50 protein-coding genes and 6 pseudogenes (1 of these 56 running past the window's edge) are annotated in these 57,671 nt (G+C 46.2%); 23 read left to right on the top strand and 33 right to left on the bottom strand.

Annotated elements, in window-relative coordinates:
* A partial coding sequence (locus MiSe_RS08600; protein ID WP_226577495.1) for a hypothetical protein occupies positions 1 to 254 on the top strand: 254 nt, incomplete at its 5' end.
* Positions 255 to 745: 491 nt separating this feature from the next.
* Positions 746 to 2,098, top strand: coding sequence for a magnesium transporter (gene mgtE / locus MiSe_RS08605; protein ID WP_226577498.1), 1,353 nt, complete (start codon positions 746 to 748; stop codon positions 2,096 to 2,098).
* A 153-nt stretch (positions 2,099 to 2,251) separates the two neighbouring features.
* On the opposite strand, the gene MiSe_RS08610 is transcribed toward mgtE, so the two are convergent.
* Both MiSe_RS08610 and MiSe_RS08615 read right to left on the bottom strand, forming a co-directional pair.
* On the bottom strand, positions 2,252 to 6,040 hold the full coding sequence (locus MiSe_RS08610; protein ID WP_226577500.1) for a GAF domain-containing protein: 3,789 nt from the start codon (positions 6,038 to 6,040) through the stop codon (positions 2,252 to 2,254).
* Between the two features lie 245 nt (positions 6,041 to 6,285).
* Positions 6,286 to 6,501, bottom strand: a pseudogene (locus tag MiSe_RS08615) (transposase); the annotation flags it as partial.
* Between the two features lie 372 nt (positions 6,502 to 6,873).
* Here MiSe_RS08615 and MiSe_RS08620 point away from each other — a divergent pair.
* Positions 6,874 to 7,683: a TPM domain-containing protein gene (locus tag MiSe_RS08620; protein WP_226577502.1), complete on the top strand. Its 810-nt coding sequence runs from the start codon at positions 6,874 to 6,876 to the stop codon at positions 7,681 to 7,683.
* Here MiSe_RS08620 and MiSe_RS08625 read toward each other — a convergent pair.
* The 6 genes and pseudogenes from MiSe_RS08625 to MiSe_RS08650 all read right to left on the bottom strand — a co-directional run bounded on the left by MiSe_RS08625 (position 7,680) and on the right by MiSe_RS08650 (position 14,578).
* On the bottom strand, positions 7,680 to 9,407 hold the full coding sequence (locus MiSe_RS08625; protein ID WP_226577505.1) for a pentapeptide repeat-containing protein: 1,728 nt from the start codon (positions 9,405 to 9,407) through the stop codon (positions 7,680 to 7,682). The genes MiSe_RS08620 and MiSe_RS08625 overlap by 4 nt on opposite strands.
* A 49-nt stretch (positions 9,408 to 9,456) precedes the next feature.
* Positions 9,457 to 10,696 (bottom strand): annotated as a pseudogene (locus tag MiSe_RS08630) (RNA-guided endonuclease InsQ/TnpB family protein).
* A gap of 160 nt (positions 10,697 to 10,856) precedes the next feature.
* Positions 10,857 to 11,027 carry a hypothetical protein gene (locus MiSe_RS08635; protein ID WP_226577511.1) on the bottom strand — a complete coding sequence of 57 codons (171 nt, stop codon included), beginning with the start codon at positions 11,025 to 11,027 and terminating at the stop codon, positions 10,857 to 10,859.
* A 47-nt stretch (positions 11,028 to 11,074) separates the two neighbouring features.
* Entirely contained in the window at positions 11,075 to 12,568 is a 1,494-nt protein-coding gene (locus MiSe_RS08640; RefSeq protein WP_226577514.1) for a hypothetical protein, read from the bottom strand.
* Positions 12,569 to 12,694: 126 nt separating this feature from the next.
* The gene (locus MiSe_RS08645) at positions 12,695 to 13,483 is read right to left on the bottom strand and encodes a TIGR03943 family putative permease subunit (RefSeq protein WP_226577517.1); all 789 of its coding nucleotides are present in this window, start codon (positions 13,481 to 13,483) and stop codon (positions 12,695 to 12,697) included.
* 87 nt (positions 13,484 to 13,570) lie between these two features.
* The gene (locus tag MiSe_RS08650; RefSeq protein ID WP_226577520.1) at positions 13,571 to 14,578 is read right to left on the bottom strand and encodes a permease; all 1,008 of its coding nucleotides are present in this window, start codon (positions 14,576 to 14,578) and stop codon (positions 13,571 to 13,573) included.
* 390 nt (positions 14,579 to 14,968) lie between these two features.
* Between MiSe_RS08650 and MiSe_RS08655 the strand changes: the two genes are divergently transcribed.
* From MiSe_RS08655 to MiSe_RS08680, 6 genes are all read left to right on the top strand, one after another.
* Positions 14,969 to 15,463: a hypothetical protein gene (locus tag MiSe_RS08655; protein ID WP_226577523.1), complete on the top strand. Its 495-nt coding sequence runs from the start codon at positions 14,969 to 14,971 to the stop codon at positions 15,461 to 15,463.
* A 69-nt stretch (positions 15,464 to 15,532) separates the two neighbouring features.
* Positions 15,533 to 16,798, top strand: a complete 1,266-nt coding sequence (locus tag MiSe_RS08660; protein ID WP_226577526.1) for a diguanylate cyclase domain-containing protein — start codon at positions 15,533 to 15,535, stop codon at positions 16,796 to 16,798.
* A 206-nt stretch (positions 16,799 to 17,004) separates the two neighbouring features.
* Positions 17,005 to 18,339, top strand: a complete 1,335-nt coding sequence (locus tag MiSe_RS08665; protein ID WP_226577529.1) for a sensor histidine kinase — start codon at positions 17,005 to 17,007, stop codon at positions 18,337 to 18,339.
* Positions 18,340 to 18,417: 78 nt separating this feature from the next.
* On the top strand, positions 18,418 to 18,618 hold the full coding sequence (locus MiSe_RS08670) for a hypothetical protein (protein ID WP_226577532.1): 201 nt from the start codon (positions 18,418 to 18,420) through the stop codon (positions 18,616 to 18,618).
* A gap of 54 nt (positions 18,619 to 18,672) precedes the next feature.
* A complete protein-coding gene (locus MiSe_RS08675; protein ID WP_226577535.1) occupies positions 18,673 to 20,046 on the top strand; it encodes a sensor histidine kinase in 1,374 nt (457 codons plus the stop codon).
* A 977-nt stretch (positions 20,047 to 21,023) separates the two neighbouring features.
* The gene (locus MiSe_RS08680; RefSeq protein ID WP_226577538.1) at positions 21,024 to 24,731 is read left to right on the top strand and encodes a sensor domain-containing diguanylate cyclase; all 3,708 of its coding nucleotides are present in this window, start codon (positions 21,024 to 21,026) and stop codon (positions 24,729 to 24,731) included.
* 55 nt (positions 24,732 to 24,786) lie between these two features.
* Here MiSe_RS08680 and MiSe_RS08685 read toward each other — a convergent pair whose 3' ends face one another.
* Positions 24,787 to 25,086 carry a Mo-dependent nitrogenase C-terminal domain-containing protein gene (locus MiSe_RS08685; protein WP_226577540.1) on the bottom strand — a complete coding sequence of 100 codons (300 nt, stop codon included), beginning with the start codon at positions 25,084 to 25,086 and terminating at the stop codon, positions 24,787 to 24,789.
* A 385-nt stretch (positions 25,087 to 25,471) separates the two neighbouring features.
* On the opposite strand from MiSe_RS08685, the gene MiSe_RS08690 reads away from it, so the two are divergent.
* The 6 genes from MiSe_RS08690 to MiSe_RS08715 all read left to right on the top strand — a co-directional run bounded on the left by MiSe_RS08690 (position 25,472) and on the right by MiSe_RS08715 (position 27,484).
* Complete coding sequence (locus MiSe_RS08690; RefSeq protein ID WP_226577545.1) at positions 25,472 to 25,942, top strand: tellurite resistance TerB family protein; 471 nt, start codon at positions 25,472 to 25,474, stop codon at positions 25,940 to 25,942.
* Positions 25,943 to 26,124: 182 nt separating this feature from the next.
* Positions 26,125 to 26,382 carry a hypothetical protein gene (locus MiSe_RS08695; protein WP_226577547.1) on the top strand — a complete coding sequence of 86 codons (258 nt, stop codon included), beginning with the start codon at positions 26,125 to 26,127 and terminating at the stop codon, positions 26,380 to 26,382.
* A 34-nt stretch (positions 26,383 to 26,416) separates the two neighbouring features.
* On the top strand, positions 26,417 to 26,647 hold the full coding sequence (locus MiSe_RS08700; RefSeq protein WP_226577550.1) for a hypothetical protein: 231 nt from the start codon (positions 26,417 to 26,419) through the stop codon (positions 26,645 to 26,647).
* Between the two features lie 51 nt (positions 26,648 to 26,698).
* Positions 26,699 to 26,929 (top strand): DUF433 domain-containing protein, encoded by a 231-nt coding sequence (locus tag MiSe_RS08705; RefSeq protein WP_226577552.1) that lies wholly within the window; start codon positions 26,699 to 26,701, stop codon positions 26,927 to 26,929.
* 9 nt (positions 26,930 to 26,938) lie between these two features.
* Positions 26,939 to 27,310, top strand: a complete 372-nt coding sequence (locus MiSe_RS08710) for a DUF5615 family PIN-like protein (RefSeq protein ID WP_264196405.1) — start codon at positions 26,939 to 26,941, stop codon at positions 27,308 to 27,310.
* A gap of 12 nt (positions 27,311 to 27,322) precedes the next feature.
* Positions 27,323 to 27,484, top strand: coding sequence for a hypothetical protein (locus MiSe_RS08715; protein WP_226577558.1), 162 nt, complete (start codon positions 27,323 to 27,325; stop codon positions 27,482 to 27,484).
* Here the strand turns inward: MiSe_RS08715 and MiSe_RS08720 are convergent.
* From MiSe_RS08720 to MiSe_RS08735, 4 genes are all read right to left on the bottom strand, one after another.
* Positions 27,481 to 27,720 carry a hypothetical protein gene (locus tag MiSe_RS08720; RefSeq protein ID WP_226577562.1) on the bottom strand — a complete coding sequence of 80 codons (240 nt, stop codon included), beginning with the start codon at positions 27,718 to 27,720 and terminating at the stop codon, positions 27,481 to 27,483. The two genes, MiSe_RS08715 and MiSe_RS08720, sit on opposite strands and share 4 nt — an antisense overlap.
* A gap of 19 nt (positions 27,721 to 27,739) precedes the next feature.
* On the bottom strand, positions 27,740 to 28,558 hold the full coding sequence (locus tag MiSe_RS08725; protein ID WP_226577564.1) for a CFI-box-CTERM domain-containing protein: 819 nt from the start codon (positions 28,556 to 28,558) through the stop codon (positions 27,740 to 27,742).
* A gap of 454 nt (positions 28,559 to 29,012) precedes the next feature.
* The gene (locus tag MiSe_RS08730) at positions 29,013 to 29,192 is read right to left on the bottom strand and encodes a hypothetical protein (RefSeq protein ID WP_226577567.1); all 180 of its coding nucleotides are present in this window, start codon (positions 29,190 to 29,192) and stop codon (positions 29,013 to 29,015) included.
* A 141-nt stretch (positions 29,193 to 29,333) separates the two neighbouring features.
* The gene (locus tag MiSe_RS08735; RefSeq protein ID WP_226577570.1) at positions 29,334 to 29,567 is read right to left on the bottom strand and encodes a hypothetical protein; all 234 of its coding nucleotides are present in this window, start codon (positions 29,565 to 29,567) and stop codon (positions 29,334 to 29,336) included.
* A gap of 132 nt (positions 29,568 to 29,699) precedes the next feature.
* On the opposite strand from MiSe_RS08735, the gene MiSe_RS08740 reads away from it, so the two are divergent.
* Positions 29,700 to 31,121 (top strand): ATP-binding protein, encoded by a 1,422-nt coding sequence (locus MiSe_RS08740; RefSeq protein ID WP_307731287.1) that lies wholly within the window; start codon positions 29,700 to 29,702, stop codon positions 31,119 to 31,121.
* A gap of 138 nt (positions 31,122 to 31,259) precedes the next feature.
* Here the strand turns inward: MiSe_RS08740 and MiSe_RS08745 are convergent, their stop codons facing one another.
* The 5 genes and pseudogenes from MiSe_RS08745 to MiSe_RS08765 form a co-directional block, all read right to left on the bottom strand.
* Entirely contained in the window at positions 31,260 to 31,475 is a 216-nt protein-coding gene (locus MiSe_RS08745) for a type II toxin-antitoxin system HicB family antitoxin (RefSeq protein ID WP_226577572.1), read from the bottom strand.
* 242 nt (positions 31,476 to 31,717) lie between these two features.
* Positions 31,718 to 35,698: a magnesium chelatase subunit H gene (locus tag MiSe_RS08750; RefSeq protein WP_226577575.1), complete on the bottom strand. Its 3,981-nt coding sequence runs from the start codon at positions 35,696 to 35,698 to the stop codon at positions 31,718 to 31,720.
* Between the two features lie 404 nt (positions 35,699 to 36,102).
* Positions 36,103 to 36,228: pseudogene (locus MiSe_RS08755) on the bottom strand (type II toxin-antitoxin system RelE family toxin); the annotation flags it as partial.
* Complete coding sequence (locus tag MiSe_RS08760; protein ID WP_226577581.1) at positions 36,225 to 36,461, bottom strand: type II toxin-antitoxin system Phd/YefM family antitoxin; 237 nt, start codon at positions 36,459 to 36,461, stop codon at positions 36,225 to 36,227. The gene MiSe_RS08760 and the pseudogene MiSe_RS08755, both read right to left, overlap by 4 nt.
* Positions 36,462 to 36,590: 129 nt before the next feature.
* Positions 36,591 to 36,830 (bottom strand): antitoxin, encoded by a 240-nt coding sequence (locus MiSe_RS08765; RefSeq protein WP_226577583.1) that lies wholly within the window; start codon positions 36,828 to 36,830, stop codon positions 36,591 to 36,593.
* 366 nt (positions 36,831 to 37,196) lie between these two features.
* Here MiSe_RS08765 and MiSe_RS08770 point away from each other — a divergent pair, with 366 nt between their 5' ends.
* The gene (locus tag MiSe_RS08770; RefSeq protein WP_226577586.1) at positions 37,197 to 38,126 is read left to right on the top strand and encodes a hypothetical protein; all 930 of its coding nucleotides are present in this window, start codon (positions 37,197 to 37,199) and stop codon (positions 38,124 to 38,126) included.
* 319 nt (positions 38,127 to 38,445) lie between these two features.
* Here MiSe_RS08770 and MiSe_RS08775 read toward each other — a convergent pair.
* A pseudogene (locus tag MiSe_RS08775) lies at positions 38,446 to 38,628 on the bottom strand (Txe/YoeB family addiction module toxin); the annotation flags it as partial.
* Between the two features lie 304 nt (positions 38,629 to 38,932).
* Here MiSe_RS08775 and MiSe_RS08785 point away from each other — a divergent pair.
* Positions 38,933 to 39,181: pseudogene (locus MiSe_RS08785) on the top strand (type II toxin-antitoxin system RelE/ParE family toxin).
* Between the two features lie 71 nt (positions 39,182 to 39,252).
* On the opposite strand, the gene MiSe_RS08790 reads toward MiSe_RS08785, so the two are convergent.
* The 3 genes from MiSe_RS08790 to MiSe_RS08800 all read right to left on the bottom strand — a co-directional run bounded on the left by MiSe_RS08790 (position 39,253) and on the right by MiSe_RS08800 (position 40,951).
* Positions 39,253 to 39,735: a hypothetical protein gene (locus tag MiSe_RS08790; protein ID WP_226577594.1), complete on the bottom strand. Its 483-nt coding sequence runs from the start codon at positions 39,733 to 39,735 to the stop codon at positions 39,253 to 39,255.
* A gap of 201 nt (positions 39,736 to 39,936) precedes the next feature.
* A complete protein-coding gene (locus MiSe_RS08795) occupies positions 39,937 to 40,410 on the bottom strand; it encodes a DUF29 domain-containing protein (RefSeq protein WP_226577597.1) in 474 nt (157 codons plus the stop codon).
* Between the two features lie 46 nt (positions 40,411 to 40,456).
* Positions 40,457 to 40,951 carry a hypothetical protein gene (locus MiSe_RS08800; RefSeq protein WP_226577600.1) on the bottom strand — a complete coding sequence of 165 codons (495 nt, stop codon included), beginning with the start codon at positions 40,949 to 40,951 and terminating at the stop codon, positions 40,457 to 40,459.
* Between the two features lie 56 nt (positions 40,952 to 41,007).
* Between MiSe_RS08800 and MiSe_RS08805 the strand changes: the two genes are divergently transcribed.
* Complete coding sequence (locus MiSe_RS08805) at positions 41,008 to 41,598, top strand: TetR/AcrR family transcriptional regulator (protein ID WP_226577602.1); 591 nt, start codon at positions 41,008 to 41,010, stop codon at positions 41,596 to 41,598.
* Positions 41,599 to 41,776: 178 nt separating this feature from the next.
* On the opposite strand, the gene MiSe_RS08810 is transcribed toward MiSe_RS08805, so the two are convergent.
* The 3 genes from MiSe_RS08810 to MiSe_RS08820 form a co-directional block, all read right to left on the bottom strand.
* Positions 41,777 to 42,337, bottom strand: a complete 561-nt coding sequence (locus MiSe_RS08810) for a Uma2 family endonuclease (protein WP_226577606.1) — start codon at positions 42,335 to 42,337, stop codon at positions 41,777 to 41,779.
* 116 nt (positions 42,338 to 42,453) lie between these two features.
* Complete coding sequence (gene mgsA, locus MiSe_RS08815) at positions 42,454 to 43,725, bottom strand: methylglyoxal synthase (RefSeq protein ID WP_226577609.1); 1,272 nt, start codon at positions 43,723 to 43,725, stop codon at positions 42,454 to 42,456.
* A 30-nt stretch (positions 43,726 to 43,755) separates the two neighbouring features.
* Positions 43,756 to 43,902 (bottom strand): hypothetical protein, encoded by a 147-nt coding sequence (locus tag MiSe_RS08820; protein WP_226577612.1) that lies wholly within the window; start codon positions 43,900 to 43,902, stop codon positions 43,756 to 43,758.
* Between the two features lie 203 nt (positions 43,903 to 44,105).
* On the opposite strand from MiSe_RS08820, the gene MiSe_RS08825 reads away from it, so the two are divergent.
* Positions 44,106 to 44,858 (top strand): FkbM family methyltransferase, encoded by a 753-nt coding sequence (locus MiSe_RS08825; RefSeq protein WP_226577615.1) that lies wholly within the window; start codon positions 44,106 to 44,108, stop codon positions 44,856 to 44,858.
* 443 nt (positions 44,859 to 45,301) lie between these two features.
* Positions 45,302 to 46,555: a glycosyltransferase family protein gene (locus MiSe_RS08830; protein ID WP_226577618.1), complete on the top strand. Its 1,254-nt coding sequence runs from the start codon at positions 45,302 to 45,304 to the stop codon at positions 46,553 to 46,555.
* A gap of 53 nt (positions 46,556 to 46,608) precedes the next feature.
* Here MiSe_RS08830 and MiSe_RS08835 read toward each other — a convergent pair whose 3' ends face one another.
* From MiSe_RS08835 to MiSe_RS08860, 6 genes and pseudogenes are all read right to left on the bottom strand, one after another.
* Entirely contained in the window at positions 46,609 to 46,947 is a 339-nt protein-coding gene (locus tag MiSe_RS08835; RefSeq protein WP_226577621.1) for a hypothetical protein, read from the bottom strand.
* An 867-nt stretch (positions 46,948 to 47,814) separates the two neighbouring features.
* Positions 47,815 to 48,204, bottom strand: a complete 390-nt coding sequence (locus MiSe_RS08840) for a hypothetical protein (protein WP_226577624.1) — start codon at positions 48,202 to 48,204, stop codon at positions 47,815 to 47,817.
* 45 nt (positions 48,205 to 48,249) lie between these two features.
* Positions 48,250 to 48,774: pseudogene (locus MiSe_RS08845) on the bottom strand (Uma2 family endonuclease); the annotation flags it as partial.
* 279 nt (positions 48,775 to 49,053) lie between these two features.
* The gene (locus MiSe_RS08850; protein ID WP_226577627.1) at positions 49,054 to 49,845 is read right to left on the bottom strand and encodes a PspA/IM30 family protein; all 792 of its coding nucleotides are present in this window, start codon (positions 49,843 to 49,845) and stop codon (positions 49,054 to 49,056) included.
* Positions 49,846 to 49,911: 66 nt separating this feature from the next.
* Positions 49,912 to 50,625: a PspA/IM30 family protein gene (locus MiSe_RS08855; protein WP_226577630.1), complete on the bottom strand. Its 714-nt coding sequence runs from the start codon at positions 50,623 to 50,625 to the stop codon at positions 49,912 to 49,914.
* Between the two features lie 161 nt (positions 50,626 to 50,786).
* Complete coding sequence (locus MiSe_RS08860) at positions 50,787 to 51,983, bottom strand: hypothetical protein (protein WP_226577632.1); 1,197 nt, start codon at positions 51,981 to 51,983, stop codon at positions 50,787 to 50,789.
* 706 nt (positions 51,984 to 52,689) lie between these two features.
* On the opposite strand from MiSe_RS08860, the gene MiSe_RS08865 reads away from it, so the two are divergent.
* Positions 52,690 to 52,998, top strand: coding sequence for a hypothetical protein (locus MiSe_RS08865; protein WP_226577636.1), 309 nt, complete (start codon positions 52,690 to 52,692; stop codon positions 52,996 to 52,998).
* A gap of 237 nt (positions 52,999 to 53,235) precedes the next feature.
* Here MiSe_RS08865 and MiSe_RS08870 read toward each other — a convergent pair whose 3' ends face one another.
* On the bottom strand, positions 53,236 to 55,461 hold the full coding sequence (locus MiSe_RS08870; RefSeq protein ID WP_226577640.1) for a DUF4335 domain-containing protein: 2,226 nt from the start codon (positions 55,459 to 55,461) through the stop codon (positions 53,236 to 53,238).
* Between the two features lie 103 nt (positions 55,462 to 55,564).
* Complete coding sequence (locus MiSe_RS08875; RefSeq protein WP_226577643.1) at positions 55,565 to 56,152, bottom strand: DUF3038 domain-containing protein; 588 nt, start codon at positions 56,150 to 56,152, stop codon at positions 55,565 to 55,567.
* 280 nt (positions 56,153 to 56,432) lie between these two features.
* Here MiSe_RS08875 and MiSe_RS08880 point away from each other — a divergent pair, with 280 nt between their 5' ends.
* A protein-coding gene (locus MiSe_RS08880) for a glycoside hydrolase family 57 protein (RefSeq protein ID WP_226577645.1) crosses the window boundary here: on the top strand, positions 56,433 to 57,671 show its 5' portion. It continues 351 nt past the right edge of the window; 1,239 of the gene's 1,590 nt are visible here — the first part of the coding sequence; its start codon is at positions 56,433 to 56,435; the stop codon falls past the right edge of the window.

A 57,671-nucleotide genomic window follows, 5' to 3' on the forward strand; every position in this document is an offset into this window, starting at 1 on the left:
CTGTCAATGTTTTTGGTTTATTATATCAATACTTCGTGAATTTTTGCCTAAAGAACGTTCGCGAGACTGAAGTCTCGCGCGGTTACCCCGGTATAAATACGCGGGGTTTTCGCGAACTTCTCTATAACCTGACCGACAGCGCCGGAGATGGGTTGGTCAGATGGAACTCTCACCCTTTGTGGAATCAAGGACTGACACTGAGGGTTTGCTGTATAGATTGTAACTGTTGTCAAGCGTCCGGCGGTTTGAGTTAGAAGCGTGGATCCCCCCCTAACCCCCCCTTGGCAAGGGGGGGAAAAAGTCCCTCTTAGCAGGGAATTTGAGTTGTTGCTGCTGGGATTGGTCAGTGCAAGCGCAGGAGTAATGAGACTGAGGAGAATCATCCCAGCGGTAATAGGGAGTCGCATATACTTTGATCCCGTTGGTGGCGCTTAGTGAATTTACTTAGATAGACGGTCTGCATGTAACCAAGTGTTGTGGCGAGCGGATACAGATTATGTATAATCCCGGATCGATTGACGTTGTGGATGTAAGCATTGTTTCAAGTCGTCGGGGCAAAATTGGCAATTTAAACCTCTACCGTTAAAACACTCAAGGGGTTAGGATATAACTTAGCGATACCTATATTTGGTATCGATGTCGAATTTTTTGGATTTTATGGACCGAAGTCCATCCAGTCGAAGTATCAAACTCCTCTAGCGTGGTGAGCGAAAGTCTCCCAGCGCGGGGGAGACTAGGAGGTATAATGCTTACACAGGAACGCAGGGCGCAAGTAGCCGATGTTACTGACTTAAACCAGCTGAAGTGTGAACTCAATGCCCTTCAAGCTGTGGATGTGGGGGATTGCATCGTAGAAATGCCCCCAGAACAAAGAGCGATCGCATTTCGCTTGCTAAACAAAGACCACGCGATCGCAGTATTTGAATATCTGCCGCCGGAAGTCCAGGAAGAACTGATCAATTCGCTGCAAGATACTCAAGTGTGTCAAATTATCGAAGCGATGCAACCTGACGCTCGGGCAGAATTGTTTGATGAACTACCTGCTGGAATTGTCAAGCGATTAGTTCAGCAACTCTCCCCAGCAGAACGGCAGGCAACGGCGACGATTTTGGGGTATGCTGAAGGCACTGCGGGTCGCGCGATGACGACGGAATACGTGCGACTGCGGGAAGGCTTAACCGTTGGCGAAGCATTAAGCAAGATACGCCTTGCGGACGGCGATAAGGAAACAATTTACTACGCCTACGTCACCGACAACAACCGCAAGCTGGTACGGGTAGTATCCCTGCGCCAGTTGCTGTTTTCGCTTCCGGAGGCGCGAATTCGCGATATTGCTAGCAGTCGGGTAATTAAAGCTTACACCGAAATGCCCCAGGAAGAAGCAGCGCAACTGATGAAGCGCTACGACCTGATAGCGCTGCCGGTGGTGGATCGGGAAGACCGACTCGTGGGCATTATCACGATTGACGACGTAGTAGATATTTTAGAGGAAGAAGCGACCGCAGATATCCAAAAACTAGCAGGCGTCAGCGGTGGGGACGAAGCAGCGCTATCGCCTCCCCAGGTAACGATTCGCAAGCGACTGCCTTGGTTGCTGGGTAATATTGGATTGTATATTGGGGCGGCGAGCGCGATCGCACCCTTCCAGAAAGTGATTTCCCTAGTGCCGGTACTGGCAGTAATTATGCCGATTTTATCCAATACTAGCGGCAATGTAGCAATTCAAGCTTTATCGGTAACCGTTCGCGGACTCGGCGTAGGGGAAGTCACCCCCAAAGATACCCTAAAAATACTTCGCAAGGAAATTCTAGCAGGGTTGGGGACGGCCTTGGCCTTGGGACTGGCACTGGGAATTCTTTCCTTAATTTGGTCTTCCCAACAAGAGTGGTGGGTAGCGTTAGTCGCCGCAATGGTGATGGGGATTAATGTATTCATTGCTGCTACCCTGGGAACGTTACTACCAATGGGTTTAAAGCGGGTAAACCTCGACCCGGCTTTAATTAGCGGTCCCTTGCTAACTACGATGTTAGATGCGGTGGGATTTTTAACGTTTTTAACCCTGGTTTCCCTAGCGTTGCATATGGTTGGTAATGGGTAATTGGTAATGGGTAATGGGGAAGATGGGGAAGATGAGGAAGATGAGGAAGAATTCTCCCTTGTCTCCCTCTCTCCGCGTCCGGTGCGTCGGGGCGTCCGGTGCGTCGGGGCGTCCGGTGCGTCCGGTGCGTCCGGTGCCTATGGCGCGTCTTCCTTAATTTGCCTTAATGGGAATCTCAATCCAGAATTGGGTTCCCTTTCCCGGTTCGGAAGTGCATTTGAAGACACCGCAATGTTTATTTACCACAATTTGGTAACTAATTGATAGACCCAGTCCAGTGCCTTTTCCTACAGGTTTAGTGGTGAAAAACGGGTCAAAAATTCTAGCCTTGACTGCTTCTGGCATACCGGAACCGTTGTCGGAAATACAAATAACTGCGCTTTCTTCAAAAACAAAAGTTTGTATCCGAATTGTTGGTGTGTCAGTTATTTCTTGATTGACGGCTGATTGTTCTAACGCATCAATGGCATTATTTAAAACATTCATAAATACCTGATTCAATTGTCCGGCATAGCACTCTACTTGGGGAAGTTCGCCATATTCTTTAACGATTTCAATGTTGGGACTATCCGGTTTGGCTTTTAGCCGAGGTTGCAAAATTAACAAGGTACTTTCTAAACCCTCGTGAATATTCACCGGCTTCATGTCGGCTTCATCCAACCGCGAGAAATTTCTTAAAGACAGAACTAGCTGACGGATGCGCTCCGTACCCATCTTCATGGAAGACAATAACTTGGGCAAATCTTCAGCGATAAATTTTACGTCGATGGCATCGGCTAAATCTTGGATTTCAAGGGCAGGATTGGGGTAGTGCTGCTGATAAAGTTCTAGCAGATTCAGTAAGCTTTCTGCATATTCTCTGACATAAGCGATGTTGCCATAAATAAAGTTAACTGGGTTATTAATTTCGTGAGCAATACCGGCTACCAGTTGACCTAAACTGGACATTTTCTCAGTTTGAATCAGCTGGGTTTGAGTATCTTGTAAATCCCGTAGCGTCTGGGAGATTTGTTCTGCTTGCTGTTGGGAGAGGGCGAGTAATTCCGCTTGCTGGAGTGCGACGCCGAGTTGGAGGGCGATTTGCTTGACAAATTGAATTTCTTCGGTTTCCCAATTGCGGGGAAAAGCGCATTGATGGATGCACAATAAGCCCCAAAGGTCGCCACCTTTCATCAAGGGTACGACTAAATTAGCTCGAATTTGAAATTGAGCTAAAACATCACGGTGACAATCTTGCAATCCCGCTGTGTAGATGTCAGATACTGCTTGAACGCGCCCTTGGTGGTAGTGGATTGCATATTGTTCGCCAAAGCAGTGGTCGTAAACGGGGGCTTCCAGGGCGGAGGAAAACTCAGGTAAGACATCTTCTGAAACAAATACACCTGTATCGTAGCCAGAATTTGGGTCAAACTGAAACATGGCTACCCGATCCGCATTGAGACTGCGCCGCACTTCTTTTGCTGTTGCTTTAAAAATGGCATTGAGATCGAGGGTTTCGCGAATTTTAGCTACGACTTCAAATAATACGCGCTGTCGTTCGGTGGCGCGTCGCAGATCTGTGGTTTGCTGGCGCGTTTGGGCGAGTAATTCCGATTGTTTAATCGCGACTCCCAACTGAGAACCCATTTGAGTGATAAATTTAATTTGTTCGGGTTCCCAGTGACGGGGGACAGAGTTTTGATATGCTGCCAACAAACCCCACAATTGCTGCCCAACTTTGATTGGCGCGATCGCATAAGCCTTAGCTTGAAATTGCTCTAATATCGCGATGTGACACTCAGAAAGATTCGCCTGATAAATATCATCCACCCAGTGGGTTTCGTTGTGACGATACCGCCCGCCAGCGGTTTCCTGCAAGTAAGTATCTTCTACAATTGTTTTAATATTTTCTCCTACCAACTTGACCCAACCTGGGGCGACATACTCGGCGACAAATTCTCCGCCCCAGTTAGAATTGAAGCGATAAACTGCTACGCGGTCTGCTTGTAGGGATTTGCAGACTTCCTGGGTACTAATCTCAAAAACCTTCTCTAAATCGAGGCTTTCCCGAATTTTAGCCACGACTTCTAACAACGCCCACTGCTGTTCTGCTGCTTGTTGCAACGCGATCGCTTGCTGCTGCGAAACTTCCAGTAATTCAGCTTGCCCGACGGCGACGCCCAACGCTAGCGCCATTTTAGCGGCAAATTGAACTTCATTTGCTTGCCATTCGCGGGTGGAACTACACTGGTGAATGCACAGCAAGCCCCACAGTTCATAGCCTTTGAACAAGGGTACGATGATTTGGGCGGCAATTTGGTATTTTGCGGGGTACTCGCTTACCCCCTTGTTTACCTGAATTTGTCCTTTTTGATAGCCGATAGCTTGTTCGCCTAAGAAGCGATCGCGTATTCTTTCCCCCAAAATACCAGGCCATGTGGGTAAGACGCTTTCGGCAATAAACTCACCCCGAGTAAAATTTGAACTGGGGTCAAACCGAAATATCCCGACTCTGTCAGCATTTAAACAGCAGCGGATTTCTCGCGCCGTTGTGGTAAAAATTGTATCCAGGTCGAGGGATTCGCGAATTTTAGCGACGACTCCATAAAATATCTGCTGCTGTTCTACCGCCAGTTGCAGTTTTGCCGCACTTGCCTGGACTTTTTCCTCCAGATTGGCATTTAACGCCTTTAACTGCTGGTGTTTTATATACTGTTGGATCGCATTTGTCAAGCACCTAGCCAGGGAAACTGCGAGTTCAATTTCTGCCTCTGTCCACTCGCGGGCCTGTCCTTTTTGAGATTCGCGCCAGACTTCAAACGATAGGCGGGGTTGCACTTGCCGTCCATCGGGGTCGAATTGCCCTGCCCACAGGGTTTCTGTCTCTATTTCGTCGCGAAAAACGCTGAGGTAACCCAGCAACTGCTGGCTATGCCAAAGCGGTACGATTAAAATCCCCCGAATTTGGGTCGCCCGGAATGCGGGTTGTAGGGTTCGCAGCGACGGAACGCGATATAAATCTGAAATAGCCCAAGCTTGCTCTCCACCGGGTTTGAAATGTTCTTGCCAGACGCTATATTGTTCTATCAGGTTAAATTTTGCCTGTTCTGGCATTACCGGCTGCGGGCCGCAGGTATAAATTTCGACATCTTGTGGATTGGTAATGGGTAATTGGGAATTGGTAATTGGGAATTCTCCTGTGTTCGCCAAACTGTTGATGTATAACCTGCCGCCAGAGCCTGCCAAAGATGGGACAATTTCTTCTAAGGCTCCCTGGAGATCGAGGCCCGATAGGGAATCGATGCGCGGGGCGACGCGGTTAATGGTAATTTCCCGCTGAGCTTGTTCCCGTGCAGAGGCGAGCAAGATCGATTGAGCGATCGCTACTGATAGCTGATCCACTACCATCTGAACAACTTGGAGTTCTGGTTCTAAAAAAGACCTCGGTTGGGCGTGGTGAGATACCAACAGCCCCCAAAGTTGGTCGCGATGAAAAATCGGCAAAGCTAAAGAAGACTTAACTCCCATTGCGGTTAAGTATTCCACGTGACAGGCGTCTACCGAGCGGTAACGGATATCGTCGCGCACCAGCTTTCCGGTTTCCGGATCTCGCAATAAACTCTGACCCAACTGACGGGAATTTACATCGACAATTGAACGCACCCGCGCCTCAATAAACAATTGACGGGAGGAAAGTGGAATATCATCTGCGGGGAAATTTAATCCTAGTAGGGATGGTAAAATGCGATCGCGAATCGATTCAGCAATGACCTGACCGCTTCCGTCCGGATGAAATTTATAAATCTTAACGCGATCTGTTGCCAGAAACCGACGCACTTCTGCTGCGGTGGCGCTAAGAATTTCTTCTATTTCTAGCGAGCGACGGATAATATTGGCGATACGGCGTAGCAAATTTTCTGGCTCAAGACTTAGCTGTGGGTCTTGTAGGTTGCTCAGGTTCATTGCTTATCCTTGACTTAGATTAAAAAATTTTACTATCTGACAATATTGTCTAACTTATTTATCTGTTTGCCCAGAGTGAAAACACCAGCAAATCCAATCTAGCCGAAGGTTTGCCGGATCTGGTAGCCCTTGCAGCACCCTACAAATAGCTCAAGAGAGCCTGTTTTGGCAGCCTCGCGGCTAGGGAGCAATAACTGTCAAGATTTGGTCTTGACAGTTACAGGCCAATTATTTTTAATTATCAGTTATTGTACACTACTGTAACTAATTGCAATCTTGCGGGATAGCTGATGGAGAAAATCTTTTCGGCATCTAGCTATTTTGGCATGAACGCGAGTTACTAACTTTCTCGCTTTATTCCTTGTGTTACTTCCTTTCAGTTTCCTACTAAGCTTGTTTTGTTTCCGTTTTAAATTCCGATCTTGTTTAGCTAAATGTTGCGGATTGTTGTACTTACTCCCAAGTCTGTTTAAAAGAGATATTCCTCCCCTAGCTGGAGAAGAATAATCGCTAGTTTATCCTTTCCTCGTCTGCTTTCTCAGTATAAACCAGGAGAGGATAGAGTAATCCTTTTTACTTGCGCTCTGCGTCTGTCCAGCTGGGAAGCGCGTAGTCGTTCACCAAACTGAGACAGGACGGGTTTTTTTGTCTCCCCGCGTCGCGGCGATGGGGCAATGCCTTGACGCTCACCAACTCGGCGGTCGGATTTATCTACCCCAGGGGGCAGATGAGAAATAAGTAAAGAAATGTAAAAAAATATTATGATTCAATTATCCTTTTATTAATAAAGCGATCTGATAACGTTCGCCCTTGAGATTGTGGTAAAACAGGCAATGGATTATTATCAAACGCTCAAACGATTTCTGGTATCGGTTTTTGCGCTCGCGATCGGTGTGTGGATGTGGGCGAGCGGGCCCGCCGCAATAGCATACGATAATCCCGACTTACTGCCCAAGCAGCAGACTCCAATAATCGACTTGGCAAAATCCCTCAGCGAATTTCAGGAAGAGGCACTGGCGAAGGATATCGAGCAATTTGAGACAGAAACCGGCTTCAAACTGCGAGTTTTGACCCAATACGACCGCACGCCCGGTCGCGCTGTGAAAGGCTTTTGGGGATTAGATGACAAAAGCGTCCTGGTGGTTGCGGATTCGCGGGGTGGGAATATCCTCAACTTCAGCGTGGGGGATGATGTCTACAAGCTGCTACCGAGAACGTTTTGGATCGAACTGCAAACTCGCTACGGTAATATGTACTTCGTGCGGGACAACGGGGAAGACCAATCGATCCTGCAATCGTTGGAATCGATTAAAACCTGCCTGCGCCAAGGCGGTTGCAACGTAGTACCGGGACTGCCCCGCGAGCAATGGATATTCACCTTAATTACATCAATTGTCGGCGGCGTAGTGTTTGGACTAGCTGCCGTACCCCGCAAACCGGGACAAGTCATCGCATGGCAATGGGCGTTGATTTTATCGCCGTTGTGGGGGATATTATTTATTTCTTTCGGTATTGGGCCAGTGGTGACCCGCACGTCAGAGTGGTTGCCCTTAGTGCGGAACGTGGCAGGGTTTATGATTGGTGCTTTAGTGGCGTACTTGTCGCCAGCGATCGCATCGGCGTCTGAAAGCTCTAGTCGCTAATTCTGCCAAAGTAAAGCGATCGCTAAGCGAACTGCCGATCCAACACTGGAAAAGCGAGCAGCTTCTGGGGCAGTTTTTTCCCAGCGCAACAGCTGCTCGGTAAAGGTCGGATCTCGCTTGGCGCGTTTGGCGATCGCCGTACTAATTACCTTTTGTTGGATTTCTTCGGTGGAAAAGCCCTGGCGATGCAGGTAAATCAACAGCCGCTGCACCGACTCGACAAACCTTTCCGGCGCTTGGGACATCAAAATAACTTCGATTTGATAAACCACCTCTTTATAAATCTGCTGGCGTTGATTTTGTTGTTGCTGTTCCTTTAGCTTCTTCTCAGAGTTCTGTTTTGCTGGCTGTTTTTGGGCTTGGCGCTGTGGAATATCAAGCAGTTTAAAGATTTCACCCCGTTTCGCCTGACAGCGCTCGAGCATTTCTGGGTAAAGGCTTAACAAGCGATCGCGCAATTTTTGCACGTTCACCAACTGATTCGACATTAGTTGCAGGCGATAGCACTCTGGGAAGGAATCAAAAGACTTGATGCTCAAACTCAGGTGGGTTTCTTCCTGCTCGATCTGGGTAAGCGTATAGGTCAAAGCTTCCCAGTTAGGAGCCTCTTTCCATTCAATTGAGATCGTCGAGCTGTCTTCCTCATGCCTTCCTGCTAGCTCTCCTGGCTTTAAATCGCCATTGGCAGGATAGCGCTCGGTAGGGCTTTTGGTGGCGTAATCAAACCCCGTAAAGGCGTAACGACATTCAACTCTGGACAAATCCACATCTTCAACGTGCCAGCGCTCGATGCAACAGCCAGTCATTTGCGCCCGATCCAAATTAGTGCGGATTAAATGGCTTTCCAATAAATAAGCGCCGCTGAGATCGGCTTCGCTCAATATTGTCTCGCTCAGGTAAGCGCCGCTGAGATCGGCTCGCTGCAAGTCCGCCCCGCGTAAATTTGCCTCGCTCAAGTCAGCTCGCAGTAACAATACCTCTTGGAGATTAGTTCGCAATAAATAAGCTTTCCGCAAGCTGGCTTTGAGTAAATAGGCACCGGCGAGGTTAGCGCGGCTCATGTCCGCACCGTTGAGAATAGCTTCGCTGAGGTCAGAGCCGGTTAAAATAATGCGATGCAAGTCCGCCTCGCTCAAATTTGCCGAACGCAGGCAAACTCCACTCAGGTTGGCTTCGGTGAGATTGGTACGGATTAAAATAGCGCCCCGCAAATTCGCCGAATCTAAATTCGCTTCCCGGAGACTGGCGGCGGTGAGGTTAGCGCTAATCAGGCTAGCTCGTTGCAGATTTGCCTCCATCAATTCGGCTCCCATCAGCTGGGAGTTATTTAGCTTAGCCCGTTCCAAATTGCTTTGATCTAACTTAGCGCCCTGGAGGTTCGTACTACTGAGATCGGCTTCCTGTAGCACGGCCCAGTTCAAGTCTGCCTCTTGTAGGTCGGCGAGGCGCAGATCTGCTTTGGTGAGATTGGCACCGCTTAAAATCGCCTGATTCAGGTTCGCACTTGCCAACGTCACGTGACGCAGGTCGGCTTGACGCAGCACGGCACCGCTAAGCTGAGCGCGATTTAAAAAAGACCAACTCAGATTTGCACCCGTGAGATTAGCGCCAGTCAGGTCGATATCTTGCAAATTGACCCCTGTGAGACTGGCTCCACTCAGGTCAACGTGGGCAAAATACCGCTCTCCTTGTCTGTATCTGGCTAGAAGATCTTGGATTTGCATTCAAGCCCTTGGGGCAGGATGATTACCTCAATATTGACACTCCCCGCAGCTATTGCTTTTGGGATTCTTGGTTCCCTGACTCGCCTAAGAGCAGCAGGGAAAGCACCAACCGCCCAAGAGGGCAAATCTCCCCATAGACGCGAAGCGGCTTCCCGCAGGGTAGCGTAAGTTCCCGTGTGTCCCACGGTACACAGTCCTAATCTCAAAATGTTGATGCTGGCGTTCACGTCTCTATCTTCTACATATCCGCAATCTGGGCAAACATGGGTTCTAGTTGACAGAGATTTTTTCACCTTTTTACCACAGTTAGAACAATTTTGGCTTGTATGATCGGGAGAAACTGCAACCGTCACCTTCCCGTATTTTTCTCCCAAATACTCTAACCAAGTGGGAAAATTTGACCAGCCAGCATCACTGATTGATTTAGCCAGATGTCGATTACGTAGTAGCCATTTCACATTCAAGTTTTCATAGGCTACCAAATCGTTAGACTCGATCGGGTCGTATGCCAATCTGTTGCAATACTCTTTTCGCTGCCTACTTACTTTTAAATGCTGCCGGGCATACCTATTTTTGGCTTTGTGATAGTTGTTAGACTGCCGTTGCTTAGCCTTCTTTCTAGCTGCGCTAAACTTCTGGGATTTTTTGCGATTAGCACGGTTTAACTGCTGCTCACACTTGCGGTAAAACTGGGGGGATGGTTCTAGATTGCCGTTGTCAGCAATAAAGTATTTCAACCCCAAGTCAATACCAACTACTTGACCAGTTGGCTGTGTTTCAATTTTGAGAGCAACATCGATGGCAAATTGCGCGTAATATCCATCAGCACGACTTACTAACCGGACATGGATGTAGCAATCAAGGTTGTAGGTTCCCTTCAATTTCAGAGTTCCTATTCCTTTTTTATCTGAGAAACTTATGGCTTTTCTCGTTTCATAAAGTTTCCACCCAGAGGTTTTATATTCCACTGAACGGCAGTTTTTCTTAAACTTTGGAAAACCTTTCTTCCCCTTAACTTTCTGCTTGCAGTTATCGTCAAACCGAGCTGCATTCCAAGCACGGAAAGCCGCAGATTTTCGAGCCATTGAATTGAGTTCATCGGCAAAGCAAAACTCAGCAGCTAATACAGCGCCATGTTTGTTCAATGGGTACTTGTCAATTTTCTTGTCTTTGTTGTCCATCGGGTGACGTAAACACTTGTTTTGGACGAACTGACTGGTACGAATAGCGTCGTCTATTGCACGATACTGCTTATCTTTCCCTTTGACTTTGAACTCGTAGATTATCATGGCTCGACCTAACCAAATACATAGTTATGCTAACACGTCAACATCCAAGAGAAAGCAATTAAACTTAAAATTTGTATTCAATCCAAGGGCAAAATTTGTCAGACCTATTGTCTGACGCGGTCACGAAGGTCGCGCATACATGGGGTGAGAGCGAACTGCTCTATAAGAGAGCATGAAAGCCGCCGCTGGCGGTGACTAGAGGCGTACCGATCCCGTAGGGTCTGCAAAAGACCTCTGCAACAAACAAACTCTTTGGCAGGCAGGATGCCCACCCCACAAGAGTTATGGGAGAAGTCTTTTGCAGAATCGCGATGCGGGTGCTGTTCCACATTTAATTTTTTCTCTCACCTGCTCACTTGCTCACCAAGCAGCCCGTCTTTATGGTAACCAGAGGGGATGAAAGCCGGCGATGGGCAACTGCTCTGGCTGCACTGAGACGGATGTGGCTTCCGCCGATCCAGTGGGCAGGGGTACTAGCCAAAGGCGACTGGTGACGATCGCTTCCCCCGAATCCGTGCGGGGGGCATCGGACTGGGCGGCTGCTGGTTGGACGATCGTGACGGGTTGGTCAAACAGCAAGGCTATCCCGTCGGGTGACAAGCTGATTTCTGCTTGCCGCTGATTTTTTAACACCACCAGCGTCCGCAGTTCGGATGTTTCCAGGTTGATGGCGGCGATGTAGGGTTCTTCGATAAACTCATCTCCCGGTATCAATTGAGTCAGCAGGCAATAAAGCGTTTTTCCTCCCGGATCGAATTGAGCGTCGATAATTGAGCCAGTGGTGCGGAAAAGTTCTTTTTCCACTCCGACGTTGTTTACCAGATACAGCGAGCGCGTCCTATCGGTGTTAAATTTTACCATCGCGGCGGCAGATCCATCGTCGGAAAAGCCGACAATGGTGCCAAATTTGGGCAGAAAATCGAGGGGTTTATCTCCAGGGTTGTCTAAAGGTACGATCGCTAATCCCTCACCTTGGGCGATCGCGATCGCTTTACTATCTGGGGCGATCTTAAAATCTCCCCCCGGTTGTCCTTTTAGCGGTTTAGCCTTACCATCCGGCTTAATTATCCACAGGCCAAAATCTGCGGAGTTACGCCGGGAAACCCTCTGGACGACAATTGTTTGACCATCGGCGGATAAATCGAATTTCAGGTTTTGGTAATATTTATGATCCAAAACCAACTTGATTTTGCCTGGGGGTTCAAGACGACCTGAAGACGAGTCGGGAGATGGGGGAGCAATGCCGGTGGTGACAGCGTACAGCTGTTGTTCTAGAATGCTTTGGCGCTGGAACGAACGGGGATTCGCCGAGAACAAAATGCGATCGCCTAACGGATATGGCTCAAAGTCTGTCACGACCAAATCTGGTGGCGTGAGGGCGATTGGTTTTGGCTGTTTGGCGCTCAAGTTTACCAACATTAACCTTCCCGCCTCTTTGCCTTTAATTCCCAGGTAAGCAAACGCGCGATCGCGGGTTTTAAACTTAGCAGTAAAAGGTTGTATTTGCCTTTGCGGTTGGTTATCCTTGGCGAATTTATCCTGAGCGCGGAGCAATTTTAATTGATATTCGCTGCCGTAGGGTGCGGGGGAAATCAACGTATAAGCCATCCGCCGTCCTGCCCAACTGAATTTTCCTGGCAGGGGTGGATCGATCCTCAAATTTTGTTCGACGCTGGTATGGTTCATCGGGCGACTAAAAGTGAGGATAAATCCCCGATCTTCCGCCCCTATTTGTTTATCTTGCCAGCTAAAATCTCGCACCCGCGAACTCGATCGATCGCCACTCCACAACAAAAGCCCGATCGTGACGCTCAGTATTAGTATTAATGCGATCGCCGCGCGGTCAAGCGGTTGCAGAAATGATTTTTTCATTGCTAATTGCTAATTGCGAGCTTGCTAATTGCTAATTGCTAATTGCCAGCTTGACGATAAAAGCTGTTTACTATTAGCCATTAGCCTCGTTCCCACAGCTCCTGCCTGGGAACGCCATTAGCCCTTTTAATAATCGTATGGGTTTTTAGGTTCGGGAATAGGTTTGAGCGAACTTGCTTGAATTGTTAGTTGGCGCTTTCCTGCCAAAGTTTCGGTAATCATTTCTCCTTCTATTTCTAGCCAGGTATCCGGCGCATAGGCGGTACGGTTCCCGGTTAATTTTACTGGCAATCCGACTGGATAGGCATCGGCGGCGCAGCAGGTAATTACGAAGCGAGCCAGCATTAAGTATTGATCCGGCATGTTTTTCGGATGGATAACAAAGCCTTGCACCTTGACTTTTTGCCCGGTATATGTATCGGGTTCGGGATAAACATTTAAAGTGCGTATCCAGTCGATCAGGGATCGCTCTTGGGGCGGTTTGGCGCTGCGGAAGGCGACGGGATGACTGCGCGTCATCGATAAGGTATCGGCAACTCCCCGTTCAATTGCGGTAGAACTGGTAAATACGCGGGGGGTAATAATAAAACCGAGCATTGCGGTTACTAACAGCAAAGTGCTGCTCCAACCGGGGGGAAATAATGTGATGTGTTGAACTGTCTGGGGCAAAATTATCCGGGACGATCTAGAGCGCAGCAGCGTTGGTAGGAGACTTTGCGCCCTCAAACTACCAAGCACCAGCAAACCGAATCCTCCGGCGATGACTAACCAAAAGTAATCGGGGTGAATCAACAATCTTAACTTGCCAGTCAGCCAATATTTCAGCATCAAAATGCCCCAGGCGAGAATCGCCACGACATCTAGCCAGGGCATTAATATATTTTGAATTTGGGATTTGGGATTTGGGATGGTCATTGCTAATTGCTAATTGCGAGCTTGCTAATTGCTAATTGCTAATTGCCAGCTTGATGCTCAACGCTGTTTACTATTAGCCATTAGCCATTAGCCAAAAGATATCTGATAAATCAAAGTGAATAGAAAAGTCAATTGTGCTGCTAAAGCCAATAAATAGAATACAGCGCGGGATTTGAAGATAGATAGCATTAAACCAATCGCTTTGAGGTCGATCATTGGACCAAATACCAGGAAAGCGAGCAAAGAAGCGCTGGTAAATGCAGAAGCAAACGAGAGGGCGAAAAATGAATCTACCGTCGAACAAATCGACACTACCGCCGCCAACACCATCATGGCGACAATTGAAGTAATTGGGTCTTGACCGAGACTGAGGATAATTTCGCGGGGAACTGCCACTTGTAGGGTAGCAGCGATCGCGCTTCCCAGCACCAACACCGCTCCTAATTCCCGCAACTCTTGTACTGTATTTTCTAGGAACAAACGCAGGCGGTCTTTTAGGGGTTTACTGGTAATCGACCCAGCGGCGGCGATAAATTCTGGCGTATCCATGCGAATCGACGTACCCTTACCGCCCAACATAAAAGTCCCCGACTGCAATAAACTTGGCGTTGAATCCTTTTTTCCCAACTTGGGTGCGGGTATCGAGCAAGCGACGAGTGGGTGTAGCATGGGTCGCAGGTCAGCTTGAGCGCTGAAAACCCAACCAATAATGGTAGCGATCGCTAAAGAACACAATACCCGCAACAATACTATTTCTGGCTGATCGCGAAACGCCGTCCATGTCGCCCAAATCACAATCGGATTGATTGTCGGCGCCGCCAATAAAAATCCGATCGCTACAGGGGCGGGTACTCCCTGCATCAGCAGTCGCCGCGCTACCGGCACGTTACCGCACTCGCACACGGGAAACAAAAATCCAATCAAACTCCCGGCGAAAGCGCCCAGCAGAGGGTTTTTAGGCATCGCTGCAATTAATTTACCTTCGTCTATAAACAACAGCAGCAATCCTGAGAACAAAACCCCCAGCAGCAAGAAAGGGATCGCCTCTACTAGCAAGCTCAGGAATAGGGTAAAGCCAGTGTTGAATTGAGTCATCGGGTGAGGGGCAATTTCGCTAAAATTCCACAGCTTAATGCGGATCGGTTCAACCGTCGCGGGTAATAGGTGGTAGGAAACAGTTTACCCACTACTGTACGGGCGATCGCATTGACGCAGAAAAATTTTGACCGACAGGTTATCTCCGCGAATGCTTTACCCCCTTATGTGGCGTTTTGTCAAAGGCATTGTAATTAATCGTTACATTTAGTTGATGATTCGGGGTTTCTGATGGCGCGGCTCACCCACAAGGGTGAAGCAATCTTAAGGAAGGAACAGCCATGTTGTTAACAGGGGATCTGGATCGCTAAAAAGTTCGATCCCGATCACATGAAATTTATAACTTCCTGTGTGTATCTATCAATAGGTTCGTCAGCGAGCAAGTCGTCTATGTTACAAACAGCCCCAAGAATAGCAACCTGTCTGAAAGCGATCCGGCTTAATTTTCAGGCTCTGACTGCTTTTGAGCGCGTGACCGAGCAGTATTGTCACTTGGGGGTTCGGTTTAGCGATGCGATCGCCCTGGAACCTTCTAACCCAGCCTTTTTGCCCAAAACCGGCTGTTTCGTCCTCATGCCTTTAGGGCAGGAAATGATTCTGACTGCCAGTTTTGACTCGCCCACGTCCTGGGTGGGTGGTGAAGTCTGCGGTGCTGGATCTGTTATTTTAACGGCTTTTGACCAAACGGGAAAAATCCTTGCCCAGGTTACCACCGCAGCTACCCCTGGTGTTGCACCGAGCCAAGGAAAAGGCAGTTGCTCCTGGCAGCAGCTAGAATTGAATCGCTCCGGTATTGCTAAGGTGATGTTCCACTCTAGCGAGCCGTTTATTATCAAGGATTTTTATTTTAAGGGGGCTATAACCGCTAACGCTCCGAGCTATTGACATCTCCCTCTCAAGATAGTCGTTTATGCTTTTATCAGCTCGAAAATAGGTTATATAAAGAGCGTTTAATTGCCCGTTAGAAAAACTCCACCGCCTCGCCCCGGTTGGGGGATATGCTGTATTTGTAATCACAATGGGGATTTAACCAAACACGATATTATGGGTTCGTTGGGTTTTAACGCGACCGAATCACAACCGAGTTTATTGGATGGACAGGTGTCTGAAATTATTCACCCACATCTCGGTTTACACAGCACGCTCGAAGAACTATTCCTTTACGATTTTCACCTGGAATTATCTCAACCGGGGCGGAAAGTAACCCAGGCATTTGAAGCAAATCCGATGCTGCCTGGGGTGATTTTAACCAAACGAGGAAAGTTTGCGGGCATGATTTCCCGGCGTCGATTTTTGGAGTATATGAGCCGCCCTTTCGGGTTAGAAGTATTTTCTAAGCGCCCACTAGAGGATTTGTATCAGTTTGCCAAAACCGATCTGTTGATTCTCCCCGGCAATACTTCAATTTTGGCAGCCGCCCAGCGGTCATTACACCGTAGCTACGGGATGGCAGCTGTTGTTGTAATGGGCGAGCGCTCAAGGGCGCCACAAGGGATGGATTACAACCTTGAGGCAAGAGGGAAAGTGACAACCCCCGATTTACTTTACGAGCCAATTGTGGTAGAAATTTCGCCTCAAGTTTACCGCTTGCTGGATGTGCATCAATTATTGGTGGCTCAGTCGCGCATTCACCAAATGGCGCTTGAGCTGATCGAGCAACTCAATCAAAAACTGGAAACAGCTAACCAGGAATTGCAATTACTCGCGGCAGTTGATAGCTTGACTCAAACGGCAAATCGGCGTAAATTTGATCAATATTTGAATATAAAGTGGCGCGATATGGCAAGGGAAAAAGGGTCCCTGTCTTTAATTTTGTGCGATATTGATTTTTTCAAACGATACAACGATACCTACGGTCATCAAGCTGGAGATCTCTGCTTGCAGCAAGTTGCTGGTGCGCTGCGCGGTGCCGCAAAGCGACCTGAAGATTTGGTAGCTCGTTATGGGGGCGAAGAATTTGCCGCCATCTTACCCCATACTGATAGGGCTGGCGCCATCCACGTGGCAGAAAAAATGCGAGTCGGGGTTCTAGCGCTAGAGATTCCCCATGCTGATTCTACTGTTAACCAATATGTTACTATTAGTGTGGGCGTGGCTAGCGCGATTACCCACTTAGAATCTTCCCCAGAAGAGTTGATTGCGGCAGCAGACCAAGCACTGTATCATGCTAAAGAAAGCGGACGCGATCGCTATACTTTTTATCCACCCGAAATTGCCTAACCTTACCTTGACTGAGTTCAAGTTTTCAGGTTAATTCAAAGTTAACTGAAGTTTGAGAATAGGTTAAAATTGATTTAAAACTGAATATTAATGATTTTTTTTAGTTAAGCAGAGGATTAGTGGGTGTTGCTCCGGCCAAAAAATAGGGTGATATAGTTTAAATGACGCCGAAAGACCGACTATAATATTGAGCGAGAATTACTGCTATGATGGCTTTGCCAAAAGTATATTACCAAATGTCAGTTTTACCGGCATTGGAAACGCTAAATTTGGAGTCTAAGCTGCAAGACCTGTCGCTTTACGAGTTTCAAATTGAAGCCGAACGGACGGGGATAGAAGTGGCGAGGGCTTTTGATAGCAATCCTCTACTGCCAGGAGCAATTTTAACCGAGAAAGAACAGTTACTAGGGATGATTTCGCGGCGGCGGTTTTTAGAATACATGAGCCGCCCTTATGGACTAGAACTGTTTTTGAAGCGACCGATCAAATGTTTGTACTTATTAGCGCGGGCAGAAACTTTAGTGTTGCCGAGCAATACATTAATTGTGAAAGCAGCTAAGCAGTCTTTGCAGCGACCGGCTCATTTGCTATACGAACCATTGGTAGTAGAAATTGAACCGCAAGTTTATAAATTATTAGATGTGCATCAGTTAATGGTGGCTCAATCCCACATCCACGAGCTAGCCACCCATCTGTTAAACGAGCAAACTCAGGCTCACCTAATCCAAACAGAAAAGATGGCTAGCTTAGGCCAAATGATGGCTGGGATAGCTCACGAAATTTTAAATCCAGTTAACTTTATTTCGGGAAATATAGATTACCTGTCAAAGTATAGCGACGATCTGATTAATTTAATAACGGCTTACGAAGAGGGGGTTACCGAACCGCCACCCAGAGTGGTTGAAATAAAAGAAGAAATTGAACTAGATTATTTACAAGAAGATCTGCTGGTAATTATTAATAGCATAAAGCAGGGAACCGAACGATTAATCAAGATTATCAACAGTATGCGGAATTTCTCGCATATGGGGGAAGGGAGTCGCCAGCCAGCAGACATACACGAGTGCATCGATAGTACGCTGTTGATTTTACATAACCGCATTAAATATACCATTGAATTAGTGAAAAACTACGGGGAACTGCCGCTAGTGCCGTGCTATTCTGGGCAGTTGAGTCAGGTGTTTACGAATATTATCAGCAATGCCATTGATGCGCTGATGGAGAAATCGGCAGCGCTCAAAGAAGCGGGTAAATCTGCCCGTAAATGGCAGGCGAGAATAGAAATTAGCACCTGTGTTGTAGAAGCTGAAAATAGCCGGTGGGCTGCGATTCGTATTACCGATAATGGCCCCGGTATTCCAGAGGAAATTCAACAGCGAATTTTTGAAACATTTTTTACCACGAAGCCAGTGGGTAAAGGAACGGGACTGGGGTTAGCAATTAGCCGTCAAATTGTGACAGAAAAGCACAAAGGGAGATTAAACTTGCGAAGTCAGGCTGAAGTCGGCACGGAATTTGAGATCCTGCTGCCTTTGGAGTGAAGAAGTTGACATCTTGCAGCAATGGAGTAGGCGGGCGAGACGCCCACCCCACAAGAAGCCCAGCCCACAAGAGTTGTTTTGTGGTGGGATAGGCATCCTGCCTGTCGCGCACGCGACAAGAGTTGTTTTGTGGTGGCAGAGGCATCCTGCCTGTCGCGCAACCGAGAAGAGTTGTTTTCTGGTGGCAGAGGCATCCTGCCTGTCGCGCAACCGAGAAGAGTTGTTTTCTGGTGGCAGAGGCATCCTGCCTGTCGGATAGGCCAGGGATGGGGAAAATGATAGGCTATTTAAAATAAATCCAGATCTATAACGGGATAGATACAAGTCGGGTGCATGGTGCCAAAACGAGTTCTGTCAGTGCCACACTTGTCTGAGGGGAGCAATCAAGACCTTTCTTTAGAGTCAACCCTAGATGAACTACCGCTGTACGATTTTAGCGTTGAGAGTAGCAGTCTGGGGGTAGAAGTCGCGCGCACGTTTGAGAAGTATCCCCGGCTACCAGGAGCGATTTTACTGGATAGGGGTGAATTTGTCGGCATGATTTCGCGACAGCGGCTATTGGAGTACTTGCTGCGTCCCCACGGGATGGAGATATTTTTGCACGAACCGCTGGATGTTCTTTACAGTTATGCTCGCACAGAGGTTTTAGTGGTGCCTGGTAGCAAGCCAATTTTAACAGCGGCGCAGCAGGCACTGAGGCGATCGGGCGAACTTTTAGGCGAACCCGTCGTCGTCGAAACGGCAACGAAAACTTATAAATTATTAGATATCCACGAATTGAATATCGCCTACTGGCAAATTCGAGGCATAGAAACCCAAGTGCGTTACGAACGCGCTCAAGCGCAAATGATTCAAAGCGAAAAAATGGCTAACTTGGGGCGTTTGGTGGATGGATTGGCGCACGAAATTTTAGACCCGGTTAACTTTATTTGGGGCAATTTAACCCACCTGACCAATTACAGCGAGGGTTTGCTACAGTTAATGGCGGCTTATGAAGCCAAGCTAACCGATGGTTCAGAGGAAATCAGCGCCCTCAAGCAAGAGATGGAATTTGATTTTTTACAACAAGATATGTCCCAAGCGATTGGGAGTATTAAAACGGGCGCAGAACGGTTAAAAAAACTGGCGACGAGTCTGCAAAATTTTTGCCATATAGATGAAATTTATCCCAAACCGGCTGACTTGAATGCCTGCTTAGATAGTATCGTGCTGTTGCTGAAAAGCCGTTTAAGCAGCGAGATTGAAATTGTGAAAAACTACGGGTTATTGCCGCCGGTAACTTGCTATATCGGACAATTAAACCAAGTGTTTATGAATATCCTCACCAATGCTGTTGATGCATTGCTCAATGAGGCAGTTCACCAAAAATTGGCAAGGTCGTTTAACGAGGAAGGGGAAAAAAATTCAACTGGCAAACCTAGAATTGAGATTACAACTAAAGTTTGTTCTCTCGATTCGGATGCTCGCTGGGTTTCGATTAGTATTGCAGATAATGGCCCCGGTTTATCCCCCAAGGCGCAAAAGCAGATTTTGGAATCTTTTTCCATCGCAAAAAGGTCTGAAAAAGAGACGAGTTTGGCGTTGAGTTATCGGATTGTGACCGCTAAGCATGGGGGTAAATTTTTGATGCGTTCCTGTAGCGGCGAACTGGGAGAATCGCTCCTCGGTAGCGGTACTGAATTTGAAATTTTGTTACCTTTAGTTTAAATTTAAGTATTTTTTTAGCTGCCAGTAGCACCTTGGTACGCGCGACTGTTCCAGGGATAGTTGGTTTTTGGCGCGGGAAGGTTTCGCGTTCTCCGTGTAATTTCCCAAAAATCAGGCGAATTTTTGCGAATTTATGCAGGATATTACCGAATTTTTGGCTCGCTTGGATGCTAACTGAAAGTAGGTTTTGAGGATTTAGACGATCGCGCTATAGCTGGATGCGATCGCAATCATCGTATTATGGCGATTTCCACTTAGTTGACACTCCCCGGCGTACAGCCTTGGGGATTCTTGGTTCAACGAGTCCACTTACCACAATCTAGTTGCCCAAATTATGCCAGAGATGGTTCTCTTTGCAAGCTTTCACTCCATTACAGAAGTCTGTTTCGGTATGCCCTACCGTACAGTTCAAAACTTAAATTCTAGTTTTTCTGGTACTTGTTGCATGAACATTTTACCTGTTGGTGCTTTTCCCAACAGAACGCCATATGTTCAGTTTTCAAGGTGCGCTACTCCTTCGAGTACTGGGTGTTTAATGTGGTTGATTACCCTGACCACAAAGAAATTTTAGCACAAAATAAAGCCGTCCTAGAAGGACGGGGCTAACAACCCAATTTTTTGGTAAACCGGCTACCAAGCGAGTAAAATCTATACATCTCAAAAAAGAAATGTTATAATAGCAAACTTTTAAAGGTATAGGATGACGGGTGCGACGGGGTTAGAGCTGCTGGGTGTAACAATAATTAACGCTTGTTGCTAGTTATCTTTTTAGGGCTGCTAATAGCTAATGCTATAACCGAAAAATATTATTATGAGCAATTAGCAATTAGCGATTAGCAATGGGAGCAAACAATAATAGTTATAACTAGCAACTTGGGTTAATTAGATAAATACAGAGTATAGCTTGGATTCGGCTCGGGTTTAGACTAGGGTGTCCCTTGACTGTTGGTAACTACATAACAATTGCAAATAAAACTATGATTTTTGAAACTAGCATCACCGATTGCCAACAGATAGAGTCAGGATGGAGGGAGAGCGAACAGAGGGTTAAAAATCTGATTGCTAATATCCCAGGGGTAATTTATAGCTGCGCCTGGGACGCGGATCGGAGGATAGAATTGATTGGAGATGCGATCGCAGAAATTACCGGCTACCCTGCATCCGATTTTATTCAAAATAAAGTCAGGACATTTGCCAGTATAATCCATCCGGCAGACTCCGAGCGGGTCAAGACAATAGTTGGTGAAAGTGTAAGCGCACGCCGCCCTTACGTTCTCGAATATCGGCTGCTCCATGCAGATGGTAGCATCAGATGGGTGTATGAAAAAGGACAAGGAATTTTCTCCAAGTCAGGCAAGGTTTTGTTCCTAGAGGGAATTATATTTGACATTAGCGAAGAAACCGAGCGCTGGAATAGGGAAGGCAAACAAACCGAGTTAGCGCTGCAAGAAAGCGAGTATCGGTATTACACCTTAACCACAATATCTCCAGTTGGTATATTCCGCACCGATATCGAGGGAAACTGTTTATACGCTAACCCGAAATGGTGCGAAATATCGGGACTCAAACTTGAGAAAATTATCGGAAAAACTTGGTACGAAACCATACACCCCCACGAGGGAGAGCGAATTACCAAAGAATGGAAGCAATGGGTCACTGTAGAGACGTTGAGTCCAAAGTCTTTACAGGTCTTTAAAACCGAGTATCGGTTTGAGCATCCAGATGGAAAAATTACCTGGGTACTGGGTCAAATAGTGGCGGAAAAAGATAGTCGGAAAAAAGTTATTGGCTATGTAGGAACGCTGACTGAAATTACCGATTACAAGCAGATAGAAGCACAGTTGCGGCAAAGCGAAGCCAAAAATAGACCAGTTATAGAATCGATTCCAGAATTGCTCGTTGTTTTTAATCGAGATGGCGCTATTTTAGAATGCAACGCCTCAGGAAAATTATGGCAAAAAGGCATGTTTGATTTAGAAAAAGCGCTAATCTCCGGCGAAGTTAAAAACTGGGAGTATCGCTTACCGATTAATGAAAATTTGCGTCACCGGGAAGCGAGAATTGTGGTTTGCCGTTCCCATGGGAATGACGAGGTTTTGGGTATTATCCACGATCTAAGGGATGCCGTAGGCGCAGAACAGGTAAAAACAAGGGTTATTGCCTGTTTCAAGCAGCAAGCTCAAATTCTCGACCAGATACACGATGCAGTCATTTCTACAGATATGCGTGGATACGTGACAAGTTGGAATCAGGGTGCAGAAAGATTGTATGGATATTTGGCATCCGAGGTTTTAGGCAAGCATATCTCATTAATTTACCCAAACGATCGCCACGAGTTTCTGCAAGAGCAAGTAATTCAACCTCTGCTAGAAAAAGGAACTCACGAAATCGAGCATCCGATGCTAAACAAGGCAGGGGAAGAAGTATACATTCACCTTAAGCTTTCGCTGCTAAAAGACAGCCAAGGTCGCACAAATGGGATGATTGGCTACGGGATGGACATCACTGATCGCAAGCGAACCGAAGAAAAATTACGCCAAAGTGAAGCGAGAAATCGCGCTTTCCTGGAGGCGTTACCAGATTTGATCTTTCGCATCAGTAAAGATGGAATTTTTCTCGATTTTCACGCAGACAACACAAGCAAGCTGTTGGTGTCTGATGGTTCGTTTATCGGTCAAAGCGTCTGGGATATCCTGCCGCCAGAAGTAGCACAGTCAACTATGTGCTGTGTCGAGCGAGCATTACAAACTGGTCAAATTCAATGGTTTGAATATTGGTTGCCCAAAAATGGCATTCATCACGATTACGAGGCGAGAATTGTCAAAAGTGGAGCAGATGAAGCTTTAGCGATCGTGCGCGATATCACCGAGCGCAAGCAAGCTGAAGCAGCGCTTAAACAAAGCGAGGCAAGTTACAAGGAACTTGCCGAAAGCATCAGCGATGTTTTTTTCGCAATGGATAAAGATTTTAGATATACCTATTGGAACAAAGCTTCTGAAATTTTAACTGGAATTGCAGCCAAAGATGCTATTGGGAAATCGCTGTACGATCTGTTTCCGGATGTGAGAGGAACAAAAGCAGAACAGGTATATATCGAAGCTTTAAGAACGCAGTCATCCCAAAGTTGTATTGTCGAGTATCAACTGGAAAATGGCAACTACTTTTTTGAAATCAGCGCTTATCCTTCAAGTAGAGGAGGACTCTCTGTTTTTGTTAAAGATATTACGGAGCGCAAGCAAGCCGAAGAAGCACTGAGGAAATCGGAACAAAAACTTTCGCTCCACGTGCAGCAAACTCCCTTGGCGGTAATAGAAGTGAACAACAAGTGCGAAATTGTGGAGTGGAATGCGGCGGCTCGTGCAATTTTCGGCTATAGCAAAAGTGAAATTATCGGAAAAAGTGCCTTTCTGCTGGTACCGGAATATCTGACAGAGCAAATCAGCCAAATTTGGCAAGATTTGATGGCGCAAAACGGAGGGAATCGCTGCACCGCAGAAAATATTACCAAAGATGGCAGAATTATTATTTGCGAGTGGTACAATACGCCTTTAGTTGATGGAAATGGCAACTTTATTGGTGTTGCCAGCTTGGCACAAGATGTGACTGAGCGGGTGCGAAGCGAACAAACTTTACGGCGACAAGCTGAACAAGAACGCCTAGTGGCGGCAATTACGCAACGAATTCGCCAATCTTTGAACTTAGAAGAGATTCTCAACACCGCCGCCGGTGAAGTGCAGCAATTGCTGGAATGCGATCGCGTGTTAGTGTATCGGGTATGGCCCGAAGGAACTGGTAGCGTAATTACAGAAGCAGTCATGCCTGGTTGCAAGGCTATTTTAGGACAAGCTTTCTCAGAAGAAGTGTTTCCACAAGACTGCTACGAACAGTACAAAAGCGGACGAATTCGCGCCGTTTCCGATGTGAAAACAGAAGTATCGCCTTGTTTAGCCCAAATGTTGCAACAATTTGCCGTGAAATCGAAACTGATCGCACCGCTGATTCAGGGAGACGTACTTTGGGGATTGCTGATTGCTCATCAATGCAGTGCAGTACGACAGTGGCAACAGTTTGAAATTGGTTTGTTGCAACCTTTGGTAGAGCAACTAGCGATCGCAATTCAACAAGCTTCCCTATTTGAACAGCTGGAAGTTGCCAACACTGAGCTAAAACGTTTAGCTTGTTTAGATGGATTAACTGGTGTGGCGAACCGCCGCTACTTTAACGAATATTTCAACCGCGAGTGGCAACGCTTGGCAAGGGAGCAAGCACCCCTAGCTTTAATTTTGTGCGATATCGATTATTTCAAACAATATAACGACACTTACGGTCATGTAACGGGGGATTTGTGTTTGAAGCAAATTGCCGGTGCTATCGAGCAAGCGGCGAAGCGTCCGGCGGATTTAGTAGCTCGCTACGGCGGCGAAGAATTTGCGATTATTTTGCCGAATACAAAAGCTGAAGGCGCTTTGGCTGTGGCGGAAGAAATTCAAAGCTATGTAAAAGCGTTGCAAATTCCCCATGCTAAATCCCAAGTTAGCGAGTACGTTACGTTGAGTTTAGGGATTTCGGTTACGGTTCCGACGCCGAAATCTGCTTTTGAACAACTAATTTCTACGGCTGACCAAGCACTGTACGAGGCGAAATTCCAGGGACGCGATCGCGCAATTTTGAAAACCTTCCGCTAACCGATTACCCTCGTTCCCTGGATCTGCCTGGGAACGCCATTACCCATTACCAAAATCAAATATATTCCCCGCATTCATCTGCCAAATAACATAAAGCTCGAAAGCGCAATCCTACAAATTGCTCGTAGAAAGGATTCAGCTTACATAGAGGAGGAATGTGAAAGAGCGTATGCCCAAACACCTGAATATCTCGCTCAAAAGGACAACTTGCTGGTATAATTTGGCAAAGCGCCCGCGCCACTTTGGGGTTGTGAAATTCTACTGCATCAACCACCTGGCGCAGCGGTTGAAAACAATTAGATATCGCTTGGAAACAAGTAGTTAGAAATAAATTAATTGGACAAGAGATGCTCATAAAAATAACCTTTGCAGATAATCTATCTCCTTAATTCCAAAGTATTTAATTTGAAAATGTTAATTCGTATATTTTGATACATAAGTTTTATAATGATGCTAATTAAGGATTAGAGCCATCCGATTTTGGCATAAAGTCGGTGCATTGCTGTAGAATCAAAGCTTTGGCACCGATATGCCTCCCTTCCGCTTCGCGAACGCTTGCACTAACTGACCTTTCGTGAGATCTTTGAGAGCGGTAACAAGCGAGTGAGAACAGTTGACTATAGCTTCCAGGGTCGAAAATAGGAACAAATGCCTAAAGCAGGCTATGCCAACCCAGGGTAGTCAACAAGCGACCTCAACAATAATATAATATTAAGATTTGAAAACCCAAGGTTTTATATATGCCCAAAGGTAGAAAAACAGCAAATCCCGATGAAGTGTACGGAGACGATACAAGTGACGCCAACGAAATCGTGTTAGAGCTGGAAGAGGCATTTCTGGTCATTTTACTGTTAGCGAATGACGCCGATGGCGAAGTGGCTCCAGAAGAAAGGCAAGCACTCGCGGTGACGCTGGAACGGATGAATTTATTTAAATATTTGTCAACAGAAGAAATAGAAGAAATGTTCGATCGAACTAGCAATATTTTTGAGCAATATAGCGTAGATACTATTTTTGATGCGGCGAAAAAGGCGCTGGCAATGGAACTGCGGGAAACGGCTTTTGCTGCGGCTACTTATCTAGTTTTTGCGGATGGAATTGTGACTGAAGAAGAAGGGAATTTTTTAGGTCAGCTTTGGGGAGATTTGGAGATTTCAGATGAAACGGCTCAAAAAATTATAGAAGTGATGGAAATCATGCATCGGGCGTAAAAGAGGGTGCGATTGCACTAGGCATGTAAGCAAAGAAACCGGGTTTCTCTGAAAAATAGTTGATGGAAATGAGATATAGCCGGAAGAAACCCGGTTTCTAGGATCGTAGCGCGTAAGTCCTGATATACTGGACTCAGAGACAAAAAATATCAACAGAAACTTTATGCCTACCTATAAATTATATGGCTACTTATAACGAAGTACTGATTCAAGTTAAAAGCCTCACCCGTGATGAACAACTTCGGCTGTTAGAAGAATTAGCAGGGTTAATTCGTCAGCGGGTAATTAGCCAGAATCAGGATGCAAATTTGAGCAACTCGCTGCGTCGGCAGAAAATAGTTGAGATCTTGGAAAAAATTGCAGCGACTAATGTCTTTGCAAACATTAGCGATCCAGTTGAATGGCAGCGAGAGTTACGTCAAGATCCTAAATTGCTATAATGACAACAATCCTAAAAATATCACTAAAGAGTCTATGTATACTTACAACGAGGTATTGAGTGGGGCGAAAACTCTGACGCCAGATGAGCAACTGCGGCTGTTAGAAGAATTAGCAGCGTTAATTCGTCAGCAGGTAATTAGCCAGAATCAGAGTACAAGCAAAGAAATGCCAAAGCGAAATTTAAACAAATGGTACGGATTTTTACCCAAGCGCGTGGATGCTTTGGAGTTTCAGTTAAAGCTGAGACAAGAATGGGATGACTAGATATCTGCTAAATACTAATATTCTTTGGCGTGCCAGCAAGGAGATTCAAATATGGAGAAATTAGACCGCATCACTATCAATCCTAACGTTTGCCTGGGACAACCGACAATTCGGAATATGCGAATTACCGTTAGCTTCGTCATCAAAATGCTGGCAAGTACTCGGTCAATACAAGCAATTTTAGAAGCTTATCCAGAACTAGAAGCAGAAGATATACAACAAGCACTCGAATACGCAGCCTGGGCAGTGGCGGATCGCGTTTACCGCATTCCAACAGCTTAAGGAGAAATTGTGACGGCGCTCAAACTTATTGGAGACATGAATATTTCTCCACAAACTGTTACGGCGTTACAAGAGCAAGGGTGGGACATCATCCGAGTTATAGATGTTTTACCTGCCACCGTATCGGATGCAGAAATCCTCAATTTTGCCCGTCAGGAAAATCGAGTAATTGTTACTCACGATTTAGATTTTTCCATGCTAGTAGCATTAAGCGGCTACAATCAGCCAAGTTTAATAACTCTGCGATTATCCTCTACCGACCTCAACACCGTCAACCAAAAATTGTTAGAAATACTGCCACAGGTAGAGCAACAACTTCAAGCAGGAAGTGCTATTACGATAGAAGATACAGCAGTGAGGATTCGTCAGTTACCAATTTGATGAAAATGCGATATGCCTCCGGCACGCTACGCGATCGCGCGCTGGGGAATGGGGATGCGATCGCATTTTTGCAGGGGCGATCGCATGGTGGGAAATGGGGATGCGATCGCATCGTGGGGAATGGGAATGCGATCGCATTTTTGGGGAAGAGGGAAAGGTGCGATCGCTTATTAAGTAAAAACTGCGGGAATTACCTTAATCCCCTTCTGGGCAGCTACATAAACTCTATGTCTGCCACTATATACTTCGTAAGGGGGCTTACCCTTGTGGAGTGCGATAGGATCTGTTTTGCTGTGAAGTAGGCGTTCGATAGAGTCAGGAGATTTTTCTATTGAGCGGATTTTACCCTCATTTAGTTCACTTCTCTTGGGAACTCTAATATCTGACATTTTTACAGGTTTAGTTTCCATGTTTTTTCTCCCTATTTTACTAATTTTTAACTGATTGGTTACGCATCCACTGAGCTAAACGTTCTAGTTGCTGTCTCGCCAAACTTTTGATTGTTGGCTGTCTTTCCACATATTGAGCTATGCTAGGGCTAATCTGGTAGTAAAGGCTAACTAGCTGTTTACCGACTGGATTGGTTAAGAGTTTTTGATCTCGGAAATTGCGGAATGTGTCTAAATCTGGGTGTGTGGAAGTTGAGTAAGCTGCTGTGGCGATGAAGCAGCTACCAGTAGAGTCCAATGTTAGAGGACAAACCTCAGTAGAGGAAATTTCGTCAAGAGCATTCCTTATTCTTGCTAACCTCTTATCATCTAACTCTTTAATAGATCTTTTTTTCAATTCTTCAATAGCTTCACGATTGCTATCAATATGGCCTTTATACCTATTTACAATTTTTCTGAGAGATTCGTATGTTTCAATTGTTTGAACATCAAAGGAAGATTCGTACTCAGACAACTTATCGAAAATAAGTTGAACTTTTTCTGCCAGAAATGCTTTTGTAACTGAGTCGGTATAGCACGCCTGGATACCTAGCAAAATATTAGCTACATCCAACAGAGTTCGAGAATAAATGATTGATGTCTCTCTGGGAGTTAAAGAGATGTCAATTGGTATCTTTACTTTGAGGGATCGAGCCTCACATTTGCTAAACACCGCATAGGCATCAAGGGCATCTATATAATTAGCGAGAGCTTGGGTAGTATTTTGCTGTTTTTCATAATAAGCAGCCCTTTCACAAAGTCGCTCTACTTCCTTTGATGCTTGATCTGCGTGCCTGTCCAAAAAGCTGAAATCTGTCATTGTCACCCTCTATAGCTATTATTGGTATTATGATTGCTTGCTGAAAATCATCACTGGGACTTTGAGAGGCCAGTAAATTAGTTGGTAAAAGAGGTATCGATAAGGTTTTAGTACGCCATGTATAATTAGCGGAAGCATGATATTTGAGAAAAAATTGTTAGACCACTTATCTATGATGGAACCTAATATCATGACAGGGAATATAATTACGCAAGCTATAATAGCCATAACCATTGAACCATACTTGGCTATTCTACGAATAGTCAATTCACCTTTGGGTAAAGAAGGATCGATTTCATCTAGTATTGCCATGTACAAAAATTTATCAAACATATTTCACCTGACGTAAATTTAGTGTAATTAATGAAGCGATCGCTCGCTCTTAAACCTCTCCCCATCCTTGCCGTTGTTGCGGTGCGTTACACTTCGTTAACGCACCCTACATTTCTACTTACTAAAGCCGTCTCCCCGTACTTGCGTAGTAATCAGCTTTACGCATTGCCTCGTCCTTTGAAGAGGCTTTACCAGCAAACTCCGTGGCGACATATACTTCGCCAGTATCCTTGTCCCAATAAACTTCATAGGGCGTAGAACCCGATGGCGTTTTAACCTCACCAATTTTCTTTTTAGCCATAACTACTCCCTTAATTTGTAGTATTCAACTATCTGAAATGAAGCGATCGCTCTTAACCCTATTTCCATCCTTGCCGTTGTTGCGGTGTGTTACACTTCGTTAACGCACCCTACACTTTTACTTCTGTAGCTGTACAACCATTTACCCTGGATGACGCTTATCTTGCAGCCGATCTAGTTGACTCAAAATTTTGACAGCAGATATACAGTCTTTATCTCGCTCTTCCTGAGCGCATTTTACCAATTCTGAAAGCTTAGTACCCCAAACGCTTCTATTAATTTGGTTTCTACACTTGCCCCCATATTGCTTTAGTACTTCTTCAACAGTGCAATCACCTAAGCCAAACTTTTCTATGAGTTCCTTTGCTTTTCCCATTTGCCTTCTCGTTTAGACTGCTAACTTCGGTGGAGTAGTGCTTACTAGGACGATATTATCTGCCCAAGATTTAGACCTGCTAGTCGGAAATGTCGGGGATTTTAAGACCCAACTTTGTCGGAAATGCCGGAAATGTCGGAAATATCGGATACAATACGGGAAGCTGTGGGATATCGCCGATCTATGGACATCGCAGAAATCATGAAGCTTGCAGACGAGCTAGTTTTTGCTCATACGGGAAAACACTTAGATTATCTGCAACAAGCCATACTGCGTGGGACATTACAAGAGCAGAAATACGGAAAAATCGCAGAAGAAACCCACGTAAGTGAAGGTCATGTTAGAGATGTTGCTTATGAATTATGGAAAATATTTTCAGATGTATTTGGAGAACAAATTAGTAAAGCAAATTTTAGGGCTAAAGTTGAAAAATCTTTACTCTGCAATGTAACATTCCCTTTTGGGAAAACCATTCAAAGGATTGGTAAAGTAAACATTTGTCCAGAAATAGGTCAATCGCACACACCCACACCACAACCCCAAGAAACTTCAACTCAATCACATATAGACTTAGGCGACGCACCCGAAATATTTACTTTTTACGATCGCACAGACTCACTCACCACCCTGGAAAACTGGATATTACAAGATCGCTGTCGCATCATCGCACTTCTAGGAATTAACGGAATTGGCAAAACTACCCTTTCATTGCGACTGATAGAACAAATCAAAACCCATTTTGAGTACGTCATTTATCGCAGTCTCCGCTTTTCCCCAACTTTGAATGCAACTCTAACCAACTTGCTGCAAATCTTCTCCCAAGCAGCAGATATTCCCGACAGCATTGAAACGCAACTTTCCCAACTAATCGACTACCTACGCAAGTATCGCTGTCTAATTGTCCTCGATGACGTACAGATGCTTTTTAGTGAGGGACAACTGGCAGGTCAATATAAATCTGGTTATGAAGATTACCGTCTCTTTTTCAAACGCATTTCAGAAGGTTGTCATCAGAGTTGCTTGGTATTGAATAGTTGGGAAAAACCTAGAGAAGTTGCCGAACTAGAAAGAAAAAATAATTGCGTGCGTTCTTTCTTATTGGGAAGTTTAGGCGTTGCAGCTAAAGAAATTTTGAGAGAGCAAAACTTATCCGATGAAGATCGTTGGGAAACTTTGATCGATACCTATCAAGGAAATCCTCTCTGGTTAGAGTTGACTGCAAGCTTGATTCAAGAGTTATTTGGGGGTAGGGTTGAGGAGTTTTTGCAATGCGATGCGCTGATTTTAGACGATTCTTTGAAAGCACAGTTAGACCAACAATTTCAGCGGTTAACGCAGCAAGAACAGGCGGTGATGACTCAGCTTGCTAATGCCAGCGAACCCGTTGCTTTACCACAAATTTTCCAGACTGTCCAGTTATCGGCTTCTGATTTATTAAATGCCATGCGATCCTTGGGAAGGCGGTTATTATTGGAAACGCAAGAACAGGGGAAGACAACCTTTTTTAGTCTCAATCCTGTTTTGAAACAGTATGTGAAAACTCGCTATTCTTAGCAGAGATATTTCATTCTTACCCATCCCGCCCGGAAATAAATTTCCGGGCTAATAGCTGAAGTCGGTTAAAACCGACTGTAACCTGGTATCTAAGAATTTCAGTCCTCTAAAGAGGACTTAAGCTATTAGCCAGGGAATTTATTCCCTGGCGGGTATATTGGCGGCTTGTAAAACTTCTACGAGAGTTCCCATTGTCTCGCATTCCTCAAAAAAGGCTTCTAAAGCTTCTTGTACAGACTGTTTAGCTTCTTCTGGGGTTTCCCCGAAACTGGAAACATCTAGATCTGGGCAAAGTCCCACGTACAACTCTCCCTCTTGGAAGATTTCAATTCGCACTTCGATGCGCTTTGCCACAACTTTTCAAACCTCCTGCGACCAGATATTTCTAGCCTTTTGTCAACTACGGTAGCACAGAAACCAAGTGAACTGTGGCGAATAGAAACCCGGTTTCTCCAACAATACCTTCGCCAAAATTCGACACCCTTAAGGGTGTCGCTATACAAACTTTGGCTGCGGAGGCAGCCTGTAAGAATTTCAGCCCGCGAAGGCGGGCTTCGTCTGTGTAGCCCCACCCTTCAGGGTGAGGCAGCTACACATTATTCTATCCCTTCAATCCGATCTTCAACCTCTTGATACAATTCGCGCAACATTTGCAAGTTGCTTTCGCTGGTTTCCCAATAACCGCGACCATTTACTTCAAGTAAGGTTGCAACCACTTTGCGGAAGGAATGAGGATTGAGATTCATCAACCGCTGCCGCATGTTTTCATCCTGAATAAACGTCGCGTTTGTATCTTCGTAAATCCAGTTATCGACAGCGCCAGCAGTTGCACTCCAACCCATTGTATTCACCAACCGCTTGGAAAGTTCGCGCACTCCTTCGTAACCGTGACTTAACATGCCTTCGTACCACTTGGGATTTAATAGTTTGGTACGCGCATCTAAACGCACGGTTTCTGATAAGGTGCGAATTTGTGCGTTTGCGGTTGTAGTGTCGGCAATGTACGACGCGGGGGTTTTTCCATCACCGCGCAAACTGGCGACTAGCTTGGTGGGATCTGAGTCGAAATAGTGGGAAACGTCTGTTAAGGAAATTTCCGAAGAATCCAGGTTTTGGAAGGTGACATCGGCGGTTTTGAGGGTGGTTTCAAAAATCTGCCGCGATTGTTCCATCATGCCGGGATTATCGGAAGAGAAGGCAAAAGATTTGCGCTTCAAATACATTTCCTGCAACTCGGATTCGTTTTCCCAGGTGCTGTTTTCCACTGCCAGGTTGATGTTAGAAGAATAGGAACCAGAGGCGTTAGAAAATACCCGCGTTGCTGCTTGGCGCAGGTTGATTCCCATTTCTTCTGCCTGTTGCAAGGCGTGTTTGCGGACGTAGTTCATTTCCAATGGTTCGTCTGCTTCTGCTGCCATTTTTACGGCTTTATCTAACAGACTCATTTGGTTGATGAACAAGTCGCGGAATACGCCGGAACAGTTAATTACAACATCAATCCGAGGACGCCCTAATTCTTCTAACGGAATTAGTTCTAATTTATTCACTCGTCCTAATGCATCGGGGACTGGTTTTACACCCACCATCCACATGATTTGGGCGAGAGATTCGCCGTAGGTTTTGATGTTGTCGGTTCCCCACAAAACGCTGGCAATGGTTTCTGGATAATTGCCTGTATCGGCTTTCTGACGCGCTAGAAGGCGGTCTACGACAATTTTTGCCGATTTTACCGCTGCGGCGGTGGGAATCGATTGCGGGTCGAGGGCGTGGATGTTTTTACCTGTGGGTAATACATCGGGGTTGCGGATGGGGTCGCCGCCGGGGCCGGGAAGGATGTATTCTCCTTCTAAAGCGCGCAATAATGCACCGAGTTCGTTATCTGCACAGACTTGTTTCAGGCAGAATTCTAAGTATTCAAACAGCGGTTTCATTGCGTCTGGGTCTACTTTTTGATAACCCAGAGAATGCAGTGCTTCGATCCAAGGTTCTTTTTTGCCCATATTAAAGAAGTTGAGCTTAGAAACCAAGGAAACGCGACCATCGGCGTCGGTTTGTTCTTTGACTAATGCACTCACAGCAGCGCGCGTTGCGAGGGTGATTTCTTGCAGCAATTGCACATCTTCTAAGATGCCGCGATCGCTATTCGCATAAACCTCGTCAATATCCCGCCCAATGCTGTTAGCAATTATCCGAGGCAGGCTGAGGATTTCTTCTTCGGTACGATCGAGACTGGCAATATTTACCAGGGTGGCGATCGCTTCTTCTGCACTCGGCGGTTTCCCAATCACGTGCAGTCCGCAAGGTAACAACCGCGATTCAATTTCCATCAATTTGCGATAAACCGAACCGACCAAAGTATCCCGTTCTTCGGCGGTTAAATCTTTCGCATCTTGTTCTGGCAAATTGATATCTTTGTCCAAATTCACCAGGCGGCATTTATCCATGATGGTGTTGACAATTGGAATGCCGCGTCCGGTGTCTTTTAAGGTTTGGTAAGAACCAATTAATTCGCTCAGTTCTTGCAACCCTTTGTACAACCCAGCATTTTCAGCCGGAGGCGTTAAGTAAGAAATCGTTTCAGCATAGCTGCGACGCTTGGCAATCGTCGCTTCGCTGGGATTATTTGCCGCGTAGTAATACAAATTGGGAATCGTCCCAATCAAACTATCTGGATAGCATTCACCAGACATTCCGATCTGTTTTCCTGGCATGAATTCCAAAGAACCATGGGTGCCAAAGTGCAAAACTGCATCGGCTTTCCAGATTTTTTCCAGATAAGTATAGTACGCCGCAAACCCGTGGTGGGGACTCGCAGAACGAGAGAATAACAACCGCATCGGATCGCCTTCGTAGCCAAACGTAGGCTGTACCCCGATAAATACATTCCCAAATTGTTTGCCGTAAATCAACAAATTCTGCCCATCGCTATTGAGATTTCCAGGAGGTGGTCCCCAGTTTTCTTCTAAGCGTTCGGAATAGGTCGTCAGTTCTTCATATTCCGGTACGGACATGCGATAGGCAATGTTCAATTCCGGGGTGGCATACTGCGCTTGGGCGTCGTGAATCACTTCTTGCATCAAAGCTTCAGCTGATTCTGGCAATTCTGGCAAGTCGTAGCCGTTATTTTTGAGGGCTTTCATTACCTCATAAATCGAGCCAAACACGTCCAAATATGCCGCAGTTCCCACATTTCCTTTATCGGGTGGGAAGCTGAAAACTGTGATGGCAACTTTCTTTTCTAGTTTGGGACGACGGCGCAGATTTGCCCATTTTAAAGCGCGTTGGGCGACGGCTTCGATCCGATCTTGGAGAGCGATCGCGCGCCCCGTCGTTCCATCCCGCCCGGATAATATAATCGGTTCAATTGCCCCATCTAATTCGGGAATTGCTATTTGCAAAGCTACCTGAATCGGGTGCAATCCTAATTCGCTATCTTGCCATTCTTCCGTCGTCTGGAACACCAAAGGCAGCGCCACCATGTAGGGGCGATTCAGCCGCTTTAACGAATCAATTGCTTTAGGATGGTCTTGCCGTGCGGGGCCTCCAACTAATGCAAACCCGGTCAAAGATACCACAGTATCGACAATAGCAACCGGGGTTTTACTTGACGGATCGTAGAAATAAACATCCACGGGTTTAGAGAAGTCTAATCCACCCGCAAATACCGGCACAATCCGCGCGCCCATTGCTTCGATTTCCTGCACCATTGCCACATAATGGGCATCATCCCCCGTGACTAAGTGAGTGCGTTGCAATACCAAACCAACGCAAGGTGCTAGGGGATCTTTTAGATCGGAGGAAATATCTTTGCGGCTGTTGTACCAGTTGAAATACTCTTTAACATCCTCAAACATTTGTGGCGCTAAAGGATGCCAAATCCCCATATCCGGGTAAGTACGAGGCTCTAGGTATTCCGCTTTACCTAGTTTGCCTTTATACACATATTTATCCGCCAGCATCAGCAGGAAGTTTTCCAGGTTTTCGCTCGAACCGCCCAGCCAATACTGGAAGCTGAGCATAAAGTTGCGAGCGTCCTGGGCTTTATCCATTGGCAGGTATTTCAGGACTTTGGGTAAAGTTTGTAACAACTTTAACATCCCGTCTTGGAACGAACCGCCGCCGGATTTTTCCTTGCGCTTCCGCATGAATTGGGCGATCGCTCCCTTAGATTGTCCCAGTTGCGCCATCGAGAAACTACCCATTTTATTCAGGCGCATCACCTGGGGCATCGAGGGGAAAACGACGGCAACATCAAGGGTGTCGCGGTGCGGTTCCACTGCGGCGACGACCTTTTCTGCCAAATCTTCGATAAAAATGAGCGAGGCGATGAACACATTCGCTTCGCTGACATCGCGCTTGAATTCGGCGTAATTTTCCGGATCGCGCAGTTCTTCGATTAAATAACCGCTAATTTCAATCGCCAAGTTGGGGTTATTGTCGTTAATCGAACGCACCGCCGCCGAGAGGGCGCTTTGATACTGAGGCTCTAACACGACATAGACCACCTTCAGTAACGATCTGCCCTGGAGGCTGGCGGGCGCAATATGTCGAATGGTGGACTTGACGTGAGTGAACATGCTTGTTTGGCTCCTTGTTGACGCGCGTTCAAGGGATTAGCTGAGAGCGATCGCTCTCAGGTTGGAATATGAGGCACCTATGTGGTTTTACCAGAAAATGCCCGTTCTGTGGGAGTTTTGACCCCCAACTGACACAATTTGATATAAAAAATGAGATATTTTTTTACATTACTTGACAAATATGGCGAATAATGGTTATATTTCTGTTGAAAATTATTTTTAATTATTAACAGTTTGTCGCCGTTAAAACTGTCTCGTTAGTTGGGTTTCAGCGAATTATGTTTATATGGTTAAACTCGACTGTAGGGGGAAAACGAAATACAATAAACGATTTTCTATGGCAGACTGAGGTTAAAACTAATATAAATATTTTTGATATTAACTATACTAAATTTTTATCTAAACGGATTCTGAAACGGATTGACTTTAAGGATATCTAGCAAGGTTTGTGCTTTATCTCGCAAATTACTAGCAGCCAGCTTCTTAGCATCTTTCTGTGCTTGTTTGGTGTAAACCAGATCCCAGCTCACCATTCTAACTCCCGCTCGCACTCATCGATCGGCGTTGCTAGTCCTTCCCGAATCGATTCTCGCATCCCTGGAATTGACAGAAGATAGAGTGTTTCCTGCACCGATGCCCAATCAGCTTCAGACAATAGCACTGCATTTTTACCCTCTCCTGTAATCACAATGGGTTGATGTGACTGGCTTACCGAATCGATCAAATCCTGCAACTTCTGTTGAGCTTCACTGACTGGGATCATAATAACTGGGTCTTGCTAGATCTTGTCTGCTGATTATAGCCACTCCCTCATTATGAACGATTGTCTCAATTTCGGCTGCCAATTTCGCGAACGATCGCTCGAATAAGTGAATTATGCCTATATCCTTGACTAAAGCGTAATGTCATCGAGTAGCATTAGTCCTTCATCCACGTCAGAAAAGTTTTCTGTAATTTCTTCCAATGTGGCAAGTAGTGAAAGCAGAGAACCGGGGCGAATCGGTTCGATGATTAATCGATTTCCTTCTTTGCGTAACAAAACTTCTGTGCCAGGTAGCGCAAATTCATGGGGAATCTTCAGGACTTGATCTTTTCCATCGCTTAACAGACAAACATGGCATGGGTTTAGCATAAAGCAATCTCCTTCAAGTCATCTACCTTGAAGATTTAATCTTATCAAGAACCTGCAAAATTTTCTTGGCACAGGCAAGTGCCTGATCTTGGGTTTCGCACTCTGATGCAAGGTGTGTGAGTGCGCAAGCGAGTGCGTGCCTGCGGCATATCGCTTGCGCTGAAGCAATCGCTGGGGTCACGCAGCATTATTCCATATAAATATTAGATCGCGATCGCCTAAGTCCTGTCCTGCAAAAATTAAGCGCGATCGCATTACCGCAACTCCCGCCGCTCAGACAAAGTGCGATTTGTAAACACGCCCTAGTCCTGGACATAACACTCTGCTAATTGCCACAATTATGAGCAGAGTAGAGATTTCAGCGCCATGCCAGACCCCGAAAATCGACCCAGAGAATACGATGCCGTCAAAGGCGGTCAAAATTCAACCCCGATCGATGCAGCAGTCTTAGGAGGCATCAAGGGCGTTAAAAGTCGCTTATCTTCGACCGTACTCAAAGTCAGAATCGCCGCACTTTCTGAAGCGCTGAAATATGGAGAAGCAGGGTTAGATTTAGTTGTGAATGCATTGCAGGATGAATCAATGCAAAAAAGTTGGTTTCTGCGAAGCATGACTGACACTCATCATATCTATGAAAACCTTCAATTCAAACAAATCCTGTCAATTCCTGCACATCGCGATCGAGATTGGAAATTTGGAACTTTGAGAGCCTTGATGATAAAAATAGCCTCGCAATCTGGGGATGTTGCTGCCGATTTCTCTAGCACTAATAATCCTAACGGGGTTTGGAGTTACGGATGGGCAGAAAGTCTGCGATCGCCTTTTATCCTCAGCAGAAACCCCAGAGTTCGGGAAGGTCTTGACTCCTGGTGCGGCAACCGTGCCCCTGATGGCAACCCCGGCGTCTATCACAACGCGACGGGCATCCCGATCGTACTCGGCACTACGACCCGCTTTGAACCCGGTCAATTAGCTTTACATCCAGGGCCTGCCGGTGAGTATGGCTTGGTGCGCTGGACTGCACTGGAAGCTGGTAACATCTCGCTCGCCTCAGTATTTACTGGTCTAAATTTTGTCGGGCCAACAACGACTGATGTACATATTCTCCACAAGAATCAGTCTATTTTCGACAACTTTGTTGAGGGCTTTGGCGATAGCAGCGCCGCGCGGTTCGATACCAATCTTGCGGTACTTCAGGGCGATACAATCGATTTCGCCGTGGGCTTCGGGAGGAACCGGACGTACTACCATGACACTACCGGACTCGCGGTGACGATTGCACTGAGAGTGCCTTAGTCACTAGGATCTGATTTTTTGCGGTTAAGTCTTTAAAATACAACAGTACCGCTTTGAAAGCTGATCGATAGACTGCGATCGCTGAGTCATTTTATTCGATTTACAGCGGATTGCTTGCCTCGTCTTGGTACAGCCTTAAGGCTTCGTTTGTGTAGCGGCACCCTTAAGGGTGCCGCTACACAAACTTTCGGTGTACCTCATACGGCTGCAATCCGCTGTAAATGCGTAGCAGCTTATTAGCCTAGCTCAAGTAGAGTACGCCATTCCACAGGCGTACTCTACTACATCCTCCATGTAACTCCCGCAACTTGTAAAAACCCTACTCATAATGCGTCCACATCCGCAAAATTTTCACCGTATTTTCAGATTCAATCACCTCGTACACCAGACGATGTTGAATGTTGATTCCCCTCGAATATGCACCCTCCAAATCTCCCACCAATTTCTCGTATGGTGGCGGATTTTGAAACGGATTGACTTGAAGGATCTCTAGTAACGTTTGACGAAAAACAAGAGATTCAACTGCTATTAATTCAATATTTGAGAGCAGAACTTCGGGAGGAGATATATAACAATTTCAAGCTCAGTCAAGCCGAAGAGCAAAACGGTGAACTGAATTTTTCCTCTGATATTAACAAACTCAAACAACTGGTAGAAGAGTGATAATAGAGGTTAGTTTTAGCTTTTCATATGATGTCCGTTGAATTGCCCGTAATAAAAAAACCTCACAGAGTTGTTGCGTAGGGACACGGCATTATAGATATCTCGGACAAACAGATAACGTTAATCGTGCCGTGTCCCGGCTGATGATTGAGGGTAATCCTTTCAAAAAACGAATCCAGGGAAATGAAGATTTAGAAGCCAAATTTTGGCAAAAAGTAGAGCAATTTGTCAATGACCCTTTTGAAAAAAGCTTGAAAACTCATAAGTTGTCAGGGAAGCTGAAAGAATTCTGGAGTTTCAGCCTAGAATACAACTAAAGAATATTGTTTTATTTCACCGATGACGGAAAAGCTGTTTTTGTTGATATTGGTAGTCACGACGAGGTTTATTAGGACTTCACTGGTAGCGAGATGCACACCCGACGCTGCGAGTGAAGGGTAGCTATCGCAAAGCGCGATCGCAACTACCGCACATTCAGTTTTCGGAAAATGTTGCGAAACCCATTCCTGGCTAATGTTTCTAGTTCCTGTCGTTCTGTGGCAGAGAATTCACTTTGGATCTCGGAACCGCCATCGAAATATACTTCTGTCAGTTTGCCTTGGTTGAAAAAGATCGTGCTGCCATCGTGGAATCGCTGAATTGCCACCACCTTACCATTTTCAAACCAATAGCCCATACCATCACCTAATTCCGTCAGAGACTCCGAAGCTCTTACAGGTCTGCCGTTGAGTCTGCAAACAGTATAGGTCATATTTCCTTCAACTCTGCGAGTTTCTCGGCAACCTTGGGTAATTTGTTCAAGTTGATACACCCGATGAGCGTAAAAACACTCCCCAGAAGAATTATCGCAAGTGGGCGCATCGTTCAATTCATTGGCTTGAAGCTGAGTAGCTCCAGCAAACAGAAGATTGACAGAGAACGCAACAGCAGCAAATTGTTTAATCACAGATTGGTTTGTTTGAAAAACACCGCTCTCACTATACCAAATCTCAAACAGCCGCCTGTCGGAAAATATACGGTATTTGATTTACTCAATACTGCTAATCGCCGACAAAATTTGGGGCGACGATTGCCAGTGCTTGATAGATATTTCGATTGTCAAAATCTCCTTAGAAGTGAAGGTAGCATAATACTTTTATTGGCTGTATTATACCCCATTATCATCCCCACAAGGCAAGTAGTCAGAATTGAGGACTGCTTCAGCATTGAAGGGATTTTCAACTGGAAACTCATCAATTCCTAGTCCCGTTTCAGCCGCAGTTAATTCCCTTGCATCTTGGTAGCACTCGTTAAATATTTCAGTAAAATATGGTTGCAAGCTTGGGCTTTCCTTAAATGCTTTTTTGATTCTTTGTCGATGCTCAACAATACTTGCTAACCAACTGTTTGAGCGTTTCTCTGCCTGATACCTATACTTGAGGAGATGGAGCAATAGAATTTTAAGGTTGCTGTAAATTGCCCGCTTCTCGCTCTTACCCATATCTTCAATTTCTTCAATCAAGTTTTCCCAGTCTACATTGGCGTAGTCTTGAGTCCGTAATTGTTCGACTGTAGTTTCAACCCAACCCACGAAATCAGTATCGTAGATACTTTTTTGGCTGGCTTGGAGTTCGGTTGTCACGAGAGTGTCTCCTGCAAGCGATCGCTTATTCTATTGTGACACAATCTCACTTAATGAAAGGCAAAATTTCAAACTCTGTACGAATCTCTAAAAGCGACCTATCTAAAAGCGGTTCAAAGTTCAAAAATGGCACGTAACGCTGCCGCTTGCGAGTTTTAAACCAGATTGAAATCAATTCTGGCAACAATTGTGGTATAACAATCAAAATTGAACTATATAGCCACAGCACCCCATGATGTTTGATTAAATCCTCATACATTACATCTACGGCTGGATTTTTACGTTCTCTCAAATAATCTCGGAACTTAAAATCACTCGTCCAAAATGTCAGGGGCAGGATTTTAAGTTCATCATACATATCAGTATCGCAGCCATAAATTACATGACTTGCATCATGAGCCAGCAAGATTTTAGCAAAATCTGGTGGTTGAGTACTGGGATGGGTAAAGTCAGAATTGACTGCGTAGTATTCCTCCAACCCTTCGCGGAGGGTTTGAGTGCTGTTTTTGTCGGTGTAGCGGGGACGCAGGCGATCGCTCATAACTCAACCTCAAGTACTTTCGATACGTAACCGTTTCGTAAACTATAATAACACTCATGAGCGAGACTGCCAAAAAACCAATGGGACGCCCCCGCAGCGTCCAATCCCATCAAGCGATTTTGCAAGCAACGCTGGAAATGCTGGCAGAAGTGGGATACGATCGCATGAGTATCGATGCGGTCGCATCCCGTGCAGGAGTTGGCAAAACCACCATCTACCGCCGCTACAAATCTAAAGAAGAACTCGTTGCAGATGCGATTGAAAGCTTAAGGGAAGAAATTGTCATCCCTGACACGGGTACTTTTTGGGGCGATATTGATGTGCTGATCGAAAATGCTGCAAAAATTACCCTGAATCCTTTGGGAAAACAAACAGTTGCAATGATTATTAGCAGCGCATCCAGCAATTCTCAGTTTGCTCAAGTTTACTGGACAAAATATCTACAACCTAGACGGGAAGCTTTTACCATTGTAATCGAACGGGCAAAAGCAAGAAATGAAGTTCAAGCAAATTTAGATTCGGGTTTAGTCTTCGATATGATGAGTGGAATCATGCTTTATGCGCTGATTTTTCCATCCACAACTGAAACTTGGGAAGCATACATTCGCCGCGCTTTAAATCTTTTTCTCAGAGATGTTGGAGTCTGAATAATCGCTAATTGCTCATTGCTAATTGCTCATTGCTAATTGCTAATTGCTAATCGGTAATTGCTAATAGTAATATTTTACAACTCTTAAGCCCCCCTTGGCAAGGGGGGTTTGGGGGGATCGGTTTGATCGCTAGCAACTTGAGTTAATTATTTTCACTTGATTTACATCTAGGTAGTTAAACAGGTAAAAATAGCTCTGACAAGGGGATTTCAATCTCTGGGAAAGCGAGTGGTGCAATAACGGCATTATCTGGAAGAATCATTTCAGATTGATAGCCTTCTGGTGTAGGATTTCCCAAGATATAAGCAAGGCGTTCAGCTACATCTAAAACCCAGTAGTCGGCAATATTTGCTCTAGCATAAATGAGCGCTTTTTCTTCAAGGTCGATTTGTAAATTACTGTAGGAAACTTCAACTAAGAGAAAGATTTCGCTAGCATTGGAGTGATGCTCGCCATAAGCACCCCCATCGATACGAACTACAGCAATATCTGGTTCTGGTTCCGAGGTGGCTAAAGTAATTGGCAACTGCATACGCACGTGGGTTTGTGCTGTAAGTAGTTCTTTGATATAGTCAGATACTCGCTGGGTTTTACCGGCATGGGGTGGAGTTTGATCGCTCATTTGGACAATTCGAACGTTCAGCAATTCAACTTTATCATCTTCATTCAAAATGCCCGCATCAATCATCCGATGATATTCTTCTACTGTCCAAATTTTATCTCTTGTCGCTGTCATACAATTAACTCCTTCTTTTAAGAATATAGCTAGGGCGGGGCGGGTTTAAACATGCCAGAAACCCGGTTTCTTGGCGCGGATTGATTGGTAAAACCCGCCCCTATAATAATCAATAATTAAGGTTTGGGAACCAAAACCGTTAAACCTCCAGGAATGCATTCAATATCTATCGGCGTTGTGCCGATAATTTCCCCATCTAATACTACTTTTTGCGGCGGATTTGTTGTTACTTTCATCCGCTTAGCGCAAAGATGGACAAGATTTTGATGTTCGATGCCGGTTTTAATTAAAGCTGCTCCCAACATTCTCAGCATTCCTGTAATTGCTTGCAGCTTGGTTTCTGCTGCGGCAATTGTTACATCTAAAAGTCCATCATCGGAAATAACTTGCCCTCCACCTTGTGCTAAAATTGAGGTGATGGGTGCGGTATTGGCAATCGTAATTGCCCCTGCTTGCAACTGATGGACTTCCCCTTCAATATCAATTTCAGTTTCAAATAATTCTTGAGTATCTAATTGCTGCCATCCTGCCATTAAATAAGCTAACGCACCCCACTGATCTTTTAACTCGCGACTCGCTTTTTCTACTGTTTCGGCTTCGTAGCCAATTCCTGCTAGTAAAATCATCGGCATTCCGTTGCAACGTGCGGCATCCACAACGCGAGTGTATCCGCCTAAAATGACTTGACAGGCGCTTCTAATCGGTGCGATCGCCCCTGAAATTCCCAACGCCACTGAAAATGCATTCGCCGTCCCTCTGGGGATAATTCCTAAAGGTATTCCCGTCCCTATTAATGCACCTGCAACTGCTGAAACAGTCCCATCGCCGCCAGAGGCGATAATAATATCGGCTTTCGCTGCGATCGCATCTTTCACCAACTGCACCGGATCTGTATCTTTTGTCGTTAAATGAACGTGCAAGTGCATCTGCGGGTAAAGCAGTTGTTGAATTAAAGAAAGGTCTTGTTCTGCATTTCCCTGTCCCGATACGGGATTAAATATTAAATGAGCAACTTGAGTTTTTTCTAAACTAGCAACTATTGCCTCTGCCGTCGCTAAATTAGTAGCAAGCGGCACGTTGTGGACGTTGCAAATACGTAAAAGCGCCTGAATATCCGGTTCGTGGGGTTGGGCATATAAAGCATCTACCAGAAAAATTACCGCGACAACTTTACCTGTGGCAACTTCTGCCGCAATTTGCGCGTCTCCTCCCATTGGACCGGATAACATTTGCTCGACTGGTAATCTGGTAGCATTTTGAATCCGCTGTCCCGTCGTACTCGTGGCAATTAATTTGTAACGACCCAGGACAAGTGCGTGTTGCTTTGCGAAGTTGACGATATCATCTTTCTTGCGATCGTGGGCAATGAGTGCGATCGTTGCAGGCATAGTGAGTTGGAAGTATGTTGCTGTTTGTCATCATATCCAAAGCCGGTCAATTCCACCCCATCGCCACACCCAGACTCGCGAGGCAAATGCTTGGGTAATGGTATCCTTGTCAGTGCCCCAGGGAAACTCAGCTGCTACGGGTAGGTGTACTGCTTTGTAATATTTATATACATACATTGAATATTTGGGATTAACCGACTAAAATTTAATTTAAATTATACCATAACTCAAGTTGCTAGTTATCTCTCTTGGAGCGGCTAATGGCTAATGGCTAATGGCGAGATTGGTAAAAATCCTATATTAGCAATTAGCAATTAGCCATTAGCAACGCCAAAGTTTATAACTAGCAACTTGAGTTACCATAATAACTTCAGTAAATTATGAAAACAGCTCTGAGAAAAATTCTCCGTAACTTTGGAATAGATATAGTTAGATACTCCCCCGTCCCCGCTGAAGGACACATATCTATAGATTCTCACCGGAAAAATTCAAGTTTTCTCAAGCTACTGCATCTTTATGAAATCGATTTAGTTTTAGATGTAGGGGCTAACAACGGACAATTTGCCAGTAAACTCTTTAAGATCGGCTATGTCGGCAAAATAGTATCTTTTGAACCGTTATCTTCTGCCTACGAGAAACTCCTAGAAGCAAGTCGATTGCATCCAAACTGGGAAATAGCACCCCGATGTGCAATTGGAGATAAAAATACCGAAATTGAAATTAATATTTCCAACAATTCCGAAAGCAGCTCGCTATTGCCAATATTATCAGCTCACGTTGACGCCGCACCCAGCTCGGTCTATATCGGCTCTGAAAAGGTCAAAATGTTAAAATTATCTGAGGCAGCCGATAGTTATATGAAAAAATCTCAAGCAACTTTCCTTAAAATAGATGTACAAGGCTTTGAAGATAAAGTTTTAGAAGGAGCTGCCGAAATCCTAACCAATATTAAGGGTATGCAATTAGAATTGTCTTTTATTCCCCTTTATGAAGGCGGAATATTGTTTGAAGAAATGTGTAACAAGCTGAAAAAAATGGGATTTGAAATCTACTATATCTCTCCCGGATTTTCCGATCCTCGAACGGGCAGGATGTTACAAGCTGATCGAATATTTTTTAGGAATAAATTATAATTGACGGCCAACAAATGCGATCGCATTTGCTGGCCGCAATTAAATTAACTAAAAAATCGGGAACAAAAGAAGCAATTGATGAAATTTGCTCTGGTCAATGAAGATTACTATATAACTCAAGTTGCTAGTTATAAGCTTTGGCGGTGGTAATTGGTAATTGGTAATTGGTAATTGGATTAAAAGATAGTGGAATCCTGACAATTACCGATTACCCATTACCCATTACCAGCCACCTTGGATGTAACTAGCAACTTACGTTATATAGTAAAATATTTGGAGATCAAAGCGGCATTCTTTGCCGCTTTGATTACATCAGGGCGGGCGCGCTTTCAACAGTTTAGTCGAAGACAAGGTCGGAGATTAGTCTCGCCCTACTTCAACGAAGCTTTCTATCGCGCTACTTATTCAGAGCTAAATGCAGTTTGCCTTAAAATAACAGTCTGATGACAGTCGATATTTTAATTCTTTCCAATGCCCCTGGAGAAGTAACCACCTGGGTGCGTCCCGTTGTACAATCCTTGCGGCAACAGTTGGGGGAAGAGCGGGATAAAGTACGCATTTCGGTGGTATTATCTCCTTGTCCGAATGCGACTGGCAAAGAAGATGCGATCGCTCTTTCCTACCCACAAGTAGACCGCGTTCAAGCAGCAGAACATTTTTTCCCATTTCTACTATCCGGCAAAACAGCAGAAAATTGGGACTGGCGCCACAAGGGAGTTGTTCTCTTCCTCGGCGGCGACCAATTTTATACCGTCATCATCGGCAAGCGTTTAGGATATCGTACCGTCGTTTATGCCGAATGGGACGCCCGCTGGCACAATTGGATCGACCGCTTCGGCGTCATGAAACCAGAAATTGCTGCCAAAGCATCGCCAAAATATGCCAATAAATTTACAGTCGTCGGCGACTTAATGGCAGAAGCGCAAGAAGGGGGGGAGATAGAGAACGACTGTAAATCCGACTTTGAATTAATTGGACTGCTACCCGGATCGAAACCAGCAAAATTAGCCCAGGGTGTACCTCTGTGTTTAGCGATCGCACAACGCATCCACTCTGTGCGTCCTCAAACTCGTTTTGTGATTCCCGTTGCGCCTACTTTAGACCTTAAAACTTTAGCTCGTTTTGCCCTGACAAATCAAAATCCTTTAATTCAACAATTTAGATGGGGAAGTGCTCAATTAGTTATCCCTTCTAACTCAGACTCTCCATTCCTCAAAACTCCCTCTGGTTTGCGCGTGGAATTGTTTACCCAGTTTCCCGCTTACGATTTATTATCTCAATGTCGCCTTTGCCTTACTACAGTTGGCGCCAATACCGCCGAGTTGGGTTCCTTAGCAGTCCCGATGATAGTTCTATTACCAACTCAGCAATTAGATGCGATGCGTTCTTGGGATGGTTTGCCTGGTTTATTGGCTAATTTGCCCGGACTTGGTTCGGTTTTTGCTAAAGCTATTAACTCGTTATTATTGCGACAAGGGCGGTTATTTGCATGGCCTAATAAATGGGCAAATTCAGAAATTGTCCCCGAATTAGTCGGAAATCTCCAACCTGAAGATGTGGCAGATTTAGTTATCGATTATTTAGACCATCCCCATAAGTTGGAACAAATGCGCGACCGCTTGCTTAGCGTCCGAGGTCAACCAGGCGCAGCACAAAAACTTGCTCAGATAGTTGGGGAGGAACTGTATATTTGTTAGCCCGGGTAGGCAGCGCTTAAATTTTTTTTAGTAGAGTACGAGTGCTGAACAATTTATTTTAAAATACAATAAAGCTCAGAGATCTGCTCCCTGAATAATATGCAACAAAATCCACTCAGTAAACCCGTGATTACCGCCCCTATAATGACTCCTTTTGCTGCTGCAAAAAATCGTTTTTGTTTCAAGTAAATTAACCAAGGAATTACGTATAAAAGTTGCCATAATAAAAGGCTGCAAAATCCATAAATTATGGCATAAATATCCGCCCACTCATATCCCGTCAACTGCAACAACATCCCAATTAAAAACACTGGTATAAATCCGATAAAATGCATAGTAATTAACAGCCTTATACCAGACCACATATCACTATATTTTCTATCTTGTCCCATAACTCTTCTCCAGTATTTGCATTTTTTCCCTCTCTCTTTATATCAGGTTAATTAAGAGCAAAAATGTGATGCATTGGGCTAGACTTTCTGATTTTTATATGATACAATCGATTCGATGAGGAAGAACTATCTTAAAATATTAATTTGGCACAGATTTCCATTATGATAATAATACCCTAAAAACTGCTTTGGCGCCATCGTATTTTTCTTTTAACTCAACTTGCTAGTTACATCCAAGGGCGCTGGTAATAGGTAATCGCGTTACTAGGCTCTGGGGTGTCAGGGTAATTGTCAAGAATAGACTCAGCCATCCATCCCATTCCCCATTCCCCATTCCCCATTTGAATCACTAGCAACTTGCGTTATTTATCCCTGATTATGTGATGCATTGGGCTAGACTTTCTGATTTTTATATGATACAATTGATTCGATGAGGAAGAACTATCTTAAAATATTAATTTGGCACAGATTTCCATTATGATAATAATACCCTAAAAACTGCTTTGGCGCCATCGTATTTTTCTTTTAACTCAACTTGCTAGTTACATCCAAGGGCGCTGGTAATAGGTAATCGCGTTACTAGGCTCTGGGGTGTCAGGGTAATTGTCAAGAATAGACTCAGCCATCCATCCCATTCCCCATTCCCCATTCCCCATTTGAATCACTAGCAACTTGCGTTATTTATCCCTGATTATGTGATGCATTGGGCTAGACTTTCTGATTTTTATATGATACAATCGATTCGATGAGGAAGAACTATCTTAAAATATTAATTTGGCACAGATTTCCATTATGATAATAATACCCCAAAGCAGGCAATCGCGCAATCCTACCACACCCACTTCTTTATCTAAAATCTAAAATTTTCTACACTTGCCCATCGCGGCGTCCCAACTCGTAGATGCCGCAAGCGACGCAAGCTAACAGACCCATACTGATGCCCCAACTGTCACCTAAACCTAGTTCGACGCCCCAGTTGCACAAAGCGCCGGCGATTAAAAAAGGAACGATGCTGAATAAAGAGGCAAAAAAGGCGTTTTGAGATTCTCTGCCTTTCTTAGTGCGGTCAAATTCTGCTTGGGAGGTGTAGAGCGATCGCTCGGCAAAATTAAACCAACGATTCAGTTGCTGGGTAACCCACTCACCCACGGGGGAAAAGCCGAGATACAACGCCAGCGACCACAAAAGCGCGCCGGCAATCGCCGTGGTATCGAGTGTAATTTTAAACGGAAACGGAAACAGATCGCTGATCTCCATTTTAGATGCTCGGAAAACAAAATATTATAAAAATCTTAACAGACTTCATTGCACATATAACCATGCAAATAAATCTGCTACAGATAACTCCCAATCTCCCAAAACACTCAAAACGGGTAACTTTTCTGGCGCATATTTCACTTCAGGTAGGCGAGCGGGTTGAAAAAGCAACACCGATTCATCCTGCGGATCGATAAACCAACGCAACTTTGCTCGCTGATTGATGCAAAAGATAATCTTTCTAATAACGGGATTTGGACTTGGTTTAGGCGAGATAATCTCAATCGTCCAATCCGGACAAATTTCAAACTTACGATCAATTCTCCCATTGGCTTGACGGGGAATTCGTTGCCACTCAAATACCGCAATATCTGGCACGATAGAACGACCCCCAAACCTGGAGCGTAATTCGGTAAACGCCAAAGCTGACTTACTCGCTTCACCAACCTGATTAATCGCGGCCAATCAACGAGTTTGGATTATACTATGTTCACCTTGAGGCATAGGTTTTTGGTAAATTACTCCATCGATATACTCGCTGGCAGGTTTAGTTTCTGGCGATTTGAGAAAATTTTATAAAGAAATTTTTTCTGGCGATCCAATTGCCGACACCATAGACTTAAATCCTTGAATATCAATAACAGGACTGACGCAAGGGCGTTCCTATCACCAAAGTTTCTGCGTAAATCTCTAGCTGCAAAGCGACGATTTTTCATAGAAACTTTGGTGTTTGCGTCAGGACTGAATAAATAAAGTAAAACCTGGATTTTAACTCTAAACCTCATTTTCAACGAGAATTTAGAGTCAATCTCCAGGGCGTAAACATGCTTCAGCAAAGGGCAAAATAGATTAGAGTTGATCCATTTGGCGACGCAATTCTTCCAAATCCTTATCAACCTGTGTTGATGTTTTATTTGGTGTATTGGATGGCGGGGCAGAAGATTGACTAGCAGAAGGAAGAGCAGCTTGATTGGGGGCAGAACCCGCCAGCAAATTCGCTTTCATCGCCATCAATTCATCATCCACATCGCTACCAGATTCGAGCAGGGCAAATTGGCTTTCCAGATCGTTCCCAGCTAACTCGCCAGCTGCTTGGGCGCGAGCTTCCATTTGCAAAACCTTTTCTTCCATGCGCTCAAAGGCAGCCATCGCCGTACCTGTACCCATGCGACCGACGGTATTTTGCAGCTGCTCTTGCGCCTTTGCGGCAGCCACGCGGGCTTTGAGCATATCTTTCTTAGTCTTCGCCTCAGAAATTTTACTTTCCAGGGCGATGAGATTGCGCTTAAGCTGGTCTACCTGAGTGGTTTGAAGATCCAGGGTTTGTTTGAGCGCACCCGCCGTGTCAGAGTGGGTTTTTTTCCTTAGCAGCGCTTCCCTAGCCAGATTTTCATCGCCCTTTTGCAGAGCCAGTTGAGCGCGGCTTTGCCAGTTATTTACTTCGGATTGGGCTTGGTTGTACTGTTGTTGGGTACGTTTTTGAGTGGCGATCGCCTGAGCAACAGCTTGACGCAGCTGCACCAGGTCTTCCTGCATGTCAATAATAGACTGTTCCAGAATCTTTTCCGGGTCTTCAGCCTTGCTAACCACGTCGTTCAGGTTGGCTCGGACTACTCGGCTAATGCGGTCAAACAATCCCATAACTTTTTCCTTTTGGGGCGTATTATCAAAGCGACAAAGCAGCTATTTAAACCATAGCCAATAATTTTAGGGTTTTTGCGGATCGGTGTTGCGCGCACTGGGTAACTGGGCAGGGTTGTTCCCTGCAACGATCTTAGCCTTCATGGCTTCGAGTTCGGTATCGATATCGCCGCCTGCTTCGAGGGCGGCAAATTTCTGTTCCAGTTCGTTGCTACCTAATTCTGCTATAGCACCGGCGCGAGCTTCGATTTGCAGGATTTTTTCTTCCATCCGATCGAAAGCACCCAACGCGCCGCTAGGATTGTAACGACTCGTCATTTGGTGGAGTTTTTCAGTAGCCGCCGCACTGCGAGCGCGGGCAATATACATATCTTTTTTAGTCTTAGCCTCAGCTAGTTTACTTTCTAGCGTCCGCATGTTCTGCTTCAGGTTAGCGACGATAGTATTTTGCTGCTCTAACTGGGTAGCGAAGGCTTTAGCAGTTTCTTGATAAGTTTTGCGCCTCGAGAGAGCTTCCCGCGCCAGGTTTTCATCGCCCTTAGAGAGAGCCAGTTGGGCGCGGCGATACCATTCATCTGCGGAAGACTGAGCTTGTGAGAGTTGTCGTTCGGTACGTTTGAGAGTAGCGATCGCACTTGCAGCCGCCTGACGCAGTTGGATCAGGTCATCCTGCATTTCCAGCACAGTTTGTTCCAGAATCTTTTCCGGATCTTCCGCCTGACCGACTAAATGGTTGATATTAGCGCGGATCGCGCGCCCAATGCGATCGAGAAGTCCCATAGTGGCGTTCCCCTTACTGAGTCCGCAGCCCCATTGCCATACCAATTAGTTTCATGGTATCGCGCTATCGCACCCTTGAAGATAGGAAAGATCGGGAAGATAAAGAAGGTAGCGTCGATATTACTTCTTCATCTCTCACATTTCCCTTGTCTCGATCAGAATTAGGGGCGTCGATAAAGCTGAGCCGATACCCCTTGTTTTTGCAGCTGTTGCACCTTAGCTCTAGCCTCGCTAGCCGTTGGGAAGGAAGCCAATTGGATGCGAGTGCCGTCGGGTAAGCGACGAACAAAAGCATTTGCTGCCACTTTACGCGCTTGAGTTAGGGAGCGCGAGCCATTATAATCCATCACGACTAAGTAGCGATTTTCTCCAGCTCTTGCGGGTTTAGCCCCAGTTTGCCGAGTTGCGGGAGTGGGTGCGCTTGTGGGTAGGGGTAAGCTTCCCGACTCAACTGGCTGTGGTAAAAGACTGCGGGACAAATCCAAAGGAACGTTACCGGGTACCGCACTCGGTATGGTAGCTGGGGTATTGACGGGAATCTGAGGACGGGGTGCCGGTGTTGGGATGGCAGCGACTCTAGGTTCTACCGTACTGAGCGATCGCAAAGTCAATTCGCCAAATTCCTCAGCAGCTAAGTTGGGCGAAGTGGGAATCCCTCTAACTACAGATGCATTCCCACCAGCAGCGGCAGTTTTTGGCGTATTTTCAGCGACCTTGGGCTTTTGGGGTTCAAACAATCGGTTGAGGTGGCTGACGCTAGCTGGATTCATCACCACATAGCCCAAAGTTGCACTTGCCAGCAATAACAATAGCATCGAGCCAATACCCAAGGGGCTGAGCAGTCCATCAGACTCGCGTTCTGGTTGTTCGGGGGTGAAAGGGTTTTCTGGTTCTGCTGTCAGATTTTTGAGCAGCGCTTCCGATGATTGGAGATAATCATCTGGCTGGATCAAGGTAGCACCCGGTGCTGCTGCTTGAGTGTAGTTCGTTGCCACCGCTGCGCTGACATTCGTCTCCACATCAGAAGCGATAGCTGCTGCTGGGATATTTCGTTGCTCGTTTAGATCTTCCACCCCACCCGGAGTCGGATTGTTGCTAGCCGCAGATGCTTTATTTTCAGCCCCAAGATTTCTGCCCCCCGTTGCTTTCACCGAGATCAGATCCAAAGATTTATCGACCTTGGGACGGCTTGACCCATTGGTATAGAGCATCTTTTTGCCGGGGCGCTGACGGCGGAAGCGGGTTAATTCTTCCTCCAGATTTACATCCAAGTTGCCGAGAACCGCTTGTAAAGTCGGGTCTAGCCCTGGAGTTGGGGACGATTGAGGCGAAGATTCAACAGAAGAAAGTTGGCTCATAGCGAATGCTGTCTCCTACCAATTGCTTGTTGCGTCAGATCGGTGCAGGTACTAGGGACAATTATCCACTGGCATTTTAGATTTTAGATTTTAGATTTTACAGGACTTACGCTTGGGCGTTCCTATCACCTTTTTTCATAGAAACCCGGATGGGTGAGCGTCAGTCCTGTTTTAGCTAAATCGCCACAAACCTGCCGCACCGACCAATCAACCGATCGGCTCCCTTTTTATTTTGCTTCTTCCTGTAGTTGACATTCGAGTCTGTTTGTGCCTTTAAACCAGGTTCGGATCGGTTTGGTCTGGTAGTGAAGGCGAGCGCTGGCAGCGTCACCCTTGACTCATGCTGTCTCTTACTTTAGATAGATTCAGCATTGACCCACCTGATCTCTGTCTTCAGCTAGATTTAAGTTTTATATTTAGTGTTTTTTTATATAATCCCGTATCTGCTGCTACGCCCTTGTTTCCTGTTTACCTTGATCCCGGACAAGTTTTAGTTGAAATCAATAGGGTTCTTCCCATAAATTGTATCAGTTTCTTAACACAAAACTGAAGAAATCATAAAGTTTATATTTTATTCGGGATCGCTATAACCCAGTCTGGGTAAGGATTTCTCAGGATTGAGGGGGGTTGAGCCATTTGAGATAAATGAAGATGAGGAGCAACAGTTATTGACCAAAAGTAACTCCCAAAAAGGTAGAGAGCTTTTATGAACCTGCATCCCATCGCTTCAGCTTGTCGGTCTTGCCGGTACTACACGCCGGAAGGAAGACGCGGCGGTAACTGCCAGCAGCTGGGCGTACCCGTTCGAGGCGGCTGGCAAGCGTGTTCCCTGGCGATCCCAGCGTTTGCCCCTTCTGGGGAAAATCTGGAAAAGATGCTGATCTGGCAAAAAGAGGTATTCATGTTACGGGAGGTGCTGCCATTAGAGGATTCATCAGAAACGCCTCTAATGGACGCGCCAGAGCCGAAGAGTGCTTCGATAGAAGAAAAGCAGCAAGAGCCGCTACCAGTGTAGCCGCACTGGCCTAAAATGCGCTCTCGTGAGGGTTTGGTATTGATTAAAAGTGTTTTGACAAACGAAGCTTGAGAGAAATTGATGAATTGCAGAATTTAAATCAAAGATTTATCGCAAACTGGATGATGGGTTGTTAGTAGCGCTAAGAAAACGGCAAAGTTATAGCTTTAGGCAGGCGCTGGCGAAGGTATAGAGCGAAGACAGCGCTACTACAAACCCCTGAAGACTCCCCAAGGCTTAATTTGACGGCAAAAGAAATGCCTGCACCTTACCATCCTTAGATAAAACCAAGATAATCGTGGTATTGCGTCCGCCCTCAATGGGAGAAACAAAAGGTTCTCCGACCAAAGGCATCTCGGTGCGATCCAGATAGATTTCTGCGGTTTGTCCTCGGGGAGTGACGGTTTTAATCGACCCGTCGGGATTGAGCGACAAAGTGTACTCGATATCTTGGGTCAAAGTTGAGGGGGGTTGCCACCGTTGCTGGAAATACCGTCTCACCTCAGCGACTTGGGGGATCGGGTCAAAGACGGCGCTGGTGTTGTCTCTGTCTGTTGCCGGACTTGGGTTAGCCTCTGGCTTAGGAGTTGGACTCGATCTTAATGCAGCGACTGACGGGTCTGGAGTAGTCGCTCTGGGGGTGGGGGTAGGAATTATAGCCGGAGCCGCCGCCATCGGGGTAGGAATGGCAGTGGGAGATGGGAAGTCTGGCGTCGGAATGGCAGTGGGAGATGGGAAGTCTGGCGTCGGAATGGCGGGACGAGGGGGGATTGTTGGCGTGGGAATTGCCCTGGGAGTCTCGAACGCAGGTGTGGGGATCGCCACCGGAGCCCGAACAATTGGTGCTGGAATTGCTCCCGGAACCCTAGCAGGAGAAGCAGTGGCTTTGGGAGTCACATCTGGTCTGGGGAAAAATGTCGGATTGGGAGTCGGTGTGGAACGAACAGCCGTGCGGTCTCTACGAGTCGTCGGGCGTGAGCTGCGCTCTGTAACTCGGTCGGTAGGAGTCGCAACTGGGTCGGGGGGAATCGTCATTGCCGGACTAGGAGAGGGGCGCGATCGGGGTTGAGCCACCCTGCGCGATGCGGCTTTAGGGACGCTGCGCGATGCGCCTTGAGGCAGGCTGCCTTGTCCCTGGGTGGCATCGTTTTGCCGCAGCGGCGGCTGAGTCGGAAGGGGAGTTGGAGGAGTCGTTGGGCTAGGGGCATCAAACTGCAACCCAGGTACCTTGTATGACGAATTGGGCGAGCTTCCAGCAGCGGGCGATCGCGAAGACGGCAACGACGGCGCATTAGGACGCGGTGGTACTGCAGCCCTCAAGGGAGGCGATGGGGTGGCGGGACTAGGCGTCGCCCCAGTCCCCAAGGGCGGCGATGGGGTGGCGAGACTAGGCGTCGCCCCAGTCCCCAAGGGCGGCGATGGGGTGGCGGGATTAGGCGTCACCCCAGTCCCCAAGGGCGGCGATGGGGTGGCGGGATTAGGCGTCACCCCAGTCCCCAAGGGCGGCGATGGGGTGGCGGGATTAGGCGTCACCCCAGTCCCCAAGGGCGGCGATGCATTGGGGCTAGGCGACGCCAGCGCCCCCAAGGTTGGAGTTGGCAAAATTGGCGCAGAAGACGGGGGTGGGGTTGGCACTACCAGCGTCGGACTGGGTGAGGGGATACCGGCAACAATTGGCTGCTCGGTCGGGGTAGGATTTGGGTTAGCCTGGGGTGCATCTGCGGTTTGAATCGACGTATTTCTGTTAAGCAATTGCACGCCCGCTGCGGTTGCTCCCGCTACCAACACAAGCCCCGCCGCAGTTTTTGCCCAAACCGGGGGATTTTTTAGCTTGGTCGCAAAGCCTGTTTTCTTTCCGCGCTTGAGGTTAGGCAATACCACCAAATCTTCTGCATATTGCTCAAAAGCCGTAGCGAGGTCAAATAATTGCAGCGTACTCAGGCGCACCACCGCCCCTGACTCAGGCGTCGCTAGAGAACCGAGATAAAGGTTATGCGCCAGTATTCCATCGGGTTGCAGGTAAATATTACCTGGAAGCCCAGGCAGCGGGGTAGGTGGTAACGCTGCCGGCGCTGCCTCGCCTGAATCAACTGCTGCGGTTTCCTCTGGACTTGTCGCGGGGACAACAGTAGTCTCGTCATTAGTTGTATGCAATACCAAATTTGCTGATGGGGCTTCTGGGTGCAAATCCAAAGCGGTGTCAGTAGGGGCGGGGGATTGACCGACCAAGTCCTGCACGTAAGTTTCCACAGCTTCCCGCAGCGCTTCTAACTGGGTTTTGTCGCCCTTGAGCGTCAGCCGTTTTTCCTCAGGCAATCGCGGATCGTCAAGACTCAGCTGGAACTGTAACTGCTTGATTGCTGGGCGACCAATCCACCGGGATAGGGGCGAGCCAGCAGCGGTAATTTCCAGGGTACAAGTGGGCGGCGTGTAGCGGCGCAAAACTGAGTTGGATGAGGACATAAGACTAGGTAATGGGTAATGGGTAATGGGTAATGGGTAATAGGTAATAGGTAATGGAGAACGGTTAAAGCAATTACCAATTACCAATTAGCGAGTGACAAAATTACTTTTTGCTTTTTCCCAAAAGTGCTAGCCAGAGACGCCGATGACCGCCAGCGCTGCTGTAGAACAGTAAATCGATCATGAGTTTGAGCGCCAGGTGGGCTAGGGCGTCGGAGGATAGGTTTTCTCCTTCTTCCATGCGCTCAACGTACTTGTTGCTAAAGGCGTCGAGGTAATCTCCTAAAAGCGCGGCAAGATGGGGAGCGCGGTTTTGCTCGGTCATCTGTTCCAGCAGGGCAACGGCGCGACGGATCAGTTCTTGATGCTGTTTGGCTAGGTGGCAGATAATTAAAACCAGACTGCGCGCTTCTTCCACGTCCAGCTTTTTCCGCCCTCCCTCACCGCGTAAAGGACTCGACGAGCGCAAACGCCACAGGGTAACCCGGTCTTTGATCGCAGACTCCAGATTCAACTGAGCTGCGGCGCTGAGGATGGCGTCCGAGCCAATTCCCGTTAGTGTTTCTAAGGCAAGCAAAACTAAATCCAGCTGGGCTTTGATGTTGTCCAACTGCACTGGATCTGGTAAGGCAGTTAGGTTGAACTCCTCCCAGTTGATGCTTGGGGTGGGGGACTGAGCTTGTGAGCGCATATCTTCAGAATATAAACAAACGATTGATAGCGATCTTTCCGTTACAGTTTTGGCAACAAGATCGATCAACGGGCATTGGGAAAGGGTAAAGCGGAGAACTGGCGCTGTCCAATTGTAAATTGAGAATTAATGCATCTTTCTAAAGTTAGATTTCAAGGGAGTTGGGCAATCGCTGGCAGTCTCAATCTGCTAGGGTGTGTTTTCGCCTTAGAATCTTAAAATACTGCGAAGCCTTACCTCCTGCTGAGTCAGTTCTACAATACACCCTCGCTGAATAACTATGGCTACCGGCTATCTCGCTCTCGTACTGCACGCCCATCTCCCGTTTGTCCGGCACCCTGAAAGCGACTACGTTCTAGAAGAGGAGTGGCTTTATGAAGCCATTACTGAAACCTATATTCCCTTGCTATTAGTATTTGAAGGTTTAAGGCGGGATGGCATAGACTTCAAAATTACGATGAGCATGACGCCGCCGTTGGTGTCAATGCTGCGCGACCCTTTACTACAAGAGCGTTACGAAAAACACTTAGCCAAACTGAGACAATTGGTTGAGTTAGAAAGTGAGCGCAATCATTTCAACGGTCACCTGCGCTACCTCGCGGAACATTACGCCAAAGAGTTTGACACGACTCGACAAACTTGGGACCGCTACAATGGCGACCTGGTTTCGGCCCTCAAGCAATTCTTAGATACGAATAACCTAGAAATCATCACCTGCGGGGCGACTCACGGCTACCTACCGCTGATGAAAATGTATCCGGAAGCCGTATGGGCGCAAATTCAAGTCGCCTGCGAACATTACGAGCAAAATTTCGGGCGTCCTCCCAAGGGCATTTGGCTGCCGGAATGCGCTTATTATAATGGCCTGGAGCGGATGCTCGCCGATGCTGGCTTGCGCTACATGTTAATTGACGGACATGGGCTGCTTTATGGGCGTCCCCGTCCTCGGTTTGGCACTTATACCCCTGTTTTTACCGAAACCGGCATTGCTGCTTACGGTCGCGACCACGAGTCGGCGCACCAAGTTTGGTCTACTCAACTCGGCTATCCTGGCGATCCGGTCTATCGAGAATTTTATAAAGATTTGGGCTGGGAAGCGGAATACGAATATATTAAGCCCTACATCATGCCGAACGGTCAGCGCAAAAATATCGGCATTAAGTACCACAAGATTACTGGGCGCGGCATCGGCTTGAGCGAGAAACAATTATACGACCCTTACTGGGCAAAGGAAAAAGCAGCAGAACACGCTGGCAATTTTATGTATAATCGGGAACGCCAAATCCAGCATCTTTACACTTCGATGCAGCAACCTCCGATTGTTGTCTCGCCTTACGATGCAGAATTGTTCGGTCACTGGTGGTATGAAGGGCCGATGTTTTTGGATTTTTTAATCCGCAAGTCTTGGCACGATCAAAAAACTTATGCTCTTACCCATTTAGCAGATTATTTGCGATATCATCCGAAGCAACAAGTGTGCCGTCTGGCTCAATCTAGTTGGGGTTATAAAGGCTTCCAC

Source organism: Microseira wollei NIES-4236 (genome assembly GCF_020521235.1).
Lineage (GTDB): Bacteria > Cyanobacteriota > Cyanobacteriia > Cyanobacteriales > Aerosakkonemataceae > Microseira > Microseira wollei.

Bases quoted from the DNA above. Each gene is read 5' to 3' on its own strand.
- MiSe_RS08705 (WP_226577552.1), top strand. From the start codon at position 26,699: ATGGAGAAATTAGACCGCATCACTATCAATCCTAACGTTTGCCTGGGA.
- MiSe_RS08760 (WP_226577581.1), bottom strand. From the start codon at position 36,461: ATGATCCCAGTCAGTGAAGCTCAACAGAAGTTGCAGGATTTGATCGAT.
- MiSe_RS08675 (WP_226577535.1), top strand. From the start codon at position 18,673: ATGGTGCCAAAACGAGTTCTGTCAGTGCCACACTTGTCTGAGGGGAGC.
- MiSe_RS08625 (WP_226577505.1), bottom strand. From the start codon at position 9,407: ATGCAAATCCAAGATCTTCTAGCCAGATACAGACAAGGAGAGCGGTAT.
- MiSe_RS08870 (WP_226577640.1), bottom strand. From the start codon at position 55,461: ATGTCCTCATCCAACTCAGTTTTGCGCCGCTACACGCCGCCCACTTGT.
- MiSe_RS08840 (WP_226577624.1), bottom strand. From the start codon at position 48,204: ATGGAGATCAGCGATCTGTTTCCGTTTCCGTTTAAAATTACACTCGAT.
- MiSe_RS08700 (WP_226577550.1), top strand. From the start codon at position 26,417: ATGTATACTTACAACGAGGTATTGAGTGGGGCGAAAACTCTGACGCCA.
- MiSe_RS08820 (WP_226577612.1), bottom strand. From the start codon at position 43,902: ATGTATGTATATAAATATTACAAAGCAGTACACCTACCCGTAGCAGCT.
- MiSe_RS08810 (WP_226577606.1), bottom strand. From the start codon at position 42,337: ATGACAGCGACAAGAGATAAAATTTGGACAGTAGAAGAATATCATCGG.
- MiSe_RS08740 (WP_307731287.1), top strand. From the start codon at position 29,700: ATGTCGGAAATATCGGATACAATACGGGAAGCTGTGGGATATCGCCGA.
- MiSe_RS08770 (WP_226577586.1), top strand. From the start codon at position 37,197: ATGCCAGACCCCGAAAATCGACCCAGAGAATACGATGCCGTCAAAGGC.
- MiSe_RS08730 (WP_226577567.1), bottom strand. From the start codon at position 29,192: ATGGCTAAAAAGAAAATTGGTGAGGTTAAAACGCCATCGGGTTCTACG.
- MiSe_RS08720 (WP_226577562.1), bottom strand. From the start codon at position 27,720: ATGGAAACTAAACCTGTAAAAATGTCAGATATTAGAGTTCCCAAGAGA.
- mgtE (WP_226577498.1), top strand. From the start codon at position 746: ATGCTTACACAGGAACGCAGGGCGCAAGTAGCCGATGTTACTGACTTA.
- MiSe_RS08655 (WP_226577523.1), top strand. From the start codon at position 14,969: ATGTTACAAACAGCCCCAAGAATAGCAACCTGTCTGAAAGCGATCCGG.
- MiSe_RS08860 (WP_226577632.1), bottom strand. From the start codon at position 51,983: ATGAGCCAACTTTCTTCTGTTGAATCTTCGCCTCAATCGTCCCCAACT.
- MiSe_RS08855 (WP_226577630.1), bottom strand. From the start codon at position 50,625: ATGGGACTTCTCGATCGCATTGGGCGCGCGATCCGCGCTAATATCAAC.
- MiSe_RS08635 (WP_226577511.1), bottom strand. From the start codon at position 11,027: ATGTGGAACAGCACCCGCATCGCGATTCTGCAAAAGACTTCTCCCATA.
- MiSe_RS08690 (WP_226577545.1), top strand. From the start codon at position 25,472: ATGCCCAAAGGTAGAAAAACAGCAAATCCCGATGAAGTGTACGGAGAC.
- MiSe_RS08715 (WP_226577558.1), top strand. From the start codon at position 27,323: ATGCCTCCGGCACGCTACGCGATCGCGCGCTGGGGAATGGGGATGCGA.
- MiSe_RS08645 (WP_226577517.1), bottom strand. From the start codon at position 13,483: ATGACCATCCCAAATCCCAAATCCCAAATTCAAAATATATTAATGCCC.
- MiSe_RS08830 (WP_226577618.1), top strand. From the start codon at position 45,302: ATGACAGTCGATATTTTAATTCTTTCCAATGCCCCTGGAGAAGTAACC.
- MiSe_RS08835 (WP_226577621.1), bottom strand. From the start codon at position 46,947: ATGGGACAAGATAGAAAATATAGTGATATGTGGTCTGGTATAAGGCTG.
- MiSe_RS08680 (WP_226577538.1), top strand. From the start codon at position 21,024: ATGATTTTTGAAACTAGCATCACCGATTGCCAACAGATAGAGTCAGGA.
- MiSe_RS08620 (WP_226577502.1), top strand. From the start codon at position 6,874: ATGGATTATTATCAAACGCTCAAACGATTTCTGGTATCGGTTTTTGCG.
- MiSe_RS08735 (WP_226577570.1), bottom strand. From the start codon at position 29,567: ATGGGAAAAGCAAAGGAACTCATAGAAAAGTTTGGCTTAGGTGATTGC.
- MiSe_RS08750 (WP_226577575.1), bottom strand. From the start codon at position 35,698: ATGTTCACTCACGTCAAGTCCACCATTCGACATATTGCGCCCGCCAGC.
- MiSe_RS08805 (WP_226577602.1), top strand. From the start codon at position 41,008: ATGAGCGAGACTGCCAAAAAACCAATGGGACGCCCCCGCAGCGTCCAA.
- MiSe_RS08825 (WP_226577615.1), top strand. From the start codon at position 44,106: ATGAAAACAGCTCTGAGAAAAATTCTCCGTAACTTTGGAATAGATATA.
- MiSe_RS08865 (WP_226577636.1), top strand. From the start codon at position 52,690: ATGAACCTGCATCCCATCGCTTCAGCTTGTCGGTCTTGCCGGTACTAC.
- mgsA (WP_226577609.1), bottom strand. From the start codon at position 43,725: ATGCCTGCAACGATCGCACTCATTGCCCACGATCGCAAGAAAGATGAT.
- MiSe_RS08850 (WP_226577627.1), bottom strand. From the start codon at position 49,845: ATGGGATTGTTTGACCGCATTAGCCGAGTAGTCCGAGCCAACCTGAAC.
- MiSe_RS08665 (WP_226577529.1), top strand. From the start codon at position 17,005: ATGATGGCTTTGCCAAAAGTATATTACCAAATGTCAGTTTTACCGGCA.
- MiSe_RS08695 (WP_226577547.1), top strand. From the start codon at position 26,125: ATGGCTACTTATAACGAAGTACTGATTCAAGTTAAAAGCCTCACCCGT.
- MiSe_RS08725 (WP_226577564.1), bottom strand. From the start codon at position 28,558: ATGACAGATTTCAGCTTTTTGGACAGGCACGCAGATCAAGCATCAAAG.
- MiSe_RS08610 (WP_226577500.1), bottom strand. From the start codon at position 6,040: ATGAACCTGAGCAACCTACAAGACCCACAGCTAAGTCTTGAGCCAGAA.
- MiSe_RS08765 (WP_226577583.1), bottom strand. From the start codon at position 36,830: ATGCTAAACCCATGCCATGTTTGTCTGTTAAGCGATGGAAAAGATCAA.
- MiSe_RS08800 (WP_226577600.1), bottom strand. From the start codon at position 40,951: ATGAGCGATCGCCTGCGTCCCCGCTACACCGACAAAAACAGCACTCAA.
- MiSe_RS08640 (WP_226577514.1), bottom strand. From the start codon at position 12,568: ATGAAAAAATCATTTCTGCAACCGCTTGACCGCGCGGCGATCGCATTA.
- MiSe_RS08685 (WP_226577540.1), bottom strand. From the start codon at position 25,086: ATGAGCATCTCTTGTCCAATTAATTTATTTCTAACTACTTGTTTCCAA.
- MiSe_RS08650 (WP_226577520.1), bottom strand. From the start codon at position 14,578: ATGACTCAATTCAACACTGGCTTTACCCTATTCCTGAGCTTGCTAGTA.
- MiSe_RS08875 (WP_226577643.1), bottom strand. From the start codon at position 56,152: ATGCGCTCACAAGCTCAGTCCCCCACCCCAAGCATCAACTGGGAGGAG.